The 41,837-nt window shown below is 64.4% G+C and carries 26 protein-coding genes, 2 tRNA genes and 2 riboswitches; of the genes, 22 read left to right on the top strand and 6 right to left on the bottom strand.

The window, feature by feature from the left end; all coding sequences use genetic code 11:
* Window positions 1-1,355 (top strand): peptide chain release factor 3 (locus QZ378_RS02765; RefSeq protein ID WP_291257225.1); only part of this gene is annotated, 1,355 nt, incomplete at its 5' end.
* A gap of 49 nt (window positions 1,356-1,404) precedes the next feature.
* Here QZ378_RS02765 and QZ378_RS02760 read toward each other — a convergent pair.
* A complete protein-coding gene (locus QZ378_RS02760; RefSeq protein ID WP_191379632.1) occupies window positions 1,405-1,914 on the bottom strand; it encodes a TIGR04002 family protein in 510 nt (169 codons plus the stop codon).
* Between the two features lie 221 nt (window positions 1,915-2,135).
* Between QZ378_RS02760 and QZ378_RS02755 the strand changes: the two genes are divergently transcribed.
* Window positions 2,136-2,537, top strand: coding sequence for a hypothetical protein (locus tag QZ378_RS02755; RefSeq protein WP_191379631.1), 402 nt, complete (start codon window positions 2,136-2,138; stop codon window positions 2,535-2,537).
* Between the two features lie 148 nt (window positions 2,538-2,685).
* Here the strand turns inward: QZ378_RS02755 and QZ378_RS02750 are convergent, their stop codons facing one another.
* The 3 genes from QZ378_RS02750 to QZ378_RS02740 all read right to left on the bottom strand — a co-directional run bounded on the left by QZ378_RS02750 (window position 2,686) and on the right by QZ378_RS02740 (window position 6,684).
* Window positions 2,686-3,540 (bottom strand): zinc dependent phospholipase C family protein, encoded by an 855-nt coding sequence (locus QZ378_RS02750; protein ID WP_191379630.1) that lies wholly within the window; start codon window positions 3,538-3,540, stop codon window positions 2,686-2,688.
* Between the two features lie 95 nt (window positions 3,541-3,635).
* Complete coding sequence (gene ppk1, locus QZ378_RS02745) at window positions 3,636-5,780, bottom strand: polyphosphate kinase 1 (RefSeq protein ID WP_191379629.1); 2,145 nt, start codon at window positions 5,778-5,780, stop codon at window positions 3,636-3,638.
* Window positions 5,770-6,684 (bottom strand): phosphatase, encoded by a 915-nt coding sequence (locus tag QZ378_RS02740; protein WP_191528749.1) that lies wholly within the window; start codon window positions 6,682-6,684, stop codon window positions 5,770-5,772. Before QZ378_RS02740 ends, ppk1 begins: the two co-directional genes overlap by 11 nt.
* Before the next feature lie 210 nt (window positions 6,685-6,894).
* On the opposite strand from QZ378_RS02740, the gene QZ378_RS02735 reads away from it, so the two are divergent.
* Window positions 6,895-6,981: transfer RNA gene (locus tag QZ378_RS02735), tRNA-Leu, on the top strand.
* A gap of 3 nt (window positions 6,982-6,984) precedes the next feature.
* Window positions 6,985-7,061, top strand: a tRNA-Met gene (locus tag QZ378_RS02730).
* Window positions 7,062-7,183: 122 nt separating this feature from the next.
* Here the strand turns inward: QZ378_RS02730 and QZ378_RS02725 are convergent.
* The gene (locus tag QZ378_RS02725) at window positions 7,184-8,341 is read right to left on the bottom strand and encodes a site-specific integrase (protein ID WP_009260727.1); all 1,158 of its coding nucleotides are present in this window, start codon (window positions 8,339-8,341) and stop codon (window positions 7,184-7,186) included.
* Between the two features lie 839 nt (window positions 8,342-9,180).
* A riboswitch (cobalamin riboswitch) is annotated at window positions 9,181-9,374 on the top strand.
* A gap of 151 nt (window positions 9,375-9,525) precedes the next feature.
* On the opposite strand from QZ378_RS02725, the gene QZ378_RS02720 reads away from it, so the two are divergent.
* From QZ378_RS02720 to QZ378_RS02635, 18 genes are all read left to right on the top strand, one after another.
* Window positions 9,526-10,533 (top strand): AAA family ATPase, encoded by a 1,008-nt coding sequence (locus QZ378_RS02720; RefSeq protein WP_009260728.1) that lies wholly within the window; start codon window positions 9,526-9,528, stop codon window positions 10,531-10,533.
* On the top strand, window positions 10,526-12,394 hold the full coding sequence (locus tag QZ378_RS02715) for a VWA domain-containing protein (protein ID WP_055271569.1): 1,869 nt from the start codon (window positions 10,526-10,528) through the stop codon (window positions 12,392-12,394). The genes QZ378_RS02720 and QZ378_RS02715 overlap by 8 nt, the downstream gene beginning before the upstream one ends.
* 10 nt (window positions 12,395-12,404) lie before the next feature.
* Complete coding sequence (locus tag QZ378_RS02710) at window positions 12,405-16,151, top strand: cobaltochelatase subunit CobN (RefSeq protein ID WP_291257224.1); 3,747 nt, start codon at window positions 12,405-12,407, stop codon at window positions 16,149-16,151.
* Entirely contained in the window at window positions 16,148-17,242 is a 1,095-nt protein-coding gene (locus tag QZ378_RS02705) for a radical SAM protein (protein WP_131971050.1), read from the top strand. The genes QZ378_RS02710 and QZ378_RS02705 overlap by 4 nt, the downstream gene beginning before the upstream one ends.
* A complete protein-coding gene (locus tag QZ378_RS02700) occupies window positions 17,239-18,423 on the top strand; it encodes an ABC transporter substrate-binding protein (RefSeq protein WP_131971048.1) in 1,185 nt (394 codons plus the stop codon). The genes QZ378_RS02705 and QZ378_RS02700 overlap by 4 nt, the downstream gene beginning before the upstream one ends.
* A gap of 45 nt (window positions 18,424-18,468) precedes the next feature.
* Complete coding sequence (locus QZ378_RS02695; RefSeq protein ID WP_131971046.1) at window positions 18,469-19,482, top strand: iron ABC transporter permease; 1,014 nt, start codon at window positions 18,469-18,471, stop codon at window positions 19,480-19,482.
* Complete coding sequence (locus QZ378_RS02690) at window positions 19,482-20,726, top strand: ABC transporter ATP-binding protein (RefSeq protein WP_055181425.1); 1,245 nt, start codon at window positions 19,482-19,484, stop codon at window positions 20,724-20,726. The genes QZ378_RS02695 and QZ378_RS02690 overlap by 1 nt, the downstream gene beginning before the upstream one ends.
* Window positions 20,678-22,399, top strand: coding sequence for an ABC transporter ATP-binding protein (locus QZ378_RS02685; protein WP_196032235.1), 1,722 nt, complete (start codon window positions 20,678-20,680; stop codon window positions 22,397-22,399). The genes QZ378_RS02690 and QZ378_RS02685 overlap by 49 nt, the downstream gene beginning before the upstream one ends.
* On the top strand, window positions 22,386-24,194 hold the full coding sequence (locus tag QZ378_RS02680) for an ABC transporter ATP-binding protein (RefSeq protein WP_009260740.1): 1,809 nt from the start codon (window positions 22,386-22,388) through the stop codon (window positions 24,192-24,194). Before QZ378_RS02685 ends, QZ378_RS02680 begins: the two co-directional genes overlap by 14 nt.
* A 789-nt stretch (window positions 24,195-24,983) precedes the next feature.
* Window positions 24,984-25,177, top strand: a riboswitch (cobalamin riboswitch).
* Window positions 25,141-26,346 carry an AAA family ATPase gene (locus QZ378_RS02675; RefSeq protein WP_366935118.1) on the top strand — a complete coding sequence of 402 codons (1,206 nt, stop codon included), beginning with the start codon at window positions 25,141-25,143 and terminating at the stop codon, window positions 26,344-26,346. (Overlaps the previous riboswitch by 37 nt.)
* Window positions 26,339-28,207, top strand: coding sequence for a VWA domain-containing protein (locus tag QZ378_RS02670; RefSeq protein ID WP_291257223.1), 1,869 nt, complete (start codon window positions 26,339-26,341; stop codon window positions 28,205-28,207). Before QZ378_RS02675 ends, QZ378_RS02670 begins: the two co-directional genes overlap by 8 nt.
* 10 nt (window positions 28,208-28,217) lie before the next feature.
* On the top strand, window positions 28,218-31,964 hold the full coding sequence (gene cobN / locus QZ378_RS02665) for a cobaltochelatase subunit CobN (RefSeq protein WP_291257222.1): 3,747 nt from the start codon (window positions 28,218-28,220) through the stop codon (window positions 31,962-31,964).
* Window positions 31,961-33,055, top strand: coding sequence for a radical SAM protein (locus QZ378_RS02660; RefSeq protein ID WP_291257221.1), 1,095 nt, complete (start codon window positions 31,961-31,963; stop codon window positions 33,053-33,055). The genes cobN and QZ378_RS02660 overlap by 4 nt, the downstream gene beginning before the upstream one ends.
* Window positions 33,052-34,236 carry an ABC transporter substrate-binding protein gene (locus QZ378_RS02655; RefSeq protein ID WP_291257220.1) on the top strand — a complete coding sequence of 395 codons (1,185 nt, stop codon included), beginning with the start codon at window positions 33,052-33,054 and terminating at the stop codon, window positions 34,234-34,236. Before QZ378_RS02660 ends, QZ378_RS02655 begins: the two co-directional genes overlap by 4 nt.
* A gap of 99 nt (window positions 34,237-34,335) precedes the next feature.
* Window positions 34,336-35,349 carry an iron ABC transporter permease gene (locus QZ378_RS02650; RefSeq protein ID WP_087237997.1) on the top strand — a complete coding sequence of 338 codons (1,014 nt, stop codon included), beginning with the start codon at window positions 34,336-34,338 and terminating at the stop codon, window positions 35,347-35,349.
* A complete protein-coding gene (locus tag QZ378_RS02645; RefSeq protein WP_191379622.1) occupies window positions 35,349-36,596 on the top strand; it encodes an ABC transporter ATP-binding protein in 1,248 nt (415 codons plus the stop codon). Before QZ378_RS02650 ends, QZ378_RS02645 begins: the two co-directional genes overlap by 1 nt.
* Complete coding sequence (locus QZ378_RS02640; RefSeq protein ID WP_291257219.1) at window positions 36,548-38,263, top strand: ABC transporter ATP-binding protein; 1,716 nt, start codon at window positions 36,548-36,550, stop codon at window positions 38,261-38,263. The genes QZ378_RS02645 and QZ378_RS02640 overlap by 49 nt, the downstream gene beginning before the upstream one ends.
* 97 nt (window positions 38,264-38,360) lie before the next feature.
* Window positions 38,361-40,061 carry an ABC transporter ATP-binding protein gene (locus tag QZ378_RS02635; RefSeq protein WP_242967048.1) on the top strand — a complete coding sequence of 567 codons (1,701 nt, stop codon included), beginning with the start codon at window positions 38,361-38,363 and terminating at the stop codon, window positions 40,059-40,061.
* 329 nt (window positions 40,062-40,390) lie between these two features.
* Here QZ378_RS02635 and QZ378_RS02630 read toward each other — a convergent pair whose 3' ends face one another.
* Window positions 40,391-41,692 carry an IS4 family transposase gene (locus tag QZ378_RS02630; protein ID WP_291257218.1) on the bottom strand — a complete coding sequence of 434 codons (1,302 nt, stop codon included), beginning with the start codon at window positions 41,690-41,692 and terminating at the stop codon, window positions 40,391-40,393.
* Window positions 41,693-41,837 lie beyond the last annotated feature (145 nt).

The raw sequence follows: 41,837 nt of genomic DNA, 5'->3' as shown, positions 1-41,837 counted from the left end.
ACATTCTGGACACCCCCGGCCACCAGGACTTCTCCGAGGACACCTACCGCACCCTGATGGCGGCGGACAGCGCGGTGATGGTCATCGACGCGGCCAAGGGCGTGGAGGCCCAGACCCGCAAGCTGTTCAAGGTGTGCGCCATGCGGGACATCCCCATCTTCACCTTCATCAACAAGATGGACCGGGAGGCCCAGGACTCCTTCGAGCTGCTGGAGGAGCTGGAGAAGGAGCTGGGCATCGAGACCTACCCGGTGAACTGGCCCATCGGCTGCGGCAAGGAGTTCCAGGGTGTGTACGACCGGGGCTCCAAGAAGATCATCCACTTTACCTCCAACGGCGGCGCCAAGGCGGCCACCGCCACCGAGGTGGAGCTGGGCGATCCCAACCTGGACGGCCTGATCGGGGAGCGGCTGCACCGGCAGCTCACCGACGAGATCGAGCTGCTGGACGGCGCCGCCGCCGAGTTCGATCTGGACCGGGTGCGCCACGGCAAGCTGTCCCCGGTGTTCTTCGGCTCCGCCCTCACCAACTTCGGCGTGGAGCCTTTCCTGGAGCACTTCCTGCGCATGACCACGCCCCCCCTGCCCCGGAAGGCCGGGGAGCTGGTGGTGGACTCCATGGACGACGACTTCTCCGGCTTTGTGTTCAAGATCCAGGCCAACATGAACAAGGCCCACCGGGATCGGATCGCCTTCCTGCGCATCGTCTCCGGCCGGTTTGACGCGGACAAGGAGGTCTACCACGTCCAGGGCGGCAAGAAGATCCGCCTGTCCCGGCCCCAGCAGCTCATGGCGGCCGAGCGGGAGATCATCGAGGAGGCCTACGCCGGCGACATCATCGGCGTGTTCGACCCGGGCATCTTCTCCATCGGCGACACCCTGTGCGCCCCGGGCAAGAAGTTCCAGTTCGACCCCATCCCCACGTTTGCCCCCGAGCACTTCAAGCGGGTGCGCTCTCTGGACACCATGAAGCGCAAGCAGTTCGTGAAGGGCATGGAGCAGATCGCCCAGGAGGGCGCCATCCAGATCTTCAAGACCCCCTATACCGGCATGGAGGAGGTCATCGTGGGCGTGGTGGGCACCCTCCAGTTCGACGTGCTGGAGTACCGGCTGAAAAACGAGTACAACGTGGAGCTCTACATGGAGGGCCTGCCCTACGAGTACCTGCGGTGGATCACCACCGACGACGGGGAGCCCGTCAAGGAGGAGGATCTGATCCTGGGCACCGACGTGAAGCTGGTGGAGGACTACAAGGGCAACCAGCTGCTGCTGTTCGGCTCCCAGTGGGCCGTGGGCTGGACGCAGGAGCGCAACCCCAACCTCACCTTCCACGAGTTCGGCGGCACCCAGTTCTGATGCAAAAATCCCCGGACGGCTGTGCCGTCCGGGGATTTTCTTCTCTGCCTTACGCGGCGGAGAAGCGGGCCTTCAGGCCGGAGCGCTCCAGCGCCAGGCCCAGCACCACAAAGAGCACGCCGCTGCCCACGCCCTGCACCAGGGTGCCCAGGAACTGGGGCCAGAAGGCGTGGACGCTGCCCATCAGCAGGCAGGCCGCCAGGCCGTACGCCGCCGGGGAGAGCAGGCAGGTACCCGCCGCCGCGGCCAGGTTCCGGGGGCAGAGCAGCCGGGGGGATCTGCTGGTGAAGAGCAGGGCCACCACGGCCTTGATCACCAGGGTGGGCACCACCCACATGGGGGCGGTGAGCAGATCCGCCAGCCCGGCCCCCACCATGGCCGCCCCCACGGCGTAGGGGGCGGGCAGCAGGCAGGCCGCCAGATAGATCAGCGCGTCTCCCACGTGGATGTAGCCGCCGGTGGGGATGGGTATGTGAAGCAGGTAGGCGGTCATCACCGCAATGGCCGCCGCGAACAGGGCGGACATGATCAGCAGATGGAGCTTGTTCCGTTCCTTCATTACAGGGGCCTCCCTTTTCTCTGATTTATGCCATCATCCTAACCTCGAACTGACCTTTTGAAAATATTCAGTTTTTTCAAAAATAATAAGGTCAGATTATGAAGGGGACATACACATCAGACAGCGGGGTATTCCAGCTTCACCAGGACGGGCACTGTCCGTCTGGTCCTTTTACACCTTTTCCTCTTCCGGTGGATAAACTGAGTCAGGGGGTGGGCACAATGGAGGAAAAAACGCTGCGGGAGCAGCTGTGCGCGGTGGACGGGAGCCTGCTGTTCCTGGGCCTGCTGCTGCTGTCGGTGGGTCTGTCCTACTGGGGGGTGTCCATCCAGCGGGAGGGGCTGTGCAGAATCCTCCGGGGGGACGGGGCGGGGGCGGAGGAGCTGCCGGAGGTCTTCCCCATTCGGCTGTGGGCCTCGGCCCTGGTGGTGGGGTGCCTGGGGTTCTTCCTCTGTCTGGCGGTAAAGACCGACCGGGAGGCCGGCTACGAGACGGCACAGTCCGCCCGCACCAACCTGTGGGCCTCTGTGCTGGTGTTTCTGGCCGCCCTGCTGCGGTTGGATGAATTGCTGCAAAGTGCCTCTGTCGGACCGCACTCTTCTGTACAGGCGCGTTTGGAATAGGCCGCTGGACCGCCTCTTCCTCTGCGTCTGGCCATTCTCCGGCAGAAGCGGATCTGCCGTCTTCCTCTGGTACACCCCGTACGGAAAAACCGGCAGGCACTTCTGCCTGCCGGTTTTTCGGCGTTTCCGCCTGCGGCTCTGCCGTCTGTTAAGTAACCGTGAGATGCCTGGTTCGTCCGGAGGGCCAGGAGATGCGCTGCGTGGGGCGGGGCGGGTTGCCCTTGAAGTCCCGGTCAAACCAGTGGGGGACGGGGGCCTCCTCCTCGATGGCGCGGAAGAAGGCGGTGAGCTGCTCCGCCGTCTCCGGGACGGCGGCCTCCAGCAGCTGATCCAGATCCGCGTTGCTCTCCGCCGCGGAGGGGTGGGGCTCCTCCTTCAGGGCGATGCCCTTGGCGGAGGGGATGGGCAGCATATGGCTCACCGCGCCGATCACCTTGCCCCGCACCCGCCCGTTGGAGCGGGCCAGGAAGCTGGAGTAGAAGTTCATGGAGCGGTAGGCCCGGCGCATCTGCTCCGGGGAGGCGTGGACAAAGGCCATGGAGGCCGCCTCCCAAACCGCCCTGTCCGCCGGGCTGGCCGGCAGGTGGGCCTTTTCCGAGGCGTCCAGGCCGTCCCGCTCCATGAGCATGCGGTCGTACTCCCCCTCGATGGCCATGTGAGAGATGGGGCCGTCGGCGGCCCGGCTGTCCACATAGCCGTGACAGGCGCTGTCCAGGGCCAGGTGGCAGAGGAAGCCCGCCCCATAGCCGGCGGCCATGGGCACGCCGTCCTCAATGGCCTGGCGGAGCCGCTCCGCCGCGGGCAGGGCGGAGGCCCGGTGCATGCGCACCCCCTCCCGCCGCACCCCGTTGGGCCGGATGGGGTGGTAGAAGAACAGGGGATCCGGGCCCAGGCAGCCCAAGTGGAAGGCCGCCTCCTCCCTTCCGATGCGTCCGGCCAGCTCCCGGGGCAGCTCCTCCAGGACTTTATCGCCAAATTTCAGGTGCGCGTAATAATTGGGCATGGTTGCGTAATTGCCTCCTTGTGCATCCGCAGGGATTTACTCGCTACCCACATTATAGCACACAGATCAAGGGGAGGAAGCGGAAATTTTACAATTTACCGGCGGAAGCGGCCCAGCAGGCGGCCCAGCAGGCCGTTCCGGCTCTCCGGGGCGGGGGCGGGCCGGGCGGCGGCGGAGGCGGCCTCCAGCTCCGCCTCCGCCATGAGGGCGGCCTGGGCGTCCACCGCAGGGGCCCCCTCGGCCCGGGGCACCGGAGTATAGGTGCCCTCCACCCCCAGGTTGCGGGCCTTCACGTTGTCGGAGCAGTAGAGCTCCACATAGTGCTTGATCTGCCGGCGGACGGCGGGGTCGGTGACGGGGCAGGCGATCTCCACCCGCCGCTCGGTGTTCCGGGTCATGAGGTCGGCCGAGCCGATGTACACGCTGGTCTCCGCCCCCGCGCCGAAGGCGTAGATGCGGGGATGCTCCAGGAAGCGGCCCACCACGGAGAACACCCGGATATGGTCGGTGAGCCCCGGCACCCCCGGCCGCAGGCAGCAGATGCCCCGCACGTTGAGGGTGATGGGCACGCCGGCCTGGCTGGCCTGGGCCAGCTTGTCGATGAGCTGCCGGTCGGTGACCGAGTTGACCTTGATGAAGATGCGGGCCTTCTCCCCCCTTCTGGCCTTCTCGATCTCCCCGTCCATCAGCTCCAGCAGCCGGGGCTTGAGGGAGTGGGGGGCCACCAGCAGCTGCTGGTACTCCCCCTCCAGGTTGGAGGTGGACATGTTCTGGAAGAAGGCCGCCGCGTCGGCCCCGATGGCGGGGCTGGCGGTCATGAGGCAGAAGTCGGTGTACAGCCTGGCGGTCTTTTCGTTGTAGTTGCCGGTGCCGATCTGGGTGATGTGCTGGATGCGGCCCTTCTCCCGGCGGGTGATCAGGCAGATCTTGGAGTGAACCTTGTAGTGCTCAAAGCCGTAGAGGATGGTGCACCCCGCCTCCTCCAGCCGCTGGGCCCAGGCGATGTTGGCCTGCTCGTCAAAGCGGGCCCGCAGCTCCATGAGCACCGTCACGTCCTTGCCGTTCTCGGCGGCGGCGGCCAGGTACTCCACCAGCTTTGCGGTGGAGGCCAGGCGGTAGATGGTGATCTTGATGGACAGCACGCTGGGATCGTTGGCCGCCTCCTTCACCAGCCGGAGGAAGGGCTCCATGGAGTGGTAGGGGTAGAACAGCAGGGCGTCCCGCCGGAGGATCTGGGGGATCATCTTCTCCCCCTTGTGGAGCCAGGCCGGCCACTGGGGGGTGTACTTGGGGTAGCACAGGGCGGCAGCGCTCTCCGGGGGCAGCTTCCCCTCCAGGGCGTAGACATAGCCCATGGACAGGGGCGCCTTGGAGACGAACACGTAGTCCCGGGTCAGCTCCAGCCTGGGGCACAGGTAGTCCAGCAGCTCGTCGGAGGGGCTGCCCTGCACCTCCAGCCGCACCGGCGCCAGGCGGGAGCGCTTTTTCAGCACCTTGAGCATGTGGGCCCGGAAGTCCTCCCCCACGTCGTAGTCCTCGTCCTCGGGGCTGATGTCGGCGTTGCGGGTGACGGCGATGACGTGCTTCTCCTCCACCTGGTAGTTGTCAAAGAGGGTGTCGGCAAAGGCCATGATGATCTGCTCGGTGAGCAGGTAGCGCAGCCCCCGCTCCTCCAGCTGGTAAAAGGCGGGCAGGGCCCGGGGTATGGGCACCAGGCCGAAGCGCCGCTCGCCCCCCTGCCGCAGGGTGAGCACCACCGTCAGGCTCTTGGAGGGCAGGTGGGGAAAGGGGTGGTGGATATCCACCACCAGAGGGGAGAGGACGGGGGCGGCGTAGTCCTTGAACCACCGCTCCACCTGCTTGCGCTCCTTGCCATCCAACTCGTCCACCGTCAGGGAGCAGATGTTGCAGGCCCGCAGCCGCTTCTCCAGCTGGGAGACGATCTTGTCCCGCTGCTTGTACAGGGCGGGCACCGCCTTGCAGATGGCCTGGAGCTGCTGGTTGGGGGTGAGGCCGCTCTTGCTGTCCACATGGTGCTCCTTGGATAGGGCCATGTCGGAGATGGAGCCCACCCGGATCATGAAGAACTCGTCCAGGTTGCTGGTAAAGATGGCGGCGAATTTCAGCCGCTCGAACAGGGGGACGGTCTCGTCCCTGGCCTCGGCGAGCACCCGCTCGTCAAACCGCAGCCAAGACAGCTCCCGCTCCTGGGTGTATCGGGTATCCACTTCATTCGTCATGATTTTCCACTCCCATCACACGTTGGAGCAGGTAGCCCTCCCGCACGCCGCAGGCGCTGACCGAGATGGTCTCCACCCCATAGCTCTTCACCACCGCATTGAGGATCACTAGGCCGGGCAGGATGGTGTGCACCCGGTCGGGCGCGGTGCGGAGAATCTGCCGCAGGGTGCCCTGATCCCCCTTTTTCAGCTCCTTGTAGAGGCCACGCAGCTCCTCCGCCGGAATCACCCGGTTGGCCGGATCCGCGCCGGAGCAGGCATTATACAGCTTGGCCGCCGCCCGGATGGTGCCGCCCACGCCCGTCAGATGGGCGCAGTGCACCCCGGCGGTGCGGGCCCGCTCCAGCTCGCTCTCCACCCGGTTCCGCAGGGCCCGCCGCTCCTCCCTGGTGGGGAACAGACCGGAGACATAGTCGGTAAACAGGGACAGGGAGCCCATGGGCAGGCTGCACCCGGAGGTGATGGCGCAGTTCTCATAGGCCACCAGCTCAGTGGAACCGCCGCCGATATCGGCCAGCAGGCCCGCCGCCGGAGCGCCGCCCCCTACCGTGGCCCCCAGGAAGGACAGGGCCGCCTCGTCCGCGCCGGAGAGCACTTCCACCCCCACGCCGGTGACCGCCCGGATGGTGTCCAGGGCCTCCTCGGTGTTGACGATGTTGCGCAGGGGCGCCGTACCGAATACGTGAAGCTCCTTGATGTCAAAGTTGTCCAGCAGGGCCTTGTACCCCGCCAGCACCCGGCAGGCCACCAGGATGCCGCTGTCGGAGAGCACGCCCTCCTTGATATATCCGGCCAGGCCGGCCATCTCCTTCTTGTTCATCAGCAGCTTGAAGCGCCGCCCCTCCCAGTGGTAGATGGACAGGCGCATGGTGTTGGAGCCCACGTCCACAATTCCGCATTTCATGGTTGCACACCTCACAGTTCAAGTCCTTATAGTTTATACGCTTTGCGCCGAAACCGCAACGGATTTTACCAAAGCTTTACGACAAAACCCGCCCTTTTCCCCTCCCCCGCCCGCCACGCCCCGGCGGGCTGAAATTTAGGGCTTGACAAATCCATTCCGTTGTCATATAATAATCAAGCACTCAAAAAACGCGAGACTGGAGCCCTCCACGCCGGAGTGGCGGAATTGGCAGACGCCCGGGACTTAAAATCCCGTGGGAGAAATCCCGTGCCGGTTCGACCCCGGTCTCCGGCACCATATCGCGGGGTAGAGCAGTTTGGTAGCTCGTCGGGCTCATAACCCGGAGGTCGGTGGTTCAAATCCATCCCCCGCAACCATAAACCCGTCAGAATCCATGGATTCTGACGGGTTTTCTCTTGTTTTCATCATTTTTTCTGGATGATTATTTTTGCCGTTTTTATCTGACCCAAACCGTGACCCATACGGGATCTCGGAGCGTTCAGGGCTGGAGACTGCCGGAGAGGATACTGCCCATCGTTTTGGCCGCCTGGCGCTGGGAGGCCGTGGTCACATGGGCGTAGGTGTCCAGGGTAAACCCCGCCGAGAAGTGCCCCAGCATTCCGGATACCGTTTTCACGTCCACCCCGTTCTGGAGGGCCAGGGTGGCAAATGTGTGACGCAAATCGTGGAACCTCACTCGAGGTAGCCCTGCCCGTTTCAGCACCCGGTGGAGCATGTGCAGCACGCTGTCCGGTGAAATCGGCCTGCCGGTGGGGCTAGGGAACACCCACGGGCTGTCTCCTGTTTTCTGTTTCTGTGCTTTCAGAACGCCTATCGTATCCTCTGCCAGCGGCAGGGTGCGGTAGGCGTTTTTCGTTTTCAGGGGCGCCTCCACCACCTCGCCGTTGATCCGGGCGATCTGCCGCCGTACCCGGAGGTCACCCCGCTCCAAATCAATGTCCACCCATTTCAGGCCGAGAAGTTCTCCCCGGCGGAGCCCAGTAGCCAATTCCAGATAGTAGAGCTCAAACACGCCGCTGTCCTTGGACTCTCTCAGGAAGGACTGGAGCTGCTCCACCAGCAGGGTTTTCATCTCCTTGTGCTCCAGCCGGGGCAGGGCACAGCCCTCCGCAGGATTTGCGGTGATCAGTTTCTGCTCCCTGGCTAAGTTCATCGCAGAGGAGATGATCTGGTGGATGTTCCGCACGGTCTTGGGGCTCAGCCCCTTGGCCTGGTGCCTGGACTCCAGCCGGCCTGCCCTTCCCTGCTCCAGCAGCTTCTTGTAGAACTTCTGCAATTCCAGAGGAGTGAGTTTTTCCAGGGGGACCTTGCCAATGTTGGGTTTGATGTGGTTGTCGATGTAGCCCCGGTAGGTCTGGTGGGAGGATGGCCGTACTTTTATCTTGGCGTAGTGCTCAAACCACACCTCCATCCACTGCCCCACCGTGTACCGGCCAACCTTGGCCGTGTCCAGTCCTTTCGCTTCCTCGATTGCTTGTTTCAGCTTGGCCTTGGCCTCTGCCTGGGTTTTTCCCAGGACGTTCTTGTAGATGGCCCTGCCCGTCTCCGGGTCGCGGCCGGCGGTGTACCGGCCCTCCCAGCGACCGTCCTTGCGCTTGCGGAGGTTTCCCTCCCCGTTGGCTCTACGTTTTGCCATGGCTTATTACCTCCTTTGCAGCAACACAACATACCGCAGAAGAGGAGAAATAGCTAGGCCAACGACGCAGAGTTAACAGAACATTATCATTTGCCTTTTCTTTGTTACAACGTATCATTTCCCGTCCAGCGCAAAAGACCCTATCTTTGTTTTATGTGGCGCAGGATTTGCGTACCCCGGCGTGGAAGGATGTCCCCAGCCCAAACGCCCCCACAGCGGCGGTCAAAAAGGCTGGAACCAGCTGGTAACACTGCCTTTCTCAATACTACCGACCACCTAAAACTTCGAACTCCGCCTTCAGCGACCACCTAAGCTTGGTCTGAGCCGAAATCCCGCAACCCCTTGGCACGCCCCGCACTGCGGGGCGTTGTGATTGGGCCGGCGGCGGTTCACCGACGTCGGTCCTTTATCCTAGTACTAAAATCGAACGCCTCCGGAGAACCCAGAATCGGGCCCCCGGAGGCCTTTTCTCTCTGGAATTCATGCTACTCTGGGAGGGCAGATTTTCCGTGACACTCCCGCCCAGGAACCACTTGCCCACACGCGGCCCAACGCCGCCAAAATCCCGTTTCAGGGGGCCCTGCCCCACCCCTGCCCCGAAACCGGCACACAGGGGTGACACGGCCGTGACGGCGGTCGCTCCCTGGCTTGTCCCTCTCTGCACTTTGCCGCACGCTGTGCGCTTCTCCCGAGAAGTGGGTGCGGGTTTCCGCCCGCAAAAGGCGTTTGGCAGGCACTTACGGCAGTTCGCCTCCACCTCAGAATGGGCAAAATCTCTCCGAAAGGAAATTAACGATTGACAACGAATAAAATGGGGAATACAATCAAGTTGCTACAAATAAAATAGCGAACGCACAGGTGCGTCTCCCCTCCGGGTGGAGACGGAAAAGGGAAGCCGGGTGAAACTCCCGCACAGGGCCGCTGCTGTAATTGCGGAGTCCCGCCAAAAATGCCACTGGCAGGTAATGCCGGGAAGGCTGGCGTGGACGGAGACGCATGAGTCAGAAAACCTGCCTGCTGCGTGCACAGGACATGCTCTTCGGATCTCAGGAGCCAGTGTGCGGCAGAGGAATATCCCCCGTAGGCGGGGGATGAACTGTTTGCAGGAAAACCGGGATCGGAGCACGCTCCGACCCCGGTTTTTTGCGTTCATCTTCCCGATACAGAAAGGCGGTCATGCGCAAATGGAACGATACGAATACCCCTTCTCAGCCCTGGTGGGGCAGGAAAAGCTGAAAACCGCGCTGCTGCTCAACCTGGTGGAGCCCCGCCTGGGCGGCGTGCTGATCCAGGGGGAGAAAGGAACGGCCAAGTCCACGGCGGTGCGCGGTTTGGCAGAGCTGATGGACGAGGTGGAGGTGGCGGAGGGGTGCCCCTTCCACTGCCGGATGGATGGTGAGGCGCTGTGCGACGAGTGCCGGTCCAGCCCGGCCCGCCGCGCCGTTCCCTACCGCCGCCGAGTGGTGGAGCTCCCCGTAAGCGCCACCGAGGACCGGGTGGTGGGCACCCTGGATCTGGAGCGGGCGCTGAAGGAGGGCGTCCGCGCCTTTGAGCCCGGCCTGCTGGCCCAGGCCAATGGAAATATCCTCTACGTGGACGAGATCAACCTGCTGGAGGATCACATTGTGGACGTGCTGCTGGACTCCGCCGCCATGGGGGTCAACACCGTGGAGCGGGAGGGGATCTCCTACAGCCATCCGGCCCGCTTCATCCTGGTGGGCACCATGAACCCGGAGGAGGGGGATCTGCGGCCCCAGCTGCTGGATCGCTTCGGCCTGATGGTGGAGGTGCACGGCGAACAGGAGGCGGAGGCCCGCAAGGAGGTGGTGCGCCGCCGCCTGGCCTTTGAGGAAAACCCCGCCGCCTTCTGCGCCCGCTGGGCGCCGGAGCAGGAGGCCCTCCGGCGTCGGATCGGGTCGGCCCAGGCCCTGCTGCCCCAGGTGTCCCTGCCCGAGCCCCTGTTCGATACCGTGGCCCGGGTGTGCACCGCTCTCCAGGTGGACGGCCACCGGGCGGACATCACCATGCTCAAGACGGCACGGGCTCTGGCGGCTCTGGAGGGCCGGACGGAGGCCGGAATGGAGGAGCTGCGGCGGGCGGCGGAACTGGCCCTGCCCCACCGCCTGCGCCGGGCCCCGTTTGAGCAGGCTGGAGATGCCGGCATCGACTGGGAGGCGCTGTTCTATGGATAGGCCCCTGTATCCTTTCACCGCCGTGGTGGGGCAGGAGCGGGCAAAGCAGGCCCTCCTCTGCCTGGCGGTGGAGCCCCGCATCGGCGGGGTGCTGCTGTGCGGGGAAAAGGGGACGGCCAAGTCCACTCTGGTGCGGGCCCTGGGCGGCCTGGAGGGAGTGCGCCTGCTGGAGCTGCCGGTAAGCGCCACGGAGGACATGCTGCTGGGCGGTGTGGAGCTGGAGACGGCGGTGCGCACCGGCCGCAGAACCTTCCAGCCCGGTTTGCTGGCCCGGGCCGACGGGGCGGTACTCTATGCCGACGAGGTAAATCTGCTCCCCTCCGCCCTGACCGCCGCCCTGCTGGACACGCTGGAGACCGGAGTGTGCCGGATGGAGCGGGACGGCATCTCCCACACCTGCCCCGCCCGCTTCGCCCTGGTGGGCACCATGAATCCGGAGGAGGGGACGCTCCGCCCCCAGCTGCTGGACCGCTTCGGCCTCTATGTGGCGGTAACGGGGGAGCGGGAGCCGGAGGCCCGGAAAGAGGTGGTGCGCCGCCGCTTGGCCTTTGAGGAAACCCCCGCCGCCTTTCGCGCCCAGTGGGCCCGGCGGGAGGAGCGGCTGGCCGGGCAGCTGGCCGCCGCCCGCGCCCTGCTGCCCCAGGTGGACGTGGGGGAGGCGGAGGAGCAGGCCGCCTGCCTGTTGGCCCGGCAGGCCAACGCCGCCGGGCACCGGGCGGAGCTGGCCATCCTGCACACCGCCCGCGCCCTGGCTGCCTTGGCCGGGCGCACTTACATCAACTTGGAGGATCTCCACACGGCGGCGGAGCTGGCCCTGCCCCACCGTAGGCGGGAGGGAAGCGAAGGCCCGCCCCCGCGACAGGAGAGAGGGGAGGAGCCCCCTCGGGGATCTGGAGCGGACGGACAGGCCGGGGGCGGGGATGGACCGGCGGACGAGTCCCACCCCGCCGACGGGCCGCCGCAGGAGGGGGTTCAGGCCCCCGCGCCACCCACGGAGCAGGGGCCGTCCCGAGAGCGGTTGGAGCAGGGGGAGAACCTCTACGAGGTGAGAACCCTGCTCACCACCCGGGCCGACCGCCTGGCCCGCCGGGGCAGCGGGCGGCGCAGCAAGACCCGCTCCGCCACCCGGCGGGGGCGGGCCGTGGGCGACCGTATCCCCCGGGGGAAGGCGGAAGATCTGGCGGTGGGCGCCACGCTGCGGGCCGCCGCCCCCTATCAGTGGAGCCGGGGCGGCGGGCAGTCCGGCCTGGTCATCCTGCCCCCCGACCTGCGGGTGAAGGTGCGGGAAAGCCGCGTGGGTGCGGACATCGTGTTCGCCGTGGACGCCAGCGGCTCCATGGGTGCGGCCAGGCGGATGAAGGAGGTCAAGGAGGCGGTGCTCTCCATGCTGATGGACTCCTACCAGAAGCGGGATCAGGTGGGGCTGGTGGCCTTCCGGGGCGGGGAGGCCGCCGCCGTGCTGGAGCTCACCCGCAGCGTGGAGCTGGCCCAGCGGGAGCTCCAGGCCCTCCCCACCGGCGGGCGGACCCCGCTGGCCGCTGGGCTGGAGGAGGCCCGCCGCATGCTGGAGCGGCAGCGCCGCCGGGTGCGGGATTCCCTGCCCCTGCTGGTGCTCATCACCGACGGCCGGGCCAATTTCAGCCGGGGCGGCGACCCGGTGGAGGAGGCCCTGCGGGCCGCCCGGCGGGTGGCGGAGGCCCACATCCCAGCGGTGGTGATCGACACCGAGCGGCAGTTTGTCTCTCTGGGGCTGGCGGCTCAGGTGGCCCAGGTGATGGGTGCGCCCTGCTACCGGGTGGAGGAGCTGCGGGCCAGGCCGCTGGCCCAGCTGGTGCGCGGCCACAGCCCGGCGGCGGGTTAAGGAGGCGTCTATGGTAAAGCTGCTTTTCGTGCTCATGAATGAATACCGGCTCTGGGCCCTGCCTCAGGCCCTGGCCGCCCTGGAGCGCCGGTACCCCGGCGCGGTGGAGGGCAGGGTCTACTCCGTGCGGGAGATAAATGCCGACGCCGGGCTGGAGCGGGCCCTTCTGGCCGACGGCGCGGCGGCGGACATGGCCTTTCTGGCCTCCCATGGCTCGATTCAGAACCTGTACTGCTTTTCCCGGCTGTGGGAGGCGCTGGAGGGGCGGCCGGTCTATTTTACCTCCACCATGGGGGACGAGCTGGCCGAGCTGCTCCCCAGGCTGGGGCTGGAGCCGGCCCTCTACGCCGCGCTGGACAGCTATTACCAGGCGGGGAGCCCGGCGGATCTGGAGGGGCTGGTGCTCTGCGCCCTCAACGGCCGCTTCGGCGGGGATTATCCCCTCAGCCCTCCGAGCCCGCCCCGGGGGCAGGGGGTGTACACCCTGGAGGGCTTCCTGCCGCCGGAGAGGGAGGCGGGGTACCGGGCACGGATGGCCGCCGAGACCCGGCCGGTCATCGGTGTGCTGATCCATGACCACTACGCCAGAACCGGCAATCTGGAGCATGTGGACGCCCTGCTGCGGGCCATTCAGGCCCGGGGGGGCGTCCCATACGCCCTGTCCGACTCCTTCGCCGCCGACCACGGGACGGAGCAGGGCATCCTCTACCGGATGGAGCGGTTCTACCGCAGGGCGGACGGCACCCCCATTCCGGGGGCGCTGGTGGTGTCCTACGGCTTCAGCCTGACCACCCTGGCCGGGCGGGAGGCCCGGGCGGGCCAGGTGCCCGCCAGCGTGTTTGAGAACTGGGGCCTGCCGGTGATCCAGGGACTCACCACCTACTTCAGTGCTGACGAGTACCGGCGGGATATCCGGGGCCTGGATCTGGTCTCCCTGCCCGTGTGCGTCTACCAGCCGGAGTTTGACGGGCAGCTCATTTCCGTGCCCTACGCGGTGACGGAGCGGACGGCGGACGGGCGGAAGGTGTGCCTCCCCCTGCCCGACCGGGTGACGAGGGTGGCGGAGCTGGCCTGCCGCTGGGCGGAACTGGCCCGCAAGCCCATGCCGGAGAAAAAGGTGGCCGTCATCTTTCACAACATGCCGCCCCGCAGCGACACCATCGGCAGCGCCCACGGCCTGGACACGCCGGAGACGGTATTCCGGGTGGTGCGGGCCCTGGAGAACCAGGGCCTGCGCACAGCCTACTCCTTTTCCAGCGGGGCGGAGATCATTGCCCGCATCCGGGCGGCGGTGACCAACGACAACCGCTGGCTCTCCCCGGAGGCCGCGCTGGAGCGGGCGGAGGCCACGGTGCCGGCGGAGCAGTATCGGGGGTGGTTCGACCGTCTTAACCCCGAGACCCGGGCCCAGATGGAGGAGAGCTGGGGCCCCGCCCCGGGCACCGTGATGGTGTCCGGCAGCCAGATCGTCATCCCCGGTATCCGAAACGGCAGCCTCTTTGTGGGGGTGCAGCCCATGCGCTCGGCGCCGGAGCGGGCGGAGGAGCTCTACCACAGCACCGACAGCACCCCGCCCCACTCCTACCTGGCCTTTTACCGCTGGGTGGACGAGGTGTTCGGGGCGGACGTGGTGCTCCACGTGGGCACCCACGGCACCCTGGAGTGGCTACCGGGCAAGGAGATCGGCCTGTCCTCCGGCTGCTTCGGCGACATCTGCATCGGCGGGATGCCCCACCTCTACATTTACAACATCAGCATCCTGGGGGAGGGGATGCAGGCCAAGCGCCGCTCCTACGCCTGCATACTCGACCACCTGATCCCCTCCATGGACGACGCGGACACCTACGGCGGCCTCACCGATCTGGACGAGGCCATCGACGGCTACTATCACGCCCGCCAGGCCCGGCCTGCCCAGGTGCCCGCACTGCTGGAGCGGATCTTCACCTTGGCGGAGGAGCTGGAGGTGACTGCCGACCTCCAGATGGAGCGGGCGGATCTGGAGGCCGAGCCGGAGGATGGGGTGGCCCGCCTCCACCGCTGGATGAGCCGCATCAAGACCTCCCTGGTGCGGGACGGCCTGCACATCTACGGCCAGCCCCCAGAGGGGGAGCGCTTCGACCACCTGGCCCGAGCCCTGGTGCGGGTGCCAAACGGCGCCGTGCCCGCCCTGGAGGACAGCATACTGCTGGCCCAGGGGTGGGCGCCCGAGGAGCTGCGGGCCGCGCCGGAGCGGCTCTACCCCGACGGGCGCACCGCCCTGCGCATTGTGGACGGGGCGATTGCGACGGCCCGGCGGCTCTTTGCCCGCCTGTCGGCGGAGGGCTACCGGCCGGAGGCTGCGGCGGAGCTCCTGGCGGAGGAGGGCTTTCCGGGGGACACCACCCCGCTGGCGCGGGTGCTGGACTTTGTCTGCACCCAGGCGGCGCCCCGGCTGCGCCAAACCACGGACGAGCTGGATCTGCTGCTGGCGGGGGTGGAGGGGCGCTTTGTCCCGCCCTTGCCCGGAGGCAGTCCCTCCCGGGGGAATGCCCACATCCTGCCCACGGGCCGGAACTTTTACGCCATCGACCCCGCCGCCGTACCCAGCCGGGCGGCATGGACGGTGGGACAGGCGCTGGCGGAGCAGGCGGTCGACGCCTACCGGGCCCAGAAGGGGGAACCCTGGCCGGAGAGTGTAGCGATCGTGGTCTACTCCGACGAGTGCATGAAAACCAACGGAGAGGACATCGCAGAGGTGTTCGCCCTGATGGGGGTGCGCCCCCGCTATCTGGGCCAGACGGACAAGGTGGTGGGGGTGGAGCCCATCCCCCTGGCGGAGCTGGGCCGCCCCCGCATCGACGCGGTGCTGCGCATCAGCGGCCTGTTCCGGGACACCTTCCCCAACGTGGTGGAGCTGGTGGAGCGGGCGGTGCTGGCCGTGGCCGGCCTGGATGAGCCCCCGGAGCAGAACTTTGTCAAAAAGCACACCGACCAGGAGCGGAAGCGGCTGGTGGCCGAGGGCCTGAGCGAAAATGAGGCGTTAGAGCAAGCATCCCTGCGGGTGTTCGGCTGCCCACCCGGCACCTACGGCGCAGGGGTGAGCAAGGCCATCCACAGCCAGAACTGGGAGAGCTGGAGGGATCTGAGCCAGGTCTACACCCTCTGGAGCGCCCACGGGTACAGCAGCCGCTTCCACGGCCAGGCCATGCCGGAGCTGTTCCGCAGCCAGCTGTCCTCCGTGGGGATGACCATCAAGAACGAGTCGTCGGTGGAGATCGACATGCTGGACAGCGACGATTTTTACAGCTATCATGGCGGCCTGATCGCCTGCGTCCGGGACTGCAGCGGGCAGAAGCCCGTCTCCGTGGCGGGCCTCACCGCCGACCCCGCCCGACCGGAGACCGCCCGTGTAGAGACCGAGCTGGCCCGGGTCATGCGCAGCCGCATCCTCAATCCCAAGTGGCTGGAGGGCCTGAAGCGCCACGGCTACAAGGGCGCCCAGGAGCTGTCCACCACCTTTGACACCTTTTTTGGCTGGGACGCGGCGGCGGAGGTGGCCTCCAACTGGATGTACGACGCCATGGCGCGGCAGTTCCTCCTGGACGAGGAGACCCGCCGGTGGATGGAGCAGGTCAACGACGCGGCGGTGCTCCAGATGAGCGAACGCTTCCTGGAGGCCCACCAGCGGGGTATGTGGCAGGCGGGTGAGGAGGAGCTGCGGGCCATCCGGCGCATCTACATGGACATGGAGGGCGTGATGGAGGACGGCTTTCAATGAAGGGCGGGCTGGACACCCTGGTGCTGCGCCTCACCAACCGCTGTAATCTGGCCTGCGGCTACTGCTACGCCGGGAGCGGGCCGGCGGGTGAGGATCTCTCCCCCGAGCGGGCGGCAGAGGCCGTGGATCTGGCCTGCCCGCCGGGGGGAGCCCTGCGCATCCAGTTCACTGGCGGGGAGCCCCTGCTGCGCTGGGACACGGCGGCGAAGGTGCTGGACTTCGGCCGGGCCTCCGGACGGAGGTTCCACGCCGCCATCCAGACCAACGGCACGCTGCTCACACCGGCGCTCTGCCGGGAGCTGAGGGCCCGGCGGGTGGCCGTGGGGGTGAGCCTGGACGGGGTGGGCCCGGACAACGCCGCCCGCCGCACCCCGGAGGGGGAGCCCTCCTTCCAGGCGACGGCCCGCGGGCTCCAGACCCTGGCGGCGGCCGGCATGGCGGCCAACCTGACCGCGGTGGTGTCGGCGGGCAGTGTGCGCGGCCTGGACCGTCTGCTGGACTTCGCCCTGTGGTGCGGCAACGTCCACGGTGTGGGCCTGGATCTGGTGCGGCCCCAGGGCCGGGGCGCGGGGGCGGGGCTGTCCCCCTCCCCCCAGGCGCTGGCCGAGGGTTTGAACCGCCTGCTGGCCCGTCACGATCAGCTGGCCCGGCTGGGCCGCCCGGTGCGGCTCAAGGAGCTGGAGCGCCTGCGCCTGCTGCTGCGCACGGGCTGCAGACGGGACTGCTACTGCAACGCCCAGACCGGGCGCTCCCTGGCGGTGACGCCGGACGGCCGTCTGTGGCCCTGCTCCGCCCTGGCCGGGGCGGAGGGGTGCCTCCTGGGGACGCTGGGCGCGGGGACGGCCCTGCCGCAGAGTCCCTGCCCCGGGCTGGAACCGCCGGAGGAATGCGCCCGCTGTCCCGCCTTCGGCCTGTGCGGCGGGGGCTGTCCTGCCGCCCGGCGGGCCGGGCCCTCCCCCCTGGACTGCCAGATGCACCGGAGGATGCTGGAGCACGCCTGCCGGCTGGAGGGGAAATTGGAGTGGTGGAATACGTGGAAAACCGCGTTTCCAGATAGAGAAGAACCAGATGACAAGGAGGAATCGCAATGATACACCATCTGAATCGGGCGGCCGGGCTGTGCCTGACCGCCGCCCTGCTGCTCACAGCGGCGGGCTGCGGCCAGCAGACTGTGCCGGAGAGTCCCAGCCCGTCCCCCGTGGTGGAGACCGCTGCGGCAGACAAGAACGACCTGACCGTGGTGCGCAGCATGGAGCTCCAGTATGCCAACAACTTCGCGGTGGACTACTGTGCCAACGGCTGTAAGATCATCACCGACGGCGCGGGACAGAAGTTCCTGTGGGTGCCCGAGGGGGGAGAGGCGCCGGACGACACGGGGGACATGACCGTTCTCCAGGCCCCGCTGACCAAGCTGGGCTGCTTCTCCACCACCCACGCCACCCTGTTTCACGCCATCGGGGCGCTGGACAAGGTGAGTCTGGTGACCACCGACAAGGATAAATGGCATATCGAGCAGGTTGCCCAGCAGATTGAGGACGGCACCACCACCTATGTGGGCAAGAACTCCGCCCCCGACTATGAGCTCATCAGCGCCGCCGCGCCCCAGATCATCCTGATCTCCGCCAACACCATGCACGGCAGCGACGAGGTGCTGGCCAAGCTGGACGAGCTGGGCATCCCCTACATCGCCGACAGCCAGCACCTGGAGAACCACCCCCTGGGCCGCGTGGAGTGGGTCAAGCTGGTGGGCGCCCTGCTGGACATGGAGGAGGAGGCCGACGCCTACTTCGACGAAGAGGTGCAGCGGGTGAATGCCGTGGCCGAGAGCGTGGCCGGGGAGAGTGAGCACCCCACCATCCTCCAGACCTATATCTTCAAGGGTACCGTCTACGTGCGCAATGGCGGCGACTATGTCAACAAGATGCTGGAGCTGGCCGGCGGCACCTATCCCTTTGCGGAGCTGGAGCCCGGCCAGGGCGGCAACACCAAGATGACCGTGGAGAAGTTCTATCAGGGGGCGGTGGACGCCGAGATCTTGATCTATGACAACACCAGCGACGTCAGCGTGTCCACCGTGGCAGACATTCTGGCCAACGGGGACTATCTGGCGGATATGAAGGCCATCCAGGAGGGCAACGTCTGGGGCATCCAGAAGAACTACTGGCAGTCTGCCGACGACGTGGCCACCATGATCGAGGACATTGCCACCATTATCTACCACCCCGAGGACGCGGATCAGCTCCACTACTTCTATAAGCTGCCCGCCGAATAAGCCGCGGAGCCCGGCAGGGGAACGCGCGGAAAAGGAGAGAGGCCTATGAGACAACACACAAGAAACGCCGTGGGATTTGTTGTGCTGGCAATACTGATGGCCGCCCTGTTTTACTGGAACATCAATACCGGCTCGGTGCATCTGAGCCTGGAGCGCATGCTCACCCTCCTCCGCTGGGGCAACGACGGCACCACGGAGGGCAATATCCTCTGGAAAATCCGCCTGTCCCGCCTGCTGGGGGCTGCCCTGCTGGGCGGGGCGCTGTCCATCGCGGGCTTCCTGCTCCAGACCTTTTTCAAAAACCCCATCGCCGGCCCCTTTGTGCTGGGCATCTCCTCCGGCTCCCGCCTGTTTGTGGGCTTCTTCCTCCTGGCGGCCACCCCCATTGTGACGGAGGGCTTCTCCCCCTACGTCATCTTCCTGGCGGCCTTCGCCGGGGCACTGGCGGCCATGGCTCTGGTGCTGGCCGTGTCCAGCCGGGTGCAGAACCTAGCCATGCTGCTGGTCATCGGCATGATGATCGGCTACATCTGCGACGCGGGCACCGACTTCATGATCACCTTCGCCGAGAGCAGCCAGCTCCAGAATTTCACCATCTGGACGATGGGCAGCTTCTCCGGCATGACCTGGGCCACCCTGGGGGCCTCCGCCCTGATCACCATCCCCACGGTGGTGCTGGTGTTTCTCCTGTCCAAGCCCCTGGGGGCCTATCTGCTGGGTGAGAACTACGCCAAGAGCATGGGGGTCAACGTCAAGGGCTTCCGTGTGGCCCTGATCCTCCTGTCCAGCATCCTGTCGGCCTGCGTCACCGCCTTTGCCGGCCCCATCTCCTTTGTGGGCATCGCCGTGCCCCACATCACCCGCCTGATCTTCCGCACCTCCCGGCCCATGGTGCTCATACCGGCCACCTTCCTCACGGGAAGCGTGTTCTGCCTGGCCTGCGACCTCATCGCCCGCACGGCCTTTTCCCCCACGGAGCTCACCATCAGCACCGTCACCTCGGTGCTGGGCGCCCCCGTGGTGATCTGGCTGATGATCAAGCGCAGGAGGAATGGCTGATGTATTTTGAGACCCAGAAGCTGTCGGTGGGCTACCATCGCCGGCCCCTCATCGAGGACATCGATATCGGCATCTGGCAGGGGGGCATTCTCTGCCTGATCGGCCCCAATGGCTCCGGCAAATCCACCATCCTGCGCAGCATCACCCGCCATCTGACAAAGCTGGGCGGCGTGGTGGCCATCGGCGGCCGGGATTTGGACGGCATGAGCGACAAGGAGCTGGCCCGCCACGTGTCGGTGGTGCTCACCGACCGCATCGAGCCGGAGCTCATGACCTGCTGGGAGGTGGTGGCCGCCGGGCGCTACCCCTACACCAACCACTTCGGAAAGCTCTCCAGGGAGGATCAGCGCATCGTGGAGGACTCCATGGCCCGGGTCAACGCTCTGGAGCTGCGGGAGCAGCGGTTTACCGAACTCAGCGACGGCCAGAAGCAGCGGGTGCTGCTGGCCCGGGCCCTGTGCCAGCAGCCGGAGGTGATCGTCCTGGACGAGCCCACCAGCTATCTGGACATCCGCCACAAGATCGAGCTGCTGGACATCCTCCGGGAGATGACCGCCAGCCGGGGGCTGTCCGTGGTGCTCTCCCTCCACGAGGTGGATCTGGCCACCAAGCTGGCCGACGTGGTGGTGCTGGTAAAGGATAACGCCATCTTCCGCTGCGGCGCGCCGGAGGACGTACTGGATGACGACACCATCCGCCAGCTCTACGATATCCACGACGGCAGCTTCAACCTGCTGCTGGGCAGCGTGGAGCTGTGCGGCGCGGCAGGGGAGCCGCGGGTATTCGTGGTGCCCGGAGAAGGCAGAGGGGCCCCCTGCTTCCGGGCCCTGCAAAAGAGGGGGCTCCCCTTTGCCACCGGGATTCTCCAGCGGTGTGACGTGGACTGGGCGGTGGCGGAGACCCTGGCCGCCCGCCGGTATGAGGCGGAGAGCTTTTCCCCTCCCGCGCCGGACACCCTGCGCGCCGCGGTGGCGGCGGCCTGTTCGTCCGCCTGTGTGGTGGACAGCGGGGCCGCCATCGGCCCCTACAACCGGGAGAATCTGGAGCTGCTGCGGGCGGCGGCCGGGGCGGGGGTGCCGGTGCTCACCCTGCGGAGGGAGCGGCTGGAGAGCCTGGAGGCCGCCCGGCCATTTGACACCGTCCGGGCCCTGATGGACGAGGCCGCCCGCCTGGCGGCCGGAAAGGGGGGAGGGGTGTGTCCCTCGTCTGGCGCTGCCTCAGGCGCTATCGCTGGTACTGTCTGACGGCCCTCCTGTTTGTCCTGCTGGAGGCCAACTGTGAACTGCTGCTGCCTACCCTGATGGCGCGGATGATCGACGAGGGGGTGCGCACGGGGGAACTGGGCCGCGTCCTGGAGCTGGGGGGCTGGATGGCGGTGGCGGCCCTGGCGGGCATCCTGTGCGTGCTGGTGCGCAACTTCTGCTCCGGCACGGCCTCCCAGCGGTTTGGGGCCGAGCTCCGCCGGACGCTGTTTGCCAAATGCCTCCGCCTGACCGAGGGGGGCGTGGATCAGCTCGGGAGCGGCGCCCTGGTCACGCGGATGTCCAGCGACTGTGACCAGCTCTCCAGATCGGTGAACTCCGCCCTGCGCATTGGTGTCAAGGCCCCCGCCCTGTGCGTGGGCAGCGTGGTCTATGCCATGGGGCTGGACATGGGGCTGAGCTGGATTGTGCTGGCGGTGGTGCTGGGGGTGACGGCTCTCATCACGGCCTATCTGGCGGAGAGCGGCCGGCGCTTCCGCCGGGTGCGGGAGGCCATGGACCGGGTCAACACCACCGTGGAGGAATTTCTGCGCGGCATCCGCCTCATCCGGGCCCTGGGGCGGGAGGAGTGGGAAAACCGCCGCTTTCAGGCGTCCAACGGAGAGCTGGAGGAGTCCGGCATCCGGCTTCAGCTCCTGTCGGCCTGGTTCGCCCCCCTGGTCACCCTCACTGTCAACCTGGGCATCGCGGCGGTGCTGTGGGCGGCGGGGTGCGGCGGGGCAGAGGCGGGCACGGTGTCCGCCCTCGTCACCTATATGACCCAGATGCTCACCTCCCTGATGACTCTCATTGACGTGTTCAAGCTGCTCATCCGGGGCAGAACCTCCGTCCGGCGGGTGGAGGAGGTGCTGGCTCTCCCGGAGGAGGGAACCCTGGAGGGGCCGGAGGAGACAGGCGTGGAGGAGCCGGTGCTGGAGCTGCGCCATGTGACCTTCGCCTACCCCGGGGGAAGCGGCGTGCCCGCCCTGCAGGACATCTCCTTCACACTGCGGCGGGGGGAGCGGCTGGCGGTGGTGGGTCCCACCGGCGCGGGCAAGACCACCCTGGCCTGGCTGTGCGCCCGGCTCTATGAGCCCCAGAAGGGAGAGCTGTACCTGGGCGGGCGGCCCATGAGTCGCCTTCCCCTGGTGCGGGTGCGGCGGCAGGTGGTGGTGGCCGCCCAGCGGAGCGCCCTCTTTTCCGGCACCATCCGGGAAAATCTGTCCATGGGTGACCGGGGCGCGGGGGAGGCACAGCTCTGTGCCGCCCTGGAGACTGCTCAGGCCGCCGACTTCGTGGCGGAGGCCGGCGGCCTGGACGCCGTGCTAGTTCAGGGGGGCGTCAACCTCTCCGGGGGACAGCGGCAGCGGCTCTCTCTGGCCCGGGCTCTAGTGCGGGGAGGCGCGGTGCTGGTGCTGGATGACTGTACCAGCGCCCTGGACCCGGCCACTGAGCGGAGGGTGCTGGATGGATTGGAGCGGCGGCCGGGGCAGGCGGTGCTCCACATCACTCAGAAGGTGCGCGCGGCCCGCACGGCAGATCGGATCCTGGTGCTGGAGGAGGGGAGGCAGGTGGGTCTGGGCACTCACCGGAGCCTGCTGGACACCTGCCCCACCTACCGGGAAATCTGGGCCTCTCAGGCCCCGGAAGAGGAGGGAGAAGATGGCACACGGTGAAGCGTCCGGCGGCCCTGTGCTGCCTCCCCAGCGGCGGAGCCTCCAGCAGCGCTTCGGCCCCCACGCCAGGGCCAGGGACGGGCGGGGCACCGTGCGGCGGCTCCTGGCCCTCTACGCCCGCTGGGGCAGGGAGCTGCTGCTGGTGGTGTGCCTTACCCTGCTCTCCACCGGGGCGGCCCTGGCGGTACCCTATCTGCTGGGACGGGCGGTGGACTGCTTTCTGCCTTGGGGCGGCGTGGAGCGTGCCGCTCTGTCAGTGCTGCTGCCCACTCTGGCAGGGGCCGCGGCGGCACAGTGGCTCGGCAACTGGGGCCGACGCCGCTGGATGGAGATCCTCTCCCAGCGGATGGTGGCCCGCATCCGGAGGGAGTGCTTTGCCAAGCTGGGGCGGCTGCCCCTGTCCTACTTTGACCGCCACCCCCATGGGGATACCATGAACCGCCTGGTCAGCGATGCCGACAACGTCAGCACCGTGGCGGCTGAGACGGTGACTCAGCTCCTGTCCAGCCTGCTGATGGTGGCGGGGGCGTTGGCCATCATGGCGGCCCTCAGCCCGCTGCTCACTCTGACGGCCCTGGCAACTGTGCCGGTGATCGCCCTGTGCACCCGCCTGATCTCCCGGCGGAGCAGGACGCTCTACCGCCGGCAGGCCGATGAGCTGGGCCGCCTGAGCGGCCTGGTGCAGGAGTCCCTCTCCAACAGCCGCACGGTGAAGCTCTACCACCAGCAGGAAGAGCTGTTGGCGCGGTTTGACCAGATGAACGGGGCGCTGTGCGCCACATCGGTGAAGGCGCAGATCTGCGCCGGCCTGCTCAGCCCGCTGGTGAACATGGTCAACAACCTGGGCTTTGCCCTGATCGCCTGCGCCGGGGGCGTGCTGGCCCTCCGCGGCGCGGTGAGCGTTGGGCTGGTGGTCAGCTTCCTGGGCTACTCCCGGCAGTTGGGGCGGCCCCTGAACAGCATTGCCGCCCTCTTTTCCAGCATTCAGCAGGCCGTCGCTGGGGCCGAGCGGCTCTTTGAGATTTTGGACGAGCCGGAGCTGCCCCCCGATGTCCCGGGTGCAGTCTCACCCCGGACGGTGCGGGGAGAGGTGTCCTTTGCGGATGTGTCCTTCTCCTATGAGCCGGACAGGCCGGTGCTGGAGCATGTGAGCTTCCGCGTCAGGGCAGGGGAGGTGGCCGCATTTGTGGGGGAGACCGGCGCGGGCAAGACCACCCTGGTCAACCTGCTGATCCGGGCCTATGAGCCGACGGCGGGGGAGATCCGGCTGGACGGCGTGCCCCTCGGTCGGTACAGCCGGGAAGGACTGAGCCGGTGCTTCTCCGTGGTGCTCCAGGAGACCGTCTTTTTCCGCGGCACGGTGCTGGACAATCTGCGCTATGCCCGCCCGGAGGCCACGGAGGCGGAGGTTGTCCATGCGGCAAAACTGGCCCATGCCCACGGTTTCATCCAGCGCCTGCCCCAGGGGTACCAAACCCTCATGTCGGGGGCGGCCGGGGAATTCAGCCAGGGGCAGTACCAGCTTTTGGCCATGGCCCGGGCCCTGGTGAGCCGGGCGCCTATCCTCATCCTGGACGAGGCCACCAGCAGTGTGGATACTACCACGGAGCAGCGGCTCCAGCAGGCCACCCTCCGCCTGCTGGAGGGCCGCACCTGCTTCCTGATCGCCCACCGTCCCTCCACCATCCGCCGGGCCGACCGCATCTTTGTGGTGGGGGAGCGGGGGATCGTGGAGTCCGGCACATATGATGAACTGATGAAAAAGCGAGGAGTTTATTGGAGTGTGCTTCAATGAATCAGTCGTTTTGAATGTAATTTATGACCAGCAGGCCATTGTTCTTTTGACCTTGCGCCTCCGTTGGGGTGTTTTGTCTTATAGTGACGAATTTCTGATAACGTGTTGCTACTTTGACCCATGACTTGACCCAGAACGGGAAAAATCCCAGCGGAGCAGGCAGCATACGACCTCCGGGATTTGGCAGTTTTCTGGAACGAAAAGGGTCGGAAAGCACTTGAAATCAAAGGATTGAACTGCCGGTAGCAGCTCATAACCCGGAGGTCGAAGGTTCAAATCCTTCCCCCGCAACCATAAAAGTACCGTATTCCGTTGGAATGCGGTACTTTTTTTCACTTTTTCGACCACTTGTTTTTTGCGTTTCTAACACTTTTCTAACACAACGTCCTGTGAAATGGTCTGCGGCAGCGGCAATTTGCTGATGTCGAGCCTATATCCTCTGAAATTGATGTTGTCCTAAGGAGTGCTAGATTGCCGTATATCCTCTTATTGAAACTCCCCTCCCACGCGGCTCAACACTGCCCAAATGTACGCGTCATGCACTACGCTGAAAACAGCGCACGTGGCTGCGACAGCTGGCACTCCTGGTCCATAATTTCTACGAGTGAATACACCTGACAACTTCTGGTCAAAAGCGGATTAAGATGTCCGACTGCAAAAGATATTTGATGGACGCCTGTGACAGGCCGAATATGCTGTTCGCCCATTCTCGAGCTGGCGAAATCCATCTAGAAAGAAATTAGCAATTGACAATGAATGAAATGGAGAATACAATCAAGATATCAAAAGTAAAATAGCAAGCGCACAGGTGTGCCCTCTCCTTCGGGAGAGGACAGAAAAGGGAAGCCGGGTGAAACTCCCGCACAGGGCCGCTGCTGTAATTGCGGAGTCCCGCCAAGAATGCCACTGGTAGAGAATACCGGGAAGGCGGCGAGGATGAGGATGCATGAGTCAGAAAACCTGCCTGCTGCGTGCACAGAAATGCTCTTCGGATCTCAGGAGCCAGTGTGCGGCAGAGGAATCCCCTTCCCATAGGCGAGGTGGATTGTTTGCAGGCATATGCCGGGATTGGAGCATGCTCCAATCCCGGCTTTTTATATGTTATGGTACATGCAGTTTGATGGAGAAAGGCGGGTCATGCCCAATGGAACGATATGAATATCCCTTTGCGGCAATCGTAGGACAGGAGAAACTGAAAACCGCGCTGCTACTTAACTTGGTAGATCCCCGCCTCGGCGGTGTGCTTATCCAGGGAGAGAAAGGGACGGCCAAGTCTACAGCGGTACGCGGTTTGGCGGCGCTGATGGATGAGGTGGAAGTAACCGAGGGGTGCCCCTTCCACTGCAGAATAGACGGAGAAATGCTGTGTGATGAATGCCGCACCAAACCGGACAGACATACGGCACGCTATCGAAGACGGGTGGTGGAGCTCCCGGTAAGCGCCACAGAGGATCGGGTAGTGGGTACTCTGGATCTGGAACGGGCGCTGAAAGAAGGGGTGAAGGCATTTGAGCCCGGGCTGCTGGCTCAGGCAAATGGGAACATCCTCTATGTAGACGAGATCAACCTGTTGGAGGACCACATCGTAGATGTGCTGCTGGATTCCGCCGCGATGGGGGTAAATACCGTGGAACGGGAGGGGGTCTCCTACAGCCACCCGGCCCGCTTTATTCTGGTAGGCACCATGAACCCGGAGGAGGGAGATCTTCGCCCCCAGCTGTTGGATCGTTTCGGCCTGATGGTGGAGGTGCACGGCGAGCCGGAAGCGGAGGCCCGCAAGGAGGTCGTCCGCCGGCGGCTGGCCTTTGAGACAGACCCAGCCGCATTCTGTGCGTTCTATGAGCCAGAGCAGGAGAAACTGCGGCGGCGCATCGCGGCGGCGCAGGACCGTCTGTCTCAAGTGGCTCTTCCCGAGGCGCTCTTTGACACGGTGGCGCGTGTCTGCACTGCGCTCCAGGTGGACGGCCACCGCGCGGACATCACCATGCTCAAGACGGCACGGGCCTTGGCCGCCTTGGATGGACGACAGGAGGCAGCCGAGGGAGATCTGCGGCAGGCGGCAGAGCTGGCCCTGCCCCACCGGCTGCGCCGGGCTCCCTTTGAGCAGGGGGGCGGCGCCGAACTTAACTGGGGGGAACTGTTCCATGGATAGAGCCCGATATCCCTTCTCCGCCGTGGTGGGTCAGGAGCGGGCAAAGCAGGCGCTTCTCTGCCTGGCTGTGGAGCCCCGCATCGGGGGCGTACTGCTGTGCGGAGAAAAAGGGACGGCTAAGTCCACCCTGGTGAGGGCCATGGGTGGGTTGGAGGGCGTACACCTGGTGGAGCTCCCTGTGAGCACCACGGAGGACATGCTTTTGGGCGGCGTGGAGCTGGAGACGGCGGTGCGCACTGGCCGGCGGCAATTCCAACCCGGTCTGCTGGCTCGGGCCGACGGGGCAGTGCTGTACGCCGATGAGATCAATCTGCTTCCCGCCGCTCTGAGCGGTGCCCTGCTGGACACCCTGGAGAGCGGGGTGTGCCGGGTGGAGCGGGACGGCATTTCCCATACCTGTCCCGCCCGATTTTCTCTGGTAGGAACCATGAATCCGGAGGAGGGGATCCTTCGGCCTCAACTGCTGGACCGCTTTGGCATCTATGTTGCGGTAATCGGAGAGACAGAGCCGGAGTCCCGGAAAGAGGTGGTCCGCCGCGCTCTGGCTTTTGAGACAGATCCCGTCGGATTTCGCGCCCAATGGGCCAGGCAGGAGGCGCGGCTGTCCGAGACAGTGGCCTCCGCCCGTGCGCTCCTGCCGCAGGTATCTGTGGGAGAGGCGGAGGAACAGGCGGCCTGTCTGTTGGCGCGGCAGGCCAATGCCGCCGGGCACCGGGCGGAGCTATCCATTCTGCACACAGCCCGTGCTCTGGCCGCACTTGCGGGACGGACATATCTAAACATGGACGATCTCCATACGGCGGCGGAGCTGGCCCTGCCCCACCGTCGGCGGGAGGGGTGCGAAACGCCGCCATCCCGGAAGGCGGAGGCGCCAGCCCCCCAGGAGCCGCAACCGGACAGCAGCTCCCGGGACAGAGGAGGTTCAGTGGAGGACGTTCAGCCTCCGGCGGAAGATTTACCGCCGGACAGGACACAGCCTCCTGTACAGCATTCTCAGCAGGGCCAGTCCCGGGAAAGGCTAGAGCAGGGGGAAGAGGTCTATGAGGTGCGCGCCCTGCTCACGGGCCGGGCTGACCGCTTGGCTCGGAGAGGCAGCGGACGGCGCAGCAAGACCCGCTCCGCCACCCGGCGGGGGCGGGCCGTGGGCGACCGCATTCCACAGGGAAAGGCAGAGGATCTGGCGATAGGCGCTACGCTGAGAGCCGCCGCACCCTACCAGCAGGCTCGCGGAGGAGGAGCGGCTGGGCTGGTTCTTCTGCCCTCTGATTTTCGGGTGAAGGTGCGGGAAAGCCGTGTCGGCGCGGACATCGTGTTTGCCGTGGACGCCAGCGGCTCCATGGGGGCGGCCCGGCGGATGAAAGAGGTCAAGGAGGCGGTGCTCTCCATGCTGATGGATTCCTACCAAAGGCGCGACCGGGTAGGGCTGGTGGCCTTCCGGGGCGGAGAGGCGTCCACACTGCTGGCGCTTACGCGCAGTGTGGAGCTGGCTCAGCGGGAGCTGCAATTTCTCCCCACCGGCGGCCGTACCCCGTTGGCGGCCGGACTGGAGGAGGCGCGCCGCCTCCTGGAGCTCCAGCGCCGCCGGATGAAGGAGTCCCTGCCGCTGCTGGTCCTAATCACAGACGGGCGGGCCAATTTCAGCCGGGGCGGAGACCCGGTGGAGGAGGCCATTCAGGCGGCCAGGAGGGTAGCTGAGTCCCACATTCCTGCCGTGGTTATCGATACAGAGCGTCAGTTTGTCTCCCTAGGGCTGGCGGCCCGGCTGGCTCAGGAGATGGGTGCGCCCTGCTACCGGGTGGAGGAGCTGCGGGCCAGGCCCCTGGCGCAGCTGGTACGCGGACACAGTCCGGCGGCGGGTTGAGGAGGCTTTTATGGTAAAGCTGCTTTTTGTGCTCATGAATGAATATCGGCTCTGGGCCCTGCCCCAGGCCCTGACCGCGCTGGAGCGCCGGTATCCCGGTTTAGTGGAGGGATGGGTTTACTCTGTGCGGGAGGTCAACGCTGATGCCGCACTGGAGCGGGCGCTTTTGGATGACGCTGCGCGGGCGGATATGGCCTTTCTGGCTTCCCACGGCTCTATCCAGAACCTCTGCTGTTTTTCGCGGCTTTGGAAAACGCTGGAGGGGCGACCGGTCTATTTTACCTCCACCATGGGGGATGAACTGGCCGAACTGCTCCCCGAACTGGGCCTGGAGCCGTCGCTCTACGCCGCGCTGGACGCTTATTACCAGGCCGGAAGCCCGGAGGATCTGGAGGAGCTGATGCTCTGCGCTGTCAACGGGCGATTTGGAGGCGACTATCCGCTCCGCCCCCCGAACCCTCCCCGAGGGCAGGGTGTGTATACCCTGGAGGGCTTTCTGCCGCCGGAGTCCGAAGAGCGTTACCGAGCGCAGATGGCCGCAGAGACCCGGCCGGTGATCGGTGTGCTGATCCATGACCATTATGCCAAGACCGGAAATCTGGAGCACGTGGACGCCCTGCTGCGCGCGATCCAGGCCCGGGGGTACGTCCCTTTCGCCTTGGCGGATTCTTTTGCGGCCGACCATGGGGCGGAACGGGGCATGCTCTACCGGATGGAGCGTGCTTACCGAAGGGAAGACGGCACACCCATCCCGGCAGCGCTGGTGGTGTCCTACGGCTTCAGCCTGACCACCCTGTCCGGACGCGAGGCGCGAGCGGGTCAGGTTCCCTCCAGCGTATTTGAGGACTGGGGCCTTCCGGTGATTCAGGGCCTTACCACTTATTTCAGCGCGGATGAATACCGCCGGGACATCCGGGGGCTGGATCTGGTCTCCCTGCCCGTGTGCGTCTACCAGCCGGAGTTTGACGGGCAGCTCATTTCCGTGCCCTATGCGGTGACAGAGCGGGTGGCAGACGGGAGAAAGGTATGCCGTCCTCTGCCTGACCGGGTGGAGCGGGTGGCAGAGCTGGCCTGCCGATGGGCGGGACTGGCCAGGAAGCCCATGGCGGAGAAGAAGCTGGCCATTATCCTCCACAACATGCCGCCCCGAAACGACACCATCGGCAGCGCCCATGGCCTGGACACGCCGGAGACGGTATTCCGGGTGATCCGCGCTTTGGAGGCGCGGGGTCTGCAGACGGAGCACCCCTTCACGGATGGGGCCGAGATCATCGACCGCATCCGGGCTGCGGTGACCAACGACAGCCGGTGGCTCTCCCCGGAGGCCGCGCTGGAACGGGCGGCGGCAACGGTGCCGGCGGCGCAGTATCAAGCATGGTTTGACCGCCTCAACCCCGAGACCCGGTCGCAGATGAAGGAGAGCTGGGGGCCCGCCCCTGGTACCGTCATGGTATCCGGCGGACAGATCATTATCCCAGGCATCCGCAACGGCAACCTTTTCGTGGGGCTGCAGCCTCTGCGCTCCGCCCCGGAACAGGCGGAGGAGCTCTACCACAGCACCGACAGCACACCGCCCCATTCCTATCTGGCCTTTTATCGCTGGGTGGACGAGGTGTTTGGGGCAGATGCGGTGCTCCATGTGGGCACCCACGGCACCCTGGAGTGGCTTCCGGGCAAGGAGATCGGGTTGTCCTCCGGCTGCTTTGGAGACATCTGTATCGGCGGCATACCCCATCTGTACATCTACAATATCAGCATACTGGGTGAGGGCATGCAGGCAAAGCGGCGCTCCTACGCCTGCATCCTCGACCACCTGATCCCCTCCATGGATGACTCGGACACCTATGGCGGGCTCACAGATCTGGATGAGGCTATTGACGGCTATTATCACGCCAGGCAGGCCAGACCCGCCCAGGTGCCGGCGCTTCTGGAGCGGATTTTTACGCTGGCGGAGGAACTGAAGGTGGCCACAGATCTAAAGCTGAGCCGGGCGGATCTGGAGGCAGACCCGGAGACGGGCGTGGGGTGTCTCCACCGCTGGGTGAGCCGCATCAAGACCTCTCTGGTGCGGGATGGGCTGCATATTTATGGGCAGGCCCCCGAGGGGACGCAATTGGACAATCTGGCGCGGGCCCTGGTTCGGGTGCCCAACGGCGGAGTGCCCGCTCTGGAGGATAGCATCCTGCTGGCTCAGGGCTGGGAGCCGGGGGAGCTGCGGGCCGCGCCAGAGCGTATCTTCCCCGACGGGCGCACCGCCCTGCGCATCCGCGACGGAGCGGTGGAGACGGCGCGCCGGCTCTTTTCCAGCCTGGCGGGACAGGGGTACCGGCCCGATTCGGTGGCAGGGATTCTGGCGTCGGAGGATTTTCCGGGAGACACAGCTCCATTGGCAGGGACGTTGGATTTTGTATGCCGTCAAGTGGTGCCCCGGCTGTGCCAGACCACGGACGAGATGGAGCTGCTGCTGGCGGGCGTCGAGGGGCGGTTCATTCCGCCGCTGCCCGGAGGCAGCCCATCCCGAGGAAATGTCCACATCCTGCCCACCGGCCGGAATTTCTATGCCATCGATCCGGCGGCCGTCCCCAGCCGGGCCGCCTGGGCGGTGGGGCAGACACTGGCGGAGCAGGCCATTGCGGCCTACCGCACTCAGAAGGGGGAGCCCTGGCCGGAGAGCGTGGCTATCGTGGTCTACTCCGACGAGTGCATGAAAACCCATGGCGAGGACATCGCAGAGGTGTTCGCCCTGATGGGTGTGCGTCCCCTCTATCTGGGGCAGACCGACAAGGTGGTGGGGGTAGAGCCCATCCCTCTGGAGGAATTGGGCCGTCCTCGCATCGATACTGTGCTACGCATCAGCGGCCTGTTCCGTGATACCTTCCCCAATGTGGTGGAGCTGGTGGAGCGGGCGGTGTTGGCTGTGGCCAGCCTGGACGAGAGCCCGGAGCAGAACTTTATCAAAAAACATACCGACCAGGAGCGGGAGCGGCTGGTCGCCCAGGGCCTGAGCAAAAACGAGGCGGCGGAGCAGGCAACTTTGCGGGTGTTCGGCTGCCCGCCCGGCACCTATGGGGCGGGAGTGAGCAAGGCAATTCACAGCCAGAACTGGGAGAGCTGGACAGACCTGAGCCAGATCTATACCCTCTGGAGCGCCCACGGATACAGCAGCCGCTTTCACGGACAGGCCATGCCGGAGCTGTTCCGCAGCCGGCTCTCCTCTGTGGGGGTGACCATCAAAAACGAGTCCTCGGTGGAGATCGATATGCTGGACAGCGATGACTTTTACAGCTACCATGGCGGCCTGATTGCCTGCGTCCGGGACTGCAGCGGTCAGAAGCCCATCTCCGTGGCGGGACTCACCGCCGACCCCGCCAGGCCGGAGACCTCCGACGTGGAGACTGAACTGGCCCGGGTCATGCGCAGCCGTATTCTCAACCCCAAATGGCTGGAGGGGCTCAAGCGCCACGGCTACAAGGGCGCCCAGGAACTCTCCACCACCTTTGACACCTTCTTCGGTTGGGACGCGTCCGCAGAGGTGGCGTCTGACTGGATGTATGACGCCATGGCCCGGCAGTTCCTCCTGGATAAGGAAACCCGGCAGTGGATGGAGCAGGTCAACGACACAGCGGTGCTCCAGATGAGCGAGCGATTCCTGGAAGCCCACCAGCGAGGCATGTGGCAGGCGGGCGAGGAGGAGCTGCGGGCCATCCAGCGCATCTATATGGACATGGAGGGCGTCATGGAGGATGGATACCAATGAAGGCGGGGCTAGACACCCTGGTTCTGCGCCTTACCAACCGCTGTAATCTGAGTTGCGCCTACTGCTACGCTGAGGGAGAACCAGCAGGGGCGGATCTGCCGCCGGAGCTGGCAGTAAAAGCGCTCTCCCTGGCCTGCCCGCCGGGTGGGAGCCTGCATATTCAGTTTACCGGCGGGGAGCCCCTGCTTTGTTGGGATACGGCGGCGCAGGTGCTGGACTTCGGGCGGGCCACCGGGCGGCAGATCCAAGCCTCCCTTCAGACCAACGGCACCCTGCTTACCCCGGAGCTCTGCCAGGAGCTGAAGGCAAGACAGGTAGCGGTAGGTGTGAGTCTGGACGGTGTAGCCGCGGACAACGCCGCGCGTTTCTTTCCCGGGGGCTCCCCCTCCTTCCCGGCCGCAGTTCAGGGGCTTCAGGCTCTGGCAGAGGCCGGTATGGTGGTCAATCTGACCGCAGTGGTAACGGCAGTCAATGTGCAGAACCTGGATCGGCTGCTGGAGTTTGCGCTCTGGTGCGGCAATATCCACGGAGTGGGATTGGACCTGGTGCGGCCCCAGGGCCGGGGCGCGGGGGCGGAGCTATTTCCTTCTCCACAGGCGCTGGAGGAGGGCATGAGCCGCCTACTGGCACGATACGACCAGCTGGCCGATCTTGGCCGGCCGGTGCGGCTCAAGGAACTGGAGCGGCTGCGCCTGCTTCTGCGCACAGGGCGGCGGAGAGACTGCTATTGCAATGCCCAGACGGGCCGCTCTCTGGCGGTGACTCCGGACGGCTGCCTGTGGCCCTGCTCCGCTCTGGCCGGCGTGGATGGATGCCTTCTGGGGCAGTCAGATGCGGGGGCATGGCCGCCGCAGCGGCCTTGCCCCGGGTTGGAGCCGCCGGAGGTATGTACCCGCTGCCCTGCCTTTGGGCTCTGCGGCGGGGGATGTCCTGCCGCCCGGCTGGCCAGCTTTTCTCAGCTGGACTGCCAGATGCACCGGAAGATGCTGGAGCACGCCTGCCGACTGGAGGGAAAGCTGGAGTTGTGGAATACGTGGCAGAACACGTTTCCAGATAGAGAAAATCCATATCATGAGGAGGAATTGGAATGAAACAACATCTGCACCGGATGGCGGGGCTCTGCCTGGCCGTCACCCTATTGCTGACCGCAGCGGGCTGCGGTCAGCAGGCCGTTCAGGAGAGCACCACCCCCTCTCCCGTGGTGGAGACAACTGCAGTGGATAAAAACGACTTGACCGTCGTGCGAAGCATGGAACTCCAGTACGCCAACAATTTTTCGGTGGACTACTGTGCCAACGGCTGCAAAATCATCACTGACGGTGCGGGCCAGAAGTTCCTGTGGCTGCCAGAGGGGGGCGAAGTCCCGGATGATACGGGGGACATGACGGTGCTTCAGGCTCCGCTGACCAAGCTGGGCTGCTTTTCCACCACCCATGCCACCCTGTTCCATGCCATCGGGGCGCTGGATAAGGTCAGTCTGGTGACCACCGATAAGGACAAGTGGTACATCGAGCAGGTGGCTCAGCAGATTGAGGACGGCACCACCACTTACGTGGGCAAGAACTCCGCCCCCGACTATGAGCTCATCAGCGCCGCCGCCCCTCAGATCATCCTGATTTCTGCAAACACCATGCACGGCAGCGACGAGGTGCTGGCCAAGCTGGATGAGCTGGGCATCCCCTACATCGCGGACAGCCAGCATCTGGAGAACCATCCGCTTGGCCGGGTGGAGTGGGTCAAGCTGGTGGGCGCCCTGCTGGACATGGAGGCGGAGGCAGATGCCTACTTTGACGAGGAGGTGCAGCGGGTGAACGCCGTGGCCGAGAGCGTGGCCGGGGAGAGTGAGCACCCCTCCATCCTCCAGACCTATATCTTCAAAGGAACCGTCTATGTGCGCAACGGCGGCGACTACGTCAACAAGATGCTGGAGCTGGCCGGCGGCACCTATCCCTTCGCCGAGCTGGAACCCGACCAGGGCGGTAATACCAAGATGACGGTGGAGGAGTTCTATCAGGGAGCGGTGGATGCCGATATTCTGATCTATGACAATACCAGTGACGTCAGCGTCTCTACCGTGGCCGATATCCTGGCCAATGGTGACTACCTGGGCGACATGAAGGCCATCCAAGAGGGCAACGTCTGGGGGATCCAGAAAAACTACTGGCAGTCGGCCGATGACGTGGCCACCATGATTGAAGATCTTGCAACCATCATCTATCATCCGGAAAACGCGGATCAGCTCCACTATTTCTACAAGCTGCCCGCAGAATAAGCGGCGGAGCCCGACCGTTTGGTCGGGCCCTGCCGGGAGCCGTCTGCCGCAGTGGGGGACGGCTCCCGACAGGGAAACGCACGGGAGGGAGAGAGGAACATGAAACAAAGCACCCGAAATGTCGTAGGCTTCGCTGTTCTGGCGGTTCTGCTGGCCGTCTTGTTCTACTGGAACATCAACACTGGTTCGGTTCATCTGAGCCTGGAGCGTATTTTTACCCTTCTCCGCTGGGGCAACGACGGCTCTATGGAAGGCAACATCCTGTGGAAGATCCGCCTGTCCCGCCTGCTGGGTGCGGCGCTTCTGGGTGGGGCACTGTCCATCGCAGGCTTCTTGCTCCAAACCTTCTTCAAAAACCCGATTGCAGGCCCCTTTGTGCTGGGGATCTCGTCCGGCTCCCGCCTGTTTGTAGGATTTTTTCTTCTGGCTGCTACCCCTATTGTAACGGGGAATTTTTCTCCCTATGTGATCTTCCTGGCGGCCTTCGCGGGGGCACTGGCCGCTATGGCCCTGGTGCTGGCCGTGTCCAGCCGGGTGCAGAATCTGGCCATGCTGCTGGTTATCGGTATGATGATCGGGTACATCTGCGATGCGGGCACGGACTTTATGATCACATTCGCTGAGAGTAATCAGCTCCAGAATTTCACGGTCTGGACGATGGGCAGTTTTTCCGGCCTGACCTGGGCCACATTGGGGGCATCCGCCCTCATCACCTTCCCCACGGTGCTTCTGGTGTTCCTCCTGTCCAAGCCCCTGGGGGCTTACCTGCTGGGGGAGAGCTATGCCAAGAGCATGGGGGTCAACATCAAGGGGTTCCGCGTGGCACTGATCCTCCTGTCCAGCATCCTGTCGGCCTGCGTAACCGCCTTTGCCGGTCCCATCTCCTTTGTGGGCATCGCCGTGCCCCATATCACCCGCATGCTCTTTCGCACATCCCGGCCCATGGTGCTCATACCGGCCACCTTTCTCACAGGAAGCGTATTCTGCCTGGCCTGTGACCTCATTGCCCGCACGGCGTTTGCCCCAACGGAGCTCACCATCAGCACCGTCACCTCGGTGTTGGGCGCCCCTGTAGTCATCTGGCTTATGATCAAGCGCAGGAGGAACAGCTGATGTATTTTGAAACACAGAAGCTGTCGGTGGGCTACCACCGGCAGCCCCTCATCAAAGACATTGACATTGGTATCTGGCAGGGGGGTATCCTCTGCCTGATCGGTCCCAACGGCTCGGGGAAATCCACCATCCTGCGCAGCATCACGCGGCATCTGGCCAAGCTGGGAGGGGTGGTCACCATCGGCGGCGGCGATCTGGACAAGATGAGCGACAAGGAGCTGGCCCGCCATGTGTCGGTGGTGCTCACCGACCGGGTGGAGCCGGATCTCATGACCTGCTGGGAGGTGGTGGCGGCCGGGCGCTACCCCTACACCAACCATTTTGGAAAGCTCTCGCAGGAGGATCAGCGCATTGTGGAGGAGTCTATGAAGCGGGTGAATGCCCTGGATCTGCGGGAGCAGCGGTTTACCGAACTCAGCGATGGACAGAAGCAGCGGGTGCTGCTGGCCAGAGCTCTATGCCAGCAGCCGGAGGTTATTGTCTTGGATGAGCCCACCAGCTATCTGGACATCCGCCATAAGATTGAACTGCTGAACATCCTCCGGGAAATGACCGCCGGCCGGGGACTGTCCGTGGTGCTCTCCCTCCACGAGGTGGACCTGGCCACCAAGCTGGCCGATGTGGTGGTGCTGGTGAAGGACAATGCCATCTTCCGCTGCGGCGCGCCGGAGGATGTACTGAATGACAGCATCATCCGGCAGCTCTACGGCATTCACGACGGCACCTTCAATCTGCTCCTGGGGAGTGTAGAGCTCTGCGGCGCGGCGGGGAACCCCCGCGTGTTCGTGGTGCCCGGAGAGGGCAGGGGAGCCCCCTGCTTCCGGGCCCTTCAAAAGCGGGGGATCCCCTTTGCCACAGGAATTCTCCAGCGGTGCGACGTGGACTGCGCAGTGTCGGAAACCCTTGCAGCCCGCCGATATACGGCGGATAGTTTCTCTCCGCCGGCCTCGGACACTCTGCGTGCCGCTATCGCGGCGGCCTGCGGCTCCGCCTGCGTGGTGGACAGCGGTGCTGCGATAGGCGCCTATAACCAGGAAAATATGGAACTGCTGCGGGCGGCAGCAGAGGCAGGTGTGCCGATTCTCACCCTGCGCCGGGAGGCGCTGAAGGTCCTGGGGGCCGCGCGCCGCTTCGACACCGTCAGAGCTTTGGCCGATGAAGCGGCCCGGCTTGTGTCTACGGGAAAGGGGGGAGCATCTTGTCCCTCATCTGGCGCTATCTCAGACGCTATCGCTGGTACTGCCTGACGGCCCTCCTGTTTGTCCTGATTGAGGCAAACTGTGAACTGCTGCTGCCGACGCTGATGGCGCGAATGATCGACGAGGGCGTGCGATCAGGGCAGATAGACCGCATCCTAGAGCTAGGCGGCTGGATGGCCGGGGCTGCCATGGGCGGCATTGTGTGCGTGCTCGTGCGCAATCTCTGCTCCGGGACGGCTTCCCAGCGGTTTGGGGCGGATCTCCGACGGGGACTGTTTGCCAAGTGCCTTCATCTCACGGAGGGCGGCGTGGATCAGGTGGGGAGCGGTTCTCTGGTGACCAGGATGTCCAGCGACTGTGACCAGCTCGCCAAATCGGTAAACTCCGCCCTGCGCATTGGCATCAAGGCGCCTGTCCTGTGCGTCGGCAGCGTAGCCTACGCCATGGGACTGGACGCGGGCTTGAGCTGGATTGTCCTTGCGGTGGTTCTGGCGGTGACGGCGCTCATTACGGGCTATGTGGTGCAGAGCAGCCGGCGCTTCCGCCGCGTGCGGGATGCCATGGATCAGGTCAATGCGACTGTGCAGGACTTCCTGCGGGGTATCCGTTTGATCCGCGCCTTGGGACGGGAGGAGTCGGAGACCCGCCGTTTTCAGGTGTGTAGCGCGGAACTGGAGGAAGCGGGCATTCACCTTCAGCTGCTATCCGCCTGGTTTGCCCCGCTGGTCACCCTCACCGTAAATCTCGGCACGGTTGCAGTGCTGTGGGCGGCGGGGACTTGGGAGGTGGAGGTGGGTACCGTATCCGCTTTTGTCACCTACATGACCCAGATGCTCACCTCCCTGATGACCCTGGTGGATGTATTCAAACTTCTCATACGGGCGCAGACCTCGGCGCAGCGGGTGGAGGAGGTGCTTCAGCTTCCGGAGGAAGAAGATCCGGCACAGCCAGAGCACATGGGGGCAGAGGAGCCGGTGCTGGAACTGCGGCATGTGACCTTCGCGTATCCCGGCGGCAGCGGAGTCCCCGCCCTGCGCGATGTTTCCTTCTCACTGCGGCGGGGTGAGCGGCTGGCTGTGGTGGGCCCCACTGGCGCGGGGAAATCCACTCTGGCCTGGCTCTGTGCCAGGCTCTATGAGCCGCAGTTGGGAGAGATACGGCTGGGCGGGCGGCTGCTAAGCTGTCTTCCACTGGAACAGATTCGACGGCAGGTGGCGGTGGCCGCCCAGAAAAGCGCCCTGTTTTCCGGCACGGTTCGGGACAATCTATCCATGGGAGACCGGAGTGCGGGGGAAGATCAGCTCTATGCCGCTCTGGAGGCCGCCCAAGCGGCTGATTTCGTAAAAGATGCCGGCGGACTGAGCGCCCGGCTGGACCAGGGGGGCGCCAACCTCTCAGGCGGGCAGCGGCAGCGCCTCTCTCTGGCCAGAGCCCTGCTCAGGGAGAGCGCAGTGTTGATCCTGGATGACTGCACCAGTGCGCTGGACCCTGGAACGGAACATAAGGTTCTCGCCGGCATCGGGAGAAACCCCAACCAGGCGGTGCTCCTCATTACACAGAAAATACGCGCCGCCAGCGGGATGGATCGGATTCTGGTACTGGAGGAAGGTTGGCAGGCAGGGCTGGGAACCCATGAATTTCTGATGGACAGCTGCCCTGCCTACCGCGAACTCTGGACCTCCCAGGCTTTGGAGGTGAACACAGATGGCACATAGCGGGCGGGCGGCCGGGGGGCCGCCCCTGCCACCACAGCGGCGAAGTCTTCAGCAGCGATTCGGGCCCCACGCAAAGGCCAGGAACGGACGGGGCACCGTGCGCCGACTGCTGGCGCTCTATGCCCGGTGGAAAAGGGAACTTATTCTGGTGGTAGGCCTCACCGTGCTCTCCACCGTTGCATCCCTTGCAGTGCCCTATCTGCTGGGGCTGGCGGTGGACTGCTTCCGGGTGGGCGGAGTGGACAGAACTGCACTGGCGGCGCTACTGGTTCTCCTGGTGGGAGTGATAGCGGCACAGTGGCTTGGCAACTGGGGACGCCGCCGCTGGATGGAGATTATCTCCCAGAGAATGGTGACCCAAATCCGCCGGGATTGCTTTGCCAAATTGGGGAAGCTTCCCCTGTCCTACTTTGACCGACACCCCCACGGGGATACGATGAGCCGACTGGTCAGCGACGCCGACAATGTCAGCACCGTGGCCGCAGAGTCTGTGACGCAGCTGTTTTCCAGCTTGCTGACAGTGGCGGGCGCATTGACCATTATGGTCTTCCTCAGTCCTCTGCTCACATTGGTGGCGCTGGCAACGGTACCAGTGATCGCCCTGTGTACACGCCTCATCTCGCAGCGAAGCCGGACGCTCTACCGCAGGCAGGCCGATGAGCTGGGGCGCCTGAGCGGTCTGGTACAGGAGACGCTGTCCAACGGACGTACAGTCAAGCTCTACCACCGGCAGGCAGAGGTGCTGGAGCAATTTGACCATATAAACGAAGTGCTGTGCACCACCTCAGTAAAAGCACAGGTATGCGCCGGACTGCTCAGCCCCTTGGTAAATATGGTCAACCATTTGGGGTTTGCCCTGATTGCCTGTACCGGCGGTGTGCTGGCCCTTCACGGGGTGGTGCGGATTGGCCTGGTAGTAAGCTTTTTGGGCTATTCCCGGCAGTTAGGGCGGCCGCTTAACAGCATCGCAGCCCTTTTTTCCAGTATCCAGCAGGCCGTGGCTGGGGCGGAACGCCTCTTCGATATCCTGGATGAACCTGAGATGCCAGCAGATGCCCCTGAGGCCGTCTCTCCCCAAACGGTACGGGGAGAGGTGGCTTTTGAGGACGTCTCTTTTTCCTATGAGCCGGAGAAGTCCGTGCTGGAGCATGTGAGCCTCCGGGTTGAGGCCGGGGAAGTGGCTGCCTTTGTGGGAGAGACCGGCGCGGGTAAGAGTACGCTGATCAATCTGTTGACCCGGGCCTATGAACCATCGGCAGGGGTAATCCGGCTGGACGGCATTCCTCTGGAGCAATACAGCCGCGCGAGCCTAGGCCGGTGCTTCTCTGTGGTGCTCCAGGATACGGCCTTTTTCCGGGGCACAGTATTGGAAAACCTGCGATATGCCCGGCCGGAGGCCACAAAGGACGAGGTTATGCAAGCGGCGAAGCTGGCCAACGCACACGGTTTTATTCAGCGCCTCCCGCAGGGATACGATACCATCATCTCAGGTGCAGCAGAGGAGCTTAGCCAAGGGCAGCGTCAGCTGCTTGCAATCGCCCGGGCTCTGGTAAGCCAGGCGCCTATCCTGATTCTGGATGAGGCCACCAGCAACGTGGATACCACTACCGAGCGTCGTATCCAACAGGCAACCATGCGTCTGCTGAAGGGCCGAACCTGTTTCCTGATTGCGCACCGCCCCTCCACGATCCGCCGTGCCGACCGCATTTTTGTGGTGGGGAAGCAGGGAATCATGGAGTCCGGTACGTATGATGAGCTGATGAAAAAGCGTGGAGTTTATTGGAGCATGCTCCAATAAACCAATTGTTTTGAATATGGTTTATGACTGACACGCTGTGAGCTCTTTTGAACGTAGAGCCCATTTAATAGCACTTTTTGTCCTTTACGACGCAGATTTTGAAGTGGGGCTGACGTCTTAACACAGAGCAGAAAAAATCCAGGCGGAGCGGAGACCACATGACCTCTAGTCAAAACCTCCGGCTAAGCCTAATCTCATTAAGATAAGAACTCCAACGCAGCCGCCTTCGGGAAAGAGCCCCGGAGGCGGCTTAGCAAACACACGCACCAGAAAAGAGGGCATGACAAAAGCGCGGAGTATCCTCCGCGAAAAACGAATATAAAGCGCTCTCAAATCATCCGGTACTGGAAAGAGGCCGGACGCTTTACGCGCATATTTCTTGGTTTTTGCAGCCCGGGGCGGACAGGGAGCAAGAATTTTGCTATCAAAGGCTCTATTATGGCAGCGGGAACGAAACCAAGCAGAAATTCCCGTGCAATGTGAGTGGCAAAAGCGGCGTTGATGCGGTAGAGATGCCTGCTCTCCGGCTGCTTAAAAACGGCATGGAGACGAATCAAGGACGCAAAATTATAGAGCGTCATTTTGGCGAAAATCTCCTGCTCAATGAATGGGCGCTTTTTAGCATGAAAGTGCGTCAATGCCAGGGTGTACTTCAAGTCTCGGAAAGATGTCTCGATTCCCCAGCGTTTGTGGTAAAGTACACGGAGCAGCGGAGGGGGGAAGCGGTCTGCTGGAAGGTTGGTGATCACAGTCTCGTACAGGCCCTCTTTGACCGCAAATCTGACCACGCGGAAGGAGATGGGATACAGCGCATCGCTTGCGTTTTTGATATAATCGAAACGAACCTTGCTGGGAATCCAACGGTATTTCTGAGGCTCCCGGCGGATACGGTTGGTGAGGCGTTTGGACAGGAAATAGCTGAAGGCCACATCGAATTCCGGTGTATCAGGCAGCTTAAGCCCTGAAAGTATGCCCCGCTTCTCTTTTGCACGGATTAGATAGTTCCAGTTCTTCTGCTCTATATGAGCTGTGTTGTTGTATGCCTCATAGCCGCAGTCCGCTATAAGGATGGCCGGTTCTTTGAGCCAGGACCGGTCATCCAGCTCCGCAAGTGCCCGAGATTCGTGTTCCTCTCGGCCGTTTTGTATGACAGCGTCCAGATAGAGTTGATTTTCCAAGTCATACAGAGCGTTTAAATGCAGCAGGTTGTATCCGCGTCCGTCTTTGGTGCTGTTAAAGTGGGTTGCCTTGTCGTGGATATTACTTGGAATCTGCACATGAGAACCATCCACCGCCAGCAGGGTGTACCCGTTCCACCTTCGTATGGGACGGTTTTCGGAAGTAAACCGACGCAGGATCTCTTCAAAGGCCGCAGGAAGAAGCTTTCCCCGCCGCTGAACGAAGGCCGATGCAGTTGCCGCTGTTGGATCATAATGAAACTGCCGCTGCAGTTCTACATTCAGACTTTGTCCGCTCATGGAAAGGATCGTCCTGCACAGCATTTCAAAGGGAAGTTTACGGCTGCGTGTAAAATCCCGTTTGGGATCGGTCGCATATGCAGATAGATCCTCCCGCATTTGGCATATGGTATCCAGCAGTTTCCTTTTCAGGGCTTTGGGGTAATTCCTCATCGGCGTAACCTCCTTGAAATTGCTCTCAAGGCGCAGCCGCCGATTTTTCCGGTTTTGTCAAGTGGTTTTTGTGACTTTTTTCAAATATTCGAATGAACACATCCACCAGCGAAGCTGGTGGTTGTCACTGTGCGGGCATAGCCCT

The organism is Flavonifractor sp. (assembly GCF_019422385.1).
GTDB lineage: Bacteria > Bacillota > Clostridia > Oscillospirales > Oscillospiraceae > Flavonifractor > Flavonifractor avistercoris.
This window is presented reverse-complemented; position numbering and strand designations above follow the sequence as displayed.

Coding starts and splice junctions, on each gene's coding strand:
- QZ378_RS02760 (WP_191379632.1), bottom strand. CDS start 1,914: ATGAAGGAACGGAACAAGCTCCATCTGCTGATCATGTCCGCCCTGTTC.
- QZ378_RS02755 (WP_191379631.1), top strand. CDS start 2,136: ATGGAGGAAAAAACGCTGCGGGAGCAGCTGTGCGCGGTGGACGGGAGC.
- QZ378_RS02750 (WP_191379630.1), bottom strand. CDS start 3,540: ATGCCCAATTATTACGCGCACCTGAAATTTGGCGATAAAGTCCTGGAG.
- ppk1 (WP_191379629.1), bottom strand. CDS start 5,780: ATGACGAATGAAGTGGATACCCGATACACCCAGGAGCGGGAGCTGTCT.
- QZ378_RS02740 (WP_191528749.1), bottom strand. CDS start 6,684: ATGAAATGCGGAATTGTGGACGTGGGCTCCAACACCATGCGCCTGTCC.
- QZ378_RS02725 (WP_009260727.1), bottom strand. CDS start 8,341: ATGGCAAAACGTAGAGCCAACGGGGAGGGAAACCTCCGCAAGCGCAAG.
- QZ378_RS02720 (WP_009260728.1), top strand. CDS start 9,526: ATGGAACGATACGAATACCCCTTCTCAGCCCTGGTGGGGCAGGAAAAG.
- QZ378_RS02715 (WP_055271569.1), top strand. CDS start 10,526: ATGGATAGGCCCCTGTATCCTTTCACCGCCGTGGTGGGGCAGGAGCGG.
- QZ378_RS02710 (WP_291257224.1), top strand. CDS start 12,405: ATGGTAAAGCTGCTTTTCGTGCTCATGAATGAATACCGGCTCTGGGCC.
- QZ378_RS02705 (WP_131971050.1), top strand. CDS start 16,148: ATGAAGGGCGGGCTGGACACCCTGGTGCTGCGCCTCACCAACCGCTGT.
- QZ378_RS02700 (WP_131971048.1), top strand. CDS start 17,239: ATGATACACCATCTGAATCGGGCGGCCGGGCTGTGCCTGACCGCCGCC.
- QZ378_RS02695 (WP_131971046.1), top strand. CDS start 18,469: ATGAGACAACACACAAGAAACGCCGTGGGATTTGTTGTGCTGGCAATA.
- QZ378_RS02690 (WP_055181425.1), top strand. CDS start 19,482: ATGTATTTTGAGACCCAGAAGCTGTCGGTGGGCTACCATCGCCGGCCC.
- QZ378_RS02680 (WP_009260740.1), top strand. CDS start 22,386: ATGGCACACGGTGAAGCGTCCGGCGGCCCTGTGCTGCCTCCCCAGCGG.
- QZ378_RS02675 (WP_366935118.1), top strand. CDS start 25,141: ATGAGTCAGAAAACCTGCCTGCTGCGTGCACAGAAATGCTCTTCGGAT.
- QZ378_RS02670 (WP_291257223.1), top strand. CDS start 26,339: ATGGATAGAGCCCGATATCCCTTCTCCGCCGTGGTGGGTCAGGAGCGG.
- cobN (WP_291257222.1), top strand. CDS start 28,218: ATGGTAAAGCTGCTTTTTGTGCTCATGAATGAATATCGGCTCTGGGCC.
- QZ378_RS02660 (WP_291257221.1), top strand. CDS start 31,961: ATGAAGGCGGGGCTAGACACCCTGGTTCTGCGCCTTACCAACCGCTGT.
- QZ378_RS02655 (WP_291257220.1), top strand. CDS start 33,052: ATGAAACAACATCTGCACCGGATGGCGGGGCTCTGCCTGGCCGTCACC.
- QZ378_RS02650 (WP_087237997.1), top strand. CDS start 34,336: ATGAAACAAAGCACCCGAAATGTCGTAGGCTTCGCTGTTCTGGCGGTT.
- QZ378_RS02645 (WP_191379622.1), top strand. CDS start 35,349: ATGTATTTTGAAACACAGAAGCTGTCGGTGGGCTACCACCGGCAGCCC.
- QZ378_RS02630 (WP_291257218.1), bottom strand. CDS start 41,692: ATGAGGAATTACCCCAAAGCCCTGAAAAGGAAACTGCTGGATACCATA.